This is a genomic window from Psychrobacillus sp. FSL W7-1457 (assembly GCF_038593405.1).
Lineage (GTDB): Bacteria > Bacillota > Bacilli > Bacillales_A > Planococcaceae > Psychrobacillus.
Window position 1 is genome coordinate 3,516,059 of the sequence record NZ_CP151993.1, and the last position, 57,671, is coordinate 3,573,729.

Here is a 57,671-nt window from a genome sequence, read left to right on the forward strand (position 1 = left end):
TAAGATCGCAAAATATAATCCCATAACTATTGGCATCTGAATCAACATTGGTAAGCAACCCATGTTTAGTGGATTCACATTATGCTTACGGTATAAGCCCATCATTTCTTGTTGTAGTACCATCTGTTCTTCTTTTGATTTTGTTTCTTTTAGCTTCTTTTGAATCTCATCCATCTCTGGTTTGAGCTTGTCCATTTTTTCTTTCATACCTTGTTGATTCTTATAATTTTTAAGCATCAAGGGCATTAAGGCTAAACGAATAAGAATAGTAATAGCAATGATTGCCATCCCATAACTACCGTTAAAAATGTCTCCAAAAAATTCAATTAAAAACTCAAAAGGTCGAACAAATATATTGTAAAAAGTGCCTTCTTTGTTTTCTATTCCTGAACAGCCACTTAGTAGGACTGTTGCAAAAATAAGGATAGTGAATAAACTGATTTTCTTCTTCATCGCTTCACCTTCATTTTTCAAACTATCTCGAGTATACCCTCTATGAAGCTATTTTTCAAATATTACTTAGACAAACCTTTAATAAGTTTTGGGCTCTTTTGGAAAATTATACTTAAAATTAGGATGTTCTTGATGGTCTCTAAACTGCTTAGGAGTAAGACTCGTGTATTTTTTGAAGATACGCGTGAAATAGCTCTGATTACAAAAGTGGAATGAATTAGAGATTTCTGATATTGATTTGTTTGTATGCCGTAAAAAGTATTGGCACTCTTCTACCTTTCTAATATTTAAGTATTCTACCAAGGTTACTCCAGTATGTTCTCTAAAAATTCTAGAGAGATGGCTGGTACTAATATTAAATTGTTTGGCGATATCTTCTACTGTTAGATTTGTTTCAATTTCATCATTAATATAAAGAATTACCTTATTTACTGTCTGGTGCCCAAAGGAAGGTTTTTTCCTCTCAGTAATTACCATAACAAAGAATTCTACTAGCTCATCTGCACACTGCAAAAACTGTGCATCACTCATCTTCGTATCTATAATTTCCACGCTAGCATTATTAAAGGCCATTACCTTATCAAGCGGAACCTGGCTCTCATACAACTTTCTAGCCATTACAGCGGATAATTGTATGTAATAGTACTTTACATTTTGAATCATTTGCTTGTTATTAGTAGCGATAATTAAGTCAATGATTTCTCTTAATACCTTTTTCGCTCTCTCAATTTCAAAAGAATACATATCTAAGAATAGTTTCTTTTCTAATTCAAAAAATTTATCAAGACCTTCTACTCTATTAGTAATACCCATTTCTTTGGCATAGGCTTTTGTGAAGTAATCTAAGAATATTTTTTCTGTATTATCCATAAGTACCTCATCTTTCCAGTCAATTTTATAGTCCATTTGTACCTATCTTTAAAATAGGGATGTAGAATCATTTTATAACATTTTATAGTAAAAAACTAGACTTTTAATTGCTTTCTGTTTTTTTAGGTAAAAGCATTTCCAAATGCCTAGGAAGAATGTGTATATCAAGAGGAGTACAGTCTCCTTGATCACCATCTACGTTGCAAAATAATGGGCGATTCGATTCTATTCGGAGCTCCTCGGTAGTAAAAGTCTCTACTCCCTCATCCTTCCCTAGTGTTCCTAGCATTACTTTTGTTCCCATGCGCGCGATTGCCGCTAATCCTGCTTGTTTTATGATAAAGACATGCATTTTCCCATCATCAATTTTAGCAGATTTAACCAAGTTCTCAAATCCACCTACAGAATTGGTTAGGGCAACTAAAACTAATATAGATGTCCCTTTCCATGAACCGTGATCATGGGTAATTGTCATCTCTACCTCTTCATTGGAGATGATTGCCTTTGCCCCAGCCATTAAGTATGCCATAGATCCATACCTCGTTTTTTGTTCCACAGGAGTATCTGCCACACTACTAGCAATATCCCCTATTGCCACTACATTAACAAAGTACTTATCACCGATTCTTCCTACGTCAACTTGTTCCGTATTGGTCATCTTAAGTGCTTCTATTGCAATGTCTGGTTCAAGCGGAATGCCAAGAGCCCTTGCAAAATCATTCACTGTACCGAGGGGGACAAAAGAGAATAAAGGTCGGTCTTCTCGTTCAGCAAGACCATTCACTACCTCGCTTATCGTTCCGTCTCCACCCATGGCTAACAAAAAGTCCATTTTTTCAGTACAAGCCATTTCCGCAAAATGTGTAGCATCATCCTGTTTTTGTGTTTCTTTTACCGTCACATCAAAACCTAAATTCGTTAATACTTCAATTGCTCTATCTTTAAATTGTTTTGCTTCTTCTCGCCCAGCAGAAGGATTATAAATTAACATTGCCCTTTTCATTTTTTGCTTCCTCCTTTAAAATATACTCGTTTCTTTTTCGTACCCTAAATATCCTATCTTGAAACTGCGGCAGTGATAGATAAATGCTAATTCAACCAAAGGAACAATATAGAAATGAGAAATTCCTTTGTGGAGAAACCAGATAGAACCTAAGTACCATTATTCACCATATAAATTTTAAAGGTATTTTTTAGAAATTATACAGTAATATCTATATATGTAAAATAAAAAAGGCACCTATTAGGCACCTTTTTTTCAAAGTTTATTTATCTTCTGGTTTTATATCCTTGTCAGAAACTGAGTTTGGAGTAGCTTCAGCTTCTTCCTCATTGTAATACTGGACGCTTGTCATGGCTCCCTCGTTCACCATATTATTATCTTCTTCATGGTAAGGATTAGGATTTCCTGTTTCTTCCTCATTCGTGCCTTGCTTTTGAGCTTCCATGAAAGAATTTACTTTATCTTTCGTATTATTAAATGCTTCCATTGCCTTATCACGATTTTCTTTTTTCCGGAAATAGGCATAAGCCCCAGCTGCAAGTCCCGCCAATAAGAGTGATCTATTTTTCGCCATATTTATTACCTCCTATATATTTATAAGATGTGTATACCCTAATAAGTACAATATAACACTTATTAATTTTTTGACCTAATCATATATACATGAGGTATACCATCCTCATCAAATTCATCACTAATTGTTTGAAAACCTACGGATTGATAAAAATGTTGTAAGTGACTTTGAGCGCATAGCTTTATACACGGAACGTTCCAAGAAGTTTCAATTATGTTTATAGCTTTTTGCATAAGCACCCGTGCGTAACCTTTTCCTCTTGCCTGTTCCCTAACAATTACCCTTCCAATAGAGCATTCGTCATACTTGAGACCTGCAGGTAGAATACGACAATAAGCAAGAATTTCGTTATTTTCTTTAAGATAAAGATGAAGAGCTTGTTGATCACAGTCGTCTAGTTCTGGATATGGACAGTTTTGCTCAACAACAAAAACCTCTACACGAAGTTTTAGTATTTCATAAAGATTATGAGTATCTAATTCACTAAATTTCTTTAACTCCCAGGACATGTTTGCCTCCTATGTAAAAATGTTTATTTTCAATTTTTTTCTTTTTACTTATAGAAGATTGATAGAAATTTTGTTATGCTTACAAAAAGCTAAAAGAGGTGTTTCAAATGATAAGGGCGACTACGTTAAAAGATATTCCTACTATACAACAGATCGCACAGGTCAGTTGGAATGATACTTATAAAGATATAATACCAGAAAACATTCAGAAAATATTTTTAGAAAAAGCTTATTCTCCGATGATGATAGCCAAGCGTATAGAAAAAACAATTTTTTTAATTGCTGAATATAAAGGTGAAGCTGTAGGCTTTGCTAACTTTACTTATGTAGACGAAGATGGTGATGCCGAGCTTACAGCGATCTACGTACTCCCAGAGTTTCAAAAAATGGGATACGGGAGGAAGCTGTTAGAGGCTGGCGTTAACCATATGTCCGTCGGAAAACAATTATTTGTTTATGTAGAAAGCAAAAATGAACCTGCTCGTATTTTTTACGAACACTTTGGCTTTGAATGTCTCGAGGAGTTTGATGAATACTTTGAAGGCCATCCATTGTCTACAGCAAAATATTTATTTCCATTAAAAACACCGGCTTATTAAGCCGGTGTTTTTTTAATATGTTTGTTCAGTAGTATATTCTTCTTCAAATTTAACTGGTGGCTTTCGAACAAAACACATAATTGCAGCTACGTATAAAATGATAGATGTTAAGGAAATAATTCCTGCAAAAACTCCACCTAATATAAACATGATACCTGCTAGCTTTGGTTTTTTGTTTTTAGAAACAAATACGATTCCTAAAATGTTAAAGATTAAACTGATTACGAATACAACTACTGCTGCCCAGCCAAGAACTCCAAATAAGTCTACAAACATCTCAGCAAAACCTAAAGCTTGTTCAGCTTCTTCAGCAGTTAGTTGTGGATCATTAAAAATTTCTTGTTCTAAAGCACTTGAAAATTCCTCGTCTTCAAATGCTGTACTGCCGTTAATGACAAGTAAAGAAACTAGTATGATTGCAATTACATTAAAAACTGCTCCGATAATTCCTAATACTACTTCTCCTGTTCTTGAAATCATTTTTCTACCCCCTATTATTAATTGACATAGCTATTGTACGAAAGCAATTTAAAAAAGTTTCATTTAATCATCAATTTCCCTGAGTTATTTTTAATAAACCTGTTTCAGTCTGCAAAAAACGGGTATTTTATTATTAACACCAAATAGAAAGGAAGATTAACATGGAAAAGAAATTGATCTTTAATCAAACAGACTTCTTATATACATTGGCAGGTGCATCCGCATTAACTGGTATTCTAGTGCTATTCACATCCATTTAATTACTAAAACGTAAAAGGCAATCCACTTTAAACTAAGTTAAAAGAGGATTGCCTTTTATTATGCCTTTAAGTCGTCGTATTCATCAGATTTAGCAAATGCATCTACTACGTATGAGCAAACAGGCTCCATTTTCAAATCGTTTTCTCGTGCATAGGAAGCGGCGTTATCTAATAGTTTTTTTGCAATTCCTTGGCCTCTAAGCTTACTTGAAACGAAAGTATGGTCCATAACCATCACGTCTCCTAGCAGGGTCCACGTAATTTCACCAAGTCTTTCCCCATCTTCTATTACTTGATAGGCAAATACATCATTGCCAAGTTCTTTATATTGAAAATCCATTATCACACACTCCTTTTTATGAATCTTAACACAACTATTTATTAATTGACAACGGACGTAACTTTGCCTCAATTTCTTTACGTCGTGGCTCTAAGAAAGGAGGTAAGGCCAATTTTTCACCTAGCATTTCCTGCTTTTCATCTGTATCAAATCCAGGTTCATCTGTAGAAAGCTCAAACAAGATTCCGTTAGGCTCTCTAAAGTAGATTGCTTTAAAATAATGCCGATCTACAAGGCCCGAGGTTGTATAGCCTTTTGCTCGAAGGAGCTCTTCCCATTTAGGGTAATCATCCATATGAGGAATACGAAATGCCACATGATGAACACTCCCTCTTCCTGGTCTCTCTCTTGGTAAATCTTCTCTTGTTTCAATATGAACTTCTCCTGCTGGACCACCTTTTCCTACAGAGTACACTTGAATATCAGGTGCATCGGTAATAGCAGAGGGGTAAGAACCAATTAAAGTGAATCCTAATATCTGCTCTAAAACTTTCTTTGTAGGCTCTGGATTTTTTAAAGTAAGTGTAACCGGACCTAAGCCTACTATAGCATTTTCTCCACTTATCTCTTCCTTTATCCATGGCTCCCCAAATGGAATTCCATTGCCGTCATCTACAACTAGTCTCATCCTTGATCCTTCAAAATCCTCAAAATATAGAGTTTTTCTACCAAACATTTCGGAAATTTCATCATGAGGAACTTCAAGATCATGTAATCTCTTTTTCCAAAATTGCAAAGCTGCCTCACTTTTTACACGAAGCCCCGTGTTACTAATGCTTGACACTCCAGGATATGTTCTCCCTGCCATTGGTATGTCAAAATACGTCATATCCGTTCCAGGAGTCCCTACTGCATCAGCATAAAACAAATGATACGATGATGGATTATCCTGGTTTACACTTTTTTTAACCAAACGCATCCCCAATATCCTTGTAAAAAAATCATGATTTTTACTTATATCGGCGCTTATAGCAGAAACATGGTGAATTCCAGCCAATTTCATATGATGACCTCCATTTATCTCGAATTCGAGATATTTATAATACCTATTTTATCAAATACAATTTTTTAATGCAAATTTCTAACTTATTTGTGGTAAGAGGATGAGACATAACTAATAGATAAATTAAAAGACGTGAAATCAGCAAATTGATTTCACGTCTTTAATTCTTTTAAAGGTAACTGATTTCTAATTAAAAATTTCTCTATTCTTATTGTTTAGAGAGGAGCCGGCGACTCCTGGGGTTCCATTTAACTAAAAACGGAACGAATAGAATCGATTAGATTATTGAAAAAGTCTTTTACACTTTGCCAAAATCCTTCGTTATCTTTTATTTGATTAAACTTCTCTTCAATAGTTTTACTAAAGTCATTTAACTGATCTGACCATTTACTAAAATCGATGTCCAACTGACGTATACGGTCCATCAGGTCAATTAACAATTGGCGATCTTTATCTGATAGCTCAATCTTCAATTTGGAAAGCTGTTCCGAAACTATTTTCTCTACTTCTTCACGAGAGGCAGGGTTTTGCTCAGCAATTTGCTTTTTAATTTCTGTTAAAAGCTCTGTAACCTCTTCTTCGTTTACTCCAGCATCCTTAGAAAGAATCGTTGCCACTGATAACTCTTCATTTGCTACATCTGTCCGTTCTGGGTCTAGCTCTCCCCCAGTAACTTCATAGGCTTTGTAAATACCAACTAGAGCAGAATGTCCTGTTACCGGCTTTGGAGCTGCAATATCTACCACCGCATCCTCAATTCCTGCTGTAAGCATTGCATTAGCATACATATCAGCAGTTACTTCTGTAATATCATCAGGTGTCACTATGTTAATAACAAGACCTGAACCTGAATTTTTTCTAGTTATTTTTGCAGATGAGAACATTCTTGCTGAGGCATCACCATCTTTTAAATAGGTGGCTAAATCTTTTCCTGTCACAACAATTTCTTGTACATCTGATTTATCTGTAATTTTTAAGCTTTCTCTTACACTTTTCTTTTGGTCGTCAGTCAGGTTTCCTCCGTATACAACAATCGGTGCACCAAATTTTTCATTGACTACTTCGGTTCCTGTTTCTCCATTTGTATCTGCCAACGCTACATTGGAATTGGCTAAAACTCCTACAACAAGAAAAATAGCTAACCATACTTGTACCACTTTTTTCATTCCCCTAAAACCCCTTTCTCTTGGTTGGTACTATCATTAGTACGTAAAAAGGAGTAAAAAGTTCCGATAATTATCGATGCTTTTCCTCCTTATTATCTAATCCTATTGCTTCAATTCAGTCCAACCGTCCTGTTGAATAATTTTCTTTTCTTTCATTAGTTTACCTAGGGCACGTTTAAAGGCTGCCTTACTCATCGAAAACATTTCTTTAATTTCCTCAGGTGATGATTTATCCGTAAACGGCATTTTACCACCAACATCATTTAAATAACGATAGATTGACTCTGCATCGTCACCTAAACGCTCATGCTTTCTAGGCAATAATGATCCATTTAGCGAGCCGTCGTCCTTAGTATCAATGATACGAACAGTTAGGTCTTGTCCTAATCTTGGTTCTTCTACACGTTCAGATTCATGAACAAAAACGCGATAGTTTTCCGGGACACTTAGCAAAAATGTGCCTACAGGTAGGAGTCGATATGGTCTAGCTTGCAGGTTGCTATTTAAAAGAGTTGTTGGTGCATCAATGTACAACTCCTCTACTCGATCTTCTGTTGCCAATCGACCAAAAAGCTCCCCTTCTCTATCCGTACGTAGGGTCATATAGAGATGATCTCCTTGAGCAGGCCATAACTCTTTTATTTTAGGTAGATCCTCAGCCTTTACCTGAACCTCTTTTGAAGTGCCGATATCGACGAATGCACCTTCTTTATCTGAAACCTTAATCACTCTTGCCCAGCCATATGTCCCTTTTTGAATGGAAGGTAGCTGAGTAGTTGCAGATAGATTACCTCTTCTATCCACAAATAGGAAAACCTCAAGTGTATCATCCTCTTTGAGTTCTTCTGGCGCCTCCGAAGCATTTAAAGCTATTTCCGTGTCTTTATGCTGAAGAATCCATTTGGATCCTTCCTTGGATTTTACTTGTAATTTTAAAATTTCACCTGATAATAATTCTGTCAAAGTTACCGCTCTCCTTCTGACCATACTTTTTGGTTGGTCTTTACCTACTATTTATAAATCTATAGTTTTGTTTTCTCCGTAAAATTAGAGTGTTCTCCTATTTCGGAGATTTAGTGTAGCTTACTTATATTCTTTTCCAAATATATGATTTGAATTCGCTTAATTTGTGAGTTTATGTACCTTTTCTAATTCCCTTATAACCTATTCAATTGTAAGATAAACTTTTATAGTCATTACATTTAGTCGTTTAAGTCTCTTCTTAGCTCTAGTAGCTTTGTTTGAATAGAAGTATCGTCTTCTAATATAAGAACTAAGTCTGAAATTCGGTCTATAGAGTTCCAGCTTAAATGATGTTCGATTCCTTCTACGTCTGCATAAATATTCTCTTCTTCTACACCGATTAAACGTAAAAAATCCTCTAACAACTCATGACGCTTTACTAGCTTTTTTCCTAGTTTCATCCCTTTGTTTGTTAGAGTAAGTCCACGATATTTTTCATATATTAAAAATCCATCTTTATCTAATTTCTGAACCATTTTGGTTACCGAAGATGGCAGTACTGATAATGCTTCTGCAATGTCAGACACACGAGCATAACCCTTCTGTTCAATAAGTATATAAATTTGTTCTATATGGTCTTCCATGCTTGGTGTTGGCATATTAATCTTCCTTTCATCCGTTCTTACTTATTTTACTACAATAGGCCGGCCTTCTCAATTTAAGTTAGGGTCTTACCTTTTTAAGTAGGCTAGGTTAAAGGCTAGGGTTGATTTATGATGTGCTCTAAATCGGCAAGGCAAGTAGAATTGATTTTCGCGCCAACCGGACGCTTTCCGCGGGGTGAGCGATAAGCCATCACCCATCGCTTGCGCGCGTGGTTGTGATGTCTTATCTGTCTCACACATCCCGCAGGAGTCGCCGTCTGGCGCTCCAATCAATAAATGGAGAACGGCTTTAATTTATATAGTTCTATTTATAAATCATTCGTATAAACAAAGCCGTAAAAATGACTCCAACACACTTCAAAAATTTTTTATAAATAGTCATTTAAATTGTACAGAAGGAATCAAAAGAAATGTTTAGTTAAAATCAACCAATAACTTTAACATAGCTTTTAAGTAATTAAAATTACTACCGTTAGTATAGCTAGTCCACTTCTTTTATTATACTCTCACATAGAATTACTCAATCCTCGCACTAAAGTATAAAAGAACCTTATCGTAAGACAAGGCTCTTTTTATCTATGAGGATATTTTCCAACGACATGAATAGAATGGATAATTCTTTTATTAATCCACTCTAAGTTTTCTAATGTATTCATCCGTTCAAAAACAGCCTTTCTCCCTTTTTCAGTCGTTACATAATGGGTCGGAAGTGTATTTAAGCTTAATGCAATAATGTCTAATTCACATTGAGGACACTTACAAAACGTTTGATATTCTGACCCTCTCATCAATACTCTCACAAGGCTCTGAACGATTTCTTCCATAACGTTTGTTAACAATTCTATCCTTCTTTCATTATTCAAAAATTATTATTTATGTTTAACCTGTAATACCTCGGGGTATCTAATTAATAATAACACGTATTAATAATTTTAAGAAGAAAGGATGACTTATAATGGGTAGAATTTTATGGGGCATTGTCGTAGTACTTATTGTGCTATGGTTGTTAGGCCTACTTTTAGACTTTGGTGGAGGATTAATCCATACGCTGTTAATTATTGCAGGTATTATTTTTGTAATTCAACTTGTCACTGGTAGACGAGCCGTCTGACAAAAGGGGTTGCCATTAGGCAACCCCTTATCTTTTTGTCTTTGCATAAATACAAGTATCTCTTAATCTCTTACCATCAGCAGATAAGGAATCATGGTGAAGAGTCCCTTCTAGTGTGTAATTTAATCTTTCAGCAACTGAACGACTTCTTACATTTTCACTGTCACAACGGATTTCAACTCGATTAGCTTTTAACTCCTCAAAGGCAAACGTAGTAATACGTTCAACTGCTTCAGTCATCAAGCCCTTACCTTCAAATTTACTATCTATCCAATAGCCAATCTCAAACTTTCTAACATCCCAATCAATTCGATGAAGTCCAGAACATCCGACGAATTCTCCTGTTTCTTTTAAAAACAAATGCAGCCGAAGATCCTTGCGAGTGATAAAATCTGCTACTGCCTGACGAAGATTTTGAACTCTTTGCTCAAGCGACTCCTTTTCTTGTGCCCAAGGCATCCAGTCCTTTAATGCATGCTGAGAAGCTAGCACTGCTTTTTGAACTGCCTCTGCATCCGCGACTTTAGGTGCTCGGATGATTAATCTTTCCGTATAAAATTCTTTTGGGAAGACCAATTCTTCTTTTACCTTTTCGATAATATGAAAGTCATCGTCCCACTTTACTGGAGTCGAAGTTCCTTTTATAAAATCGTCTCTCGTCATTCCGTATGTAACTGCATCGTAGTACGATCCTTCTTTAGGTGAAAACCATGCTTGACGCAGCTGTGCTTCTTTAACAAAGCCTGCACGCTCAAACGTTTTTCTCATGGCAAAATTGTCTTGGCGCGTATGACCCTCTAAGCGAATTTTCCCTTCTGGAAGATTAAATACATATTCAGTAATCTTTTTTAAAGCAAGTGGCCCATATCCTCTTCCTCTGGCTTCATCCGCTATTCTTAAGTCAAAAAGAGGAATTTCATCCTGTAAATCATAGATTTTTACAATTCCAACTTTTTCATCTTGATCATTCTCCACCCAAAAAGTTTTTACTTCATCAGATTGATATCCACCCTCTTCAATCGTCTTTTCAATCAACTCTCGTACAGGATGAGAATTCCCATGATATGGCCATGTGTTCGTTGTCATAAAATGTATCAGTTGCTCTTGCTCTTCCATCGTCCATTCTGTAAGCTTCATTGATAACCCTCCAAACCTAGTGATAATATATCTCGTCCTCTTTTTAGTTAAAACAATAATGAAAGTTATATGCTTTGATAAAAATAAAATAGAATTGATTTTCGGTCTCGGCGGACGCTTTCCGCTGAGAGAGCGATAAGCGAGCACCGAAGATCCTGTTTGCACTGTCTTATTATTTCTGTGTTTCTTCAAGCTCTTTTCCATTGCTAAACTTATTTAATAATCGTAAAGAGTTTAAGACTACTAGCAATGTAGCCCCCATATCTGCAAATATGGCAATCCATAGCGTTAACCAACCAGGAATAATAAGAAGAAGAGCTATAATCTTTAACCCTAATGCAAACATAATATTTTCTTTAATAATATGCAATGCTTTTCTACTCAAGCTAATAGTATAAGGTAATTTTTCTAAGTCATCGGCCATTAGCGCAACGTCCGCCGTCTCCAATGCTGCGTCCGTTCCTGCTCCTCCCATAGCTATGCCGACATTGGCAGCAGCTAGTGCTGGGGAGTCATTAACTCCATCTCCAATCATAGCAACTGCTCCGTACTTTTCTTTTAATCTCTCAATAGCAATTAGTTTTTGATCAGGCATTAATCCTGCTTTCACATCGGTTATCCCTAGTTGAGCAGCAATAGCATTTGCCGTATTTGGATCGTCACCAGTCAGCATAACAGTATGCTTTATCCCAATATCCTTTAAATTTTGTAACACCTTACTGCTAGTAGAACGTATTGGGTCTGCAATGGCAACGAAGCCTCTATAGACCCCTTCCTCTGTTGCAAGGATTACCGTATTTCCTTCGATTTGAAGTTTCTCAACCTTTCGGAGAGCATCCTCTGAAATTAAACTTATCGTTTTTATCCAAGCAACGCTACCTACTGACCATTTTATACCATTTACGACTGCTTCCGCACCTTTCCCTGTTATCGATTTAAATTCGTCCACTTCAATTGGATGGATACTGTTATTAGCACCATACTCCACAATAGCTTTAGCTAGTGGGTGTTGAGAGTACGCTTCAATAGACATTATATTTTGGATAAAATCCTTTGAAGAAGCTGCTTCTACATATGTTACTTCTGGATAGCCTTTTGTCAGAGTACCCGTTTTATCAAATGCGATTGCCTCGATTCGTCCAATTTCCTCTAGATGAACCCCACCCTTTATCAGCACACCATGCTTTGCCGCATTTCCAATCGCTGTAACAATCGCGACTGGCGTTGATACTACTAAGGCACAAGGACAGCCTACAACTAAAACAGCAAGACCTTGGTAAATCCACAGCTTCCAGTCACCACCTAGAAGTGGAGGAATAATCGCCACCAAAAATGCGATTCCAATTATCGCAGGGGTGTAGTACTTTGCAAACTTATCTACAAAACGTTGAGAAGGGGCTTTTTCCGCTTGCGCTTCTTCCACTAAATGAATAATTTTGGCTATGGTGGTATCTTCTACACGTTTCGTTACTTCGATTTCTAGTGAGCCCTCTTCATTTAGCGTACCTGCAAAAACATCTTCCCCTTTTGTTTTAACTACAGGAACAGACTCCCCAGTAATGGATGCCTGGTTTACTGTTGAGCTTCCTTTTAATACAATCCCGTCCATTGCAATTTTTTGTCCGGGCTTCACGATTAGCACGTCACCAATTTGTATAAACTCGGTATCTAATTCGATTAACTCATTGTTCCTACGTACAATTGCTGTCGGTGGAGCGATATCGATTAATTCACTAATCGATTGCCTAGCCTTATTCATGGAATATGCCTCTAAAGCTTCACTTAATGCAAATAAGAAGACAACAACCGCTCCCTCGCGCCATTCTCCAATGATGGCAGCACCAATTATTGCAATTGTCATTAGTGTCTTCATATCAAAGTAAAAGCGTGTTAAGTTGATAAACCCTCCCTTAAATAAGTTAAATCCACCGATTGCGATGGATAATACAAATAAGGAAAGAGCTACAGGATGAGATTCCTCATAAACAAAAGAAGCAATGACTCCTCCTATTAAAAATATTAAAGATATCAATGTTACAACGTTCTCTTTGCGTTTTAAAAAAGGGATCTTTTCTAGTTTTCGTTGCGAAACAGGTACAATCTTGATGCCATCAAAGGCACCTGCCTTTTCTATTTCCTCGACAGTTACGTCGCCTATGACAGAAACTTTAGCTGCTCCAAAGTTAACGGTTGCTTCCTGTACAGTTGGAAGACTTTTTATATTATTTTCAAACTTCCTCGCACAATTGGCGCAAGATAAGTTTTCTAAACGATATTCCTTTTTTTCTACGTTATTCATGTTTCCACCTCTTCTATAGAATGCTCATATGCAATCTTAACAAGCTCATTAACATGATGATCTGCTAAAGAGTAATAAACGAGTTTTCCCTTACGTCGAGACTTCGCTAAAGACAAGTCCTTAAGAAAACGAAGATGATGGGATGCAGTTGCCACTGATGAGCCAATTATTTCGCTTACGTCACAAACACATAACTCCTCTTCAACCGTTAAAGCATAGGCAATTTTAAGCCTTGTTTCGTCCGCTAATGCTTTAAAGAGCATGACTAGCTTTGTTAAATCTGGAATCTGTTGTTTTACCTCTTCTACTATTGTTTCATTTACTTTTGTTACTTCACATACATCCTTCGACTGCATTTGAGCACCTCATTCAAATAGTTGTTTGATTGTTCCTCTATTATATGTTCGGACAATTCTAAAATCAACCATCATTCAAATATATATTTGAATGATGGTTGATTTTTGTTCCACAATGACAAACAAGAAAAGCGCAACCGCCTATCCCTGCCCCGACAGGCAAATGGAGAAAAGCGAGGAGGCAGTTCCTCAGCCACCGGAGCTTTTATCCATTTGACCCCGAGGGGCAAGGCGGTGGAGCTAGACATCAAGAAAAGCGCAACCGCCTATCTTTGCCCCGACAGGCAAATGGGGAAATGCGAGGAGGCAGTTCCTCAGCCACCGGAGCTTTTATCCATTTGACCCCGAGGGGCAAGGCGGTGGAGCTAGACATCAATTTATCCACAGGTTTAGAACTTTATAGTTTCCTAAACAACCAAAAAGGCACTTTTTGTTCAAATTGAACAAAAGTGCCTTCTAATTGTCTGGATAACCACATACGCTCGAGTTTCCAAACCCTTAATAAAATTACTAGATTTCATTTAACGACGTTCTTACTTCATTTCTTTAATCTGCCTTTAATATTAATTCAAAGCCATCCTTTATGTCGCCGTTAATCACCGTAGTGTGGTAATCACCATTCGCCCAATCTCTTACCTGGCTATGGTACCACTCTGATTTAATGTGTCCACTTTGTCCAGGCCCCACAATGTGATAGGCCTTTGAGAGATCAGCTAAATCAGCTACAAATCTCCAGGATGCACCGTGATCCACGCTTCCGTCTTCTTTATAACCTGCTGCTTGAACGGTAATGTTAGATCCACCTATCGGTACTGGTTCAGGGTTTAAAAAGTAGCCAAGTATAGGAGAGGCTCCTGAAATTGGATGATCAAACGTTAATTGATGATAGTCTCCCCATTTCCATTTGGCTTCGTTTTTCCCAAAATCGTCTTCAGTTTCTTTTATGGCGATTGTAAACGAATCGTAGACCCACTTATCTACGCCACCGTACTCCTCTAACCAAGCACTTGCTTCGCTTTTATACCCTTTTCGTAATAATTGATCTGAAATATTGCCCTTTCCAGGTAACATGGCATAAACGTCCTCAGGCATTTGCTCCTTAAACATTGTTTTTGGAAGCTGCTTCATCCATTTATGAAAAACTAATGGTGCTGACTGATCTTTATCATCCACTTGATCCCATTTCTTTAACACATTTAGAACATCATTATATTGACCATCGCTATCTTGCTTTTCTACCGACTCTACCATGGAAGCTAAAAATTCACGCGCATATAAATTTTTTTGATCCATCTGTAGTGTCATCATATCTTCCTTAGTTAGCTCACTTTTACTTGCCAACACTTCAGCAATTCTTTCGTAACGGTAAGATTGCGCCCAAAAATCAGTTATATGGTATAAATATGACTCATCGACAACCTCATTATTTGCTGTTGCAATAAAACCTTCTTCAGGGTTAACAACCTTAGGCAGTTCTGTATAAGGTACATAACCAGTCCAGCCAAATTCGTTAGAATCACCCGGAACCGGAAGCTGTCCATCACCTGTTTTACGGACCGGTATCCTACCATTCGCTTTATAAGCGATTGTCCCATCCTTTGCGGCAAATACAAAGTTTTGCGCTGGAGCATGAAAATCCTCTAAAGCACTCTCAAACTCCTCCCAATTAGAGGACTTATTCATTTTTAATATAGCCTGTAATTCTAAAGTAGGCTCTAACGCTGTCCACTGCATAGAAAATAATGCAGAAGGATCCTCTTCCTTGAAAAGCACATCAGAAATAATTGGTCCATGGCGTGTCACCAACACCTCAAATGGCACGTCCTCTTCTCCCTTTACTTTGATATTCGTTTTACGAATAGCTGCCTGCTCCCATTTACCCTCATACATAAATTTCGTACGATCATCTGGGTTTGGTGTTTCAATATATAAGTCCTGTACATCGGGCCCAACATTAGTTACTCCCCATGCCACTTCTTCGTTATGTCCTAAAATAATACCAGGTATTCCGGCGAATATTACACCACTTACATTTTGACTCGGTGACTCTAAATGCATTTGATACCAAATCGATGGGGTGCTTAGACCCAAATGTGGATCATCTGCCAGAAGCGGCATTCCACTAGCAGTCTTTTCTCCACTAACAACCCAGTTATTACTTCCATTAAACTCATTAGGTAGTATAGCTGCATCAAATCTGCCACTAACAGCAACTGGATTACTTAAATTCGCCTCAATAATAGAAGGTGCATCCTCTGGATAAGTGATAAATAGTTCTTCCACCTTTTCTTGCTCAAACTCATTAATTGCCCAATGTCGAAGTGCTAGGCTTGACCAATTTCCACCTAAATCATATGCCATAAATTTACCGACAGCCAAAGAGTCAATTGGAGACCACTCTCTAGGTTCATAGCCTAATAGTTTAAATTCATAACTGAGCTTTCCCTCTTCTATAGCATAATCAATGAATTCATTTACCCCTTCTGTATACCACTTCAAAACCTGCTTTGCTTCGTCACTATAGCCGGCGTAGGATTTCTCAGCTGCATCTCGAAGGCTAAAGGTTAAAAAGAACTTATCTGTATCTAACGCCCCTTTACCAACTACCTCCGCTAGCTGACCGCTCGCCTGCCTCCTAGCTAAATCCATCTGAAATAAACGATCCTGTGCTTGCACAAATCCTTGAGCACGATAAAGATCTTCGTCACTCTGAGCTTTAATATGAGGTACCCCGTCCTGATCCCGTACAACCTGAACGTCTTCATTCAATACTTTTACTGCCAGCTCTCCTCGAATAATAGGCTTAGTGTTAGACAAAAAAACGTTTAAGCCTACTACAACCACAATTACAATAGCCACTAGTATTCCTAATACCCAAAGAAGTACCTTCCTGCCTCTCTTCAAATAATTACCCCCTTTGTATTTCTATGTCATAATTCGACAAAATAAGGTAAACCCCTGCCCATCATTTTAAATTTCTTGGAATAGAGCCTGATACTTGAAGATAAAAAAAGCCCCATGAATAATGTATATTCATAGGACTAGATTTATATTATTTACTATTTTCCCCAACTATTTTAACTTCTAGTTCTAACTCAACCCCGAAGTTATCATGCACTGCTTTTTTAACCATTTCAATTGTATTTATATAGTCTGTAGCAGTTGCATTATTTTTATTGACGATAAAACCTGCATGCTTAGTAGATACCTCTGCTCCACCAAAGCCCTTCCCTTGTAAACCACTATCCTGGATTAGCTTACCAGCAAAATATCCAGGCGGTCGTTTAAACACACTACCAGCAGAAGGATACTCTAATGGCTGCTTAGACTCTCGTTGGAAGGTTAAGTCAGCAATTTTAGCATTTACTTCTTCTGGGTTTCCAGGCTTCAGCTCAAATTCAGCCGATAAGACATAGTAACCTTCTTTTGTAATTATGCTTTTACGATATTCTAACTCCAGCTCTTCTTTTGAAAGTACCAGTTTTTCACCTTCAGGAGTAAGAACAGTACACTGCAAAATTACATCCTTGATCTCTCCGCCATAGGCTCCTGCATTCATTGCCATTGCTCCACCAACTGTTCCAGGAATGCCACAAGCAAATTCCAAGCCTGTCAACGATTCTTTTGCAGCGGCTTTGGAGACATCTATAATAGCAGCTCCACTTTCAGCATATACATGATTACCTTCTATAACAATTTTATCTAGCTTCTCTAAGCAAAGAACAACACCACGTACTCCACCATCTCTAACAACCATATTAGAACCATTACCTAACAATAACAGTGGGATATTATTTTTATGAGTATAGTCAACTATAAAAGCTGCTTCTTGCTCGTTTTCAGGAGTTACAAATAAGTCAGCCATGCCACCCATGCGAGTCATCGTGTGTACATGAAGAGCTTCGTCTATTTTCACATTACTTGGATCTAGCTTTGTAATTAATTCTTTGTACCATACTTGTTTGTTCAAAAAAGACAATCCTTTCTTCTTTAACCTATCACCTTACATACTATGCGTTTCCCTATATAAACTTTCAAGTGTCTTATTATAACCAATCCTTGGACCAAGTTTCAATCCCAGTTATAACTTCCTTAAGAGCCATACCTTTATCCGTTAAATTATACTCTACTCGAACTGGAACCTCAGAAAAAAGTGTTCTTTGAACAATCCCTTCTCTTTCCAATTCTTTTAATCGCTCGGACAACAAACGTCCACTTATAGGAAGAGAAGACTCTATCTCATTAAACCTCTTAGAACCGTCTAATAATTGATAAATAATTAAAGTTGTCCATCTTTTACCTAACAATTCCATTGCTTTGGAAAGTCGCGGACATAATGATAATTCCTTCATATTAATCACCTCTATCACTAAGTATTATACGCCTGTTCATATTTTTTGTAAAACCAAAGTAATTAAATTACTTGACGTAATTATATTATTAATTTATAGTTACTTACATAAAGTAACTAAAAGTTACTCTCAAACTATTACGTTTGAATTTGCTATTAAAACAGAAATGTAGGAGGAAATGAAAATGACAAAATTTAATTTGGACGCTGCACATTCTAGTATCGATTTTTCTGTAAAACACATGATGGTATCTAAAGTAAAAGGTAGCTTTACTCACTTTACCGCTGATTTAGAGGGTACTGCTGAGGACTTAACAGGTGCCTCTATCACTTTTAACATTGATGTTAATTCAATCAATACGAATCACGAGGATCGCGATAACCACTTACGTGGCGAGGATTTCTTTGATGCAGAGAAATACCCATCTATAACATTTGAGGCTACTGAAATTAAAAACACCGATATAGGCGAATACGATGTAACTGGTAACTTAACTATCAAAGACGTAACTAAGCCTGTCACATTCGAAGTTGAGTACGGCGGTAAGGGTAAAAACCCTTGGGGACAGGAAGTAGTTGCTTTCTCGGCAGAAACTAAGGTAAACCGAAAAGACTTTGGCTTAGTTTGGAACCAAGCACTTGAAACGGGCGGCGTGTTAGTTGGCGAAGATATCAAAATTTCAGTAGAGTTAGAGCTTAATCCTGCTGAATAACTTATATTATTAAAGGGCATTCCACTAAAAATGGAATGCCCTTTTCCTATTTCTATATGAAAACACTTACATTTCCACCTAAATAAATTAATTATTCTGAAATATATTATATACTTTATTCTAGTAAAGTTTTATGTTAATCTATTGATTATTCTTTATTATCTGAAAGGACGGAAAATTATGCCACAAATGGTCGCTTTGGTTCTCGTTATCGCTATTTTATTTATTGGAGAGTTGGTCTCCACTCGGACAAAGGCTTGGATTCCTTCTGTTTTCGTTTCAGCCGTCCTTTTTATCATTGGATATTGGACCTTTTTCCCAAAGGAAATTGTCTCTATAGCCGGTGTACCACCTGTAGTTGCAACTATGATGATCTATTTGCTAATTACAAATATGGGAACACTTCTTTCTCTTAAACAATTAAAGGAACAATGGAAAACTATTTTAATATCACTAGCTGGAATTTTAGGTATAATTGTCGCACTATTCACAATTGGCATTCTATTGTTTGATTTTGAAACCGTGGTTGTAGCAATCCCTCCATTAGTTGGTGGAGTTGTTTCTGCCTTAATTATGTCAGAAGGTGCTGCAAATGCAGGGCTTACCACTTTATCTGTGTTTGCAATTGTTATATACGTCATGCAAGGATTTGCAGGATATCCCCTTACATCAATTGTTCTTAAGAAAGAAGGTAAATATCTTTTGAACAAATTCCGTCAGGGAGAATTGACTATTGACGGACAACCGGAAAATTCAACAGAGGATACAAAAGAAGAGCTGAAGATGTTTAAAAACCTACCTGCCAAATACAATACAGATTATTTCAAGCTATTTAGACTAGCCTTTGTCGGGTTCCTAGCCTATGGGGTTTCTACACTTTTGAACCCTATTATTGAAATTAGTCCCTTTGTTCTTTGCTTATTATTCGGTATTATCTCAGGAAGCATCGGCTTCTTAGAACGCAATGTACTTCAAAAGGCAAACAGCTTCGGTATTTGTATTCTAGTTTTAATGCTTTTTGTTTTCGACGCTTTAAAAAATGCAACTCCTTCTATGATTATGGAAATCCTATATCCGTTAGTCGGTACGATCATCTTAGGAGTAATTGGTATGTACATATTCTCATTCATCATCGGAAAGATATTAAAGGTAAGTAAAAACATGGCGTTTGCTGTTTCCTTAACCGCACTTTACGGTTTCCCTGCAGACTACATTATTACAAACGAAGTGATCAAGGCCTTAACCGAGGATGAGAAGGAACGAGAAGTTTTAACTAGCCACATGCTCCCACCAATGCTAGTTGGGGGATTCATTAGTGTAACAATTGTATCTGTTGTACTCGCTGGTATTTTCGTAGGATTCTTATAAGGAGTGATAGAATGATAGCCAATCAACTAAGAATAGAGCAGCATATCAACCTTTTAAGTCAATATACAGCTACCCCAAAAGCAGGGGTAACAAGATTAACTTATTCAAAAGAAGATTTGGAAGCTAGAAACTATATAAAAGATAAGATGAGAAATTATAACTTAACGGTTTCAGAGGATGGCCTCGGGAATATTTTTGGAAAACTGGAAGGTCGCGACCCAAGTGCACCATCGGTTATAGTTGGCTCTCATTTTGACTCTGTACCAAACGGAGGAGCATACGATGGAGCTGCTGGCGTTGTAGTCGGGTTAGAAGTTGCCGCTTTATTTCAAGAACAGCAAATCCAGCCAGTTAACTCGCTGGAGATCATTGCAATGGTCGAGGAGGAAGGCTCTCGCTTTGGCGGTGGGCTAATGGGCTCTAGGGGAATGATGGGGTTATTGTCTGAAGATGATTTCCAATCCATCATGGACAAAAATGGGGTTTCAATAAAAGAAGCCATGACTAATATTGGTTTAGATTTTACTAAGGAAAGATATCGTGACCCGAAAACGATTAAAGCTTTTTTGGAGTTACATATTGAACAAGGTCCTATTTTAGAAGAAAAAAACATATCTATAGGTGTTGTGGATGCTATTGTTGGTCTAACTCAGCTAGAGGTTACTATTCAAGGCAGAGCCGGTCATGCAGGTACGACGCCTATGGACAAAAGAGCCGACGCGTTAGTCACAGCTGCACAAATCATTTCCGCATTTCCAAAGCTAGCTGAAGAAGTAGGACATGGGACCGTTATTACTACAGGACAATTAGAAGTTTTCCCTAACGGTTCTAATGTAATTCCAAGCAAGGTAATCTTTTCCGTAGATATACGTTCAGGAGAAGAGGAAAAAGTTCAGCAAGCAATTAATAAGGTGATGGCACTAATTGAATCTAAAAATAATTCGAACGTGCAAAGCGTCGCTGAGCAGCTGCTTCACACGACGCCAAAGGTTATGGACAAAGAAGTTCACTCTCTTTTAACAGAGGCATGCGAGAAACTAGACATTTCCTATTGCCAGATTAGTAGTGGAGCAGGTCACGATGCCATGATCTTCTCTGATTATACTGCATGTGGGATGATCTTTATCCCTAGCAGGAATGGTCTAAGTCATTGCCCGGAAGAGTGGTCGGATACTAGGGACCTTGCTAAAGGAGCAACTATTTTATATGAAACAGTATTACGACTAACGGAGGGAACAGCATGATTAACACTCAAATTAAGGAATCCATAAAAAACAACAGTGAGGAACTAACTGAATTACGTAGGAAATTGCATAGTGAGCCAGAATTATCTTTTGAAGAGTTTAAAACTACAGAATTTATTTGTAACTATTTAGACAAGCTAGGTATTTCTTATCGTAAAACAGAGCCTACAGGAGTTATCGCAGAAATCTATGGCAAAAATGATGGAAAAACTGTGGCATTACGCGGGGATATGGATGCTCTATCGGTACAACAGCTAAATAATGTGCCGTACGCATCTAAAGTAGAAGGAAAAATGCATGCTTGTGGACACGATGCTCATACGTCTATGCTACTAATTGCTGCTAAGGCATTATCAGAAGTGAAGGACCAGCTGCCTGGTAAGGTTCGCTTGCTTTTCCAGCCGGCAGAGGAAATTGCTCAAGGTGCTAAAGCTATGGTTGAGCAAGGGGCTATGGAAGGCGTGGATAACGTTTTTGGTATACATATTTGGTCACAAATGCCGACAAGTAAAATATCCTGCACCCCTGGACCTTCATTTGCTGCAGCCGATCTTTTCACTGTAAAGTTCAAAGGTCGTGGTGGGCATGGTGCTATTCCTGAAGCATGTATTGATGCTGCCCTTGTAGCCTCTTCCTTTGTGATGAACGTTCAAACGGTCGTTTCGCGCACCATTGATCCACAAAGTCCAGCAGTATTAACAATCGGAAAAATGATTGTTGGTACTAGGTTCAATGTTATTGCTGAAAATGCAGAAATTGAAGGAACAGTACGTACGTTCCACCCAGAAACTCGTGATCATATGGAACAGAGCATTAAAGACTATGCAGAAAACGTGGCAGCCATATACGGAGCAACAGCAGAAGTAGTTTATACTCGTGGAACAGATGCAGTAGATAATGAAGAAGAAAGCGCAAAGCTTGTTCAACAGGTCGCTACCGAGGCATTTGGTTCTGACTCTGTATATGATGAAAAGCCTACTATGGGCGGAGAAGATTTCTCAGCATTTTTAACAAAAGCCCCAGGAAGCTTTGCACTAGTAGGATGCGGAAATTCTGAAAAGGATACAGAGTGGGCACACCACCATGGTAACTTTAATATTGATGAAGATTCACTTGTAACAGGAGCAGAGCTTTATGCTCAATATGCTTGGGCTTACTTAAATAAATAACAGGATTTTTGAAAAGCTAATCCAAAGGATAATACAATCCTTAGATTAGCTTTTTCATTTTCTAAAAATTTTCTATATACTCCCCTCTTAGGTCACCTTCAATTAAAGAAAAACGATAAGATATACGTCTATTTTTAAAATTTAACTCAATTGGAAACTATTTTCTGTATTTTTCGTATATACTAGGGGAAAAAGAAGAGGAGGAATTTAAATGGAAGATATAATTGGACTTTTTATTGGCCTTGTTGCTATAGTAATGGTCTTTTCGATTCCGTTAACGGCTATTTGGACAACCCATTTACGCAAAATGCAGTCTATGAAATCTAAAGTAATAAAGGATGAAATTGAACTAGAGAGACTAAAATACGACAATTTCCTATTAGAAACAGAAAAAATGCGATTAGATTTGCAAAACAAGCAAGCTAGTCTATTAGAAATGTCTGCAGACCCCCTAGTCGTAGAGTTGCAAAAAAGACCTAAGGCGGAGACTCAGGCTTTATAATGATCGTGCAGCTTTAGTTTGCACGATTTTTTTGATATAAGAAAAGGAGAAAGGAGTATTTAGCATGTCCTCTTCTACTAAAAATTTTTTCCAATTACTGAAAAGCTTAAGGTGGCCAGTTAAAATAGCAGTTTTAGCTATTATCCTTTCCTTATTAAGCACGGTCATTAGTTTAGTCGTCCCTTTAGTCACTAAAACTTTAGTTGACTCATTGACCACAACCAGCTTCAACTGGACACTTATTCTCTTGTTATTAGGTGTATTTATATTGCAGGCCGTATTCGGAGGATTTTCCTACTACCTCTTATCTTACATGGGAGAATTTGTCGTAGCTGACTTGAGAAATAAACTATGGAGTAAGGTTCTTCATTTACCTATCCCCTACTATGACCGACACGAAAGCGGAGAAACGATGAGTCGTATCACCCAAGATACTTCTACATTAAAATCATTAATCACTGACCACTTAGTTAACTTTGTATCAGGTATCATAACAATTATTGGTTCAGTTATCATCCTATTCTTTATAGACTGGAAAATGACATTAATCATGCTTATAAGCGTTCCATTAAGTATGGCTATTATGATGCCTTTAGGTTCTATGATGCACAAAGTCGCGAAGGCAACCCAAAAAGAAATGGCCTCATTTTCAGGATTGCTAGGTAGAGTTCTATCTGAAATAAGACTAGTAAAATCTTATCGGGCAGAACAAAATGAAACCGTTAGTGGCGGAGAGGCAATCCAAAGACTCTATCGGTATGGTCTGAAGGAAGCCAAGATTCAATCATTTATATCCCCTTTTATGACCCTTATTATGATGGCTATCCTAGTTGTCATCTTAGGTTATGGAGGATTGCAGGTTTCTAATGGTTCACTCTCTGCAGGAGACCTTGTGGCAATTATCTTCTATCTAGTCCAAATCATATTTCCCTTTGCTCAAATGGCTACATTCTTTACCTCGTTCCAAAAGGCAGTTGGAGCAACGGAACGGATTCAAGAGATATTTGCAATGGATAGTGAACCTGTTGAGGATCAATCAACGAAAGCGTTGGAAGATGGGATAATAACTTTTAAAGACGTTCATTTTTCTTATGGAGAAAACAAAAAAATTATAAATGGAATTACGTTTGAAGCAAAGCCTGGTACAGTCACCGCTTTTGTAGGACCAAGTGGTGGAGGAAAAACTACTATATTTTCTTTACTAGAGAGGTTTTACGAGCCTGACCATGGTTCCATTTATTTTAACGGATCTCCTATTCAAGAACTACCTTTAAGAGATTGGCGTTCTAAAATGGGCTATGTTTCACAGGAAAGCCCTTTGATGAGCGGTACTATTTTGTCTAATATGACTTATGGAATGACGAAAATCCCTTCTATGGAAAAGATTATAGCGGCCGCAAAAGCTGCAAATGCCTCCTCCTTTATAGAAGAACTTCCTGACAAGTACGATACCCTTGTAGGCGAACGAGGAATGAAGCTATCTGGCGGGCAAAGACAACGAATAGCAATTGCAAGAGCCCTATTACATGACCCTAAAATATTACTATTAGATGAGGCTACCTCAAACTTAGATAGCGGATCAGAATCTTTTGTGCAAGAAGCTTTAGAGCGCCTGATGAAGGGCCGCACTACTCTAATCATCGCACATCGATTAGCAACCATCATGCATGCAGACCAAATCTTCTTTATAGAGCAGGGAGAAATTACAGGCACCGGTACACATGAAGAATTACTAAGTAGTCATGAATTATATAAAGAGTTTACACAAGGACAAGGATTATCTTAGAATCTATCTGTCATATTTCTTTATAATGCTGAATAAGATAACTTTAACCCTCTAAATTCACCTAGGAAAATGTAAACGCCAAGCATAGTTTTTTGCTTATACCACAGGTTTTGAATGTAAAATTTTAACTTTGAAGTTCCCAAAAGACTATTTTATAGCTTTATTTTAGTAGTAAAATAAATTCATATTGATACCATTAAATTACAACTTTTAAAATATTCATAACTATTTTAGGAAAGTCATATACAAAAATACCGTTTTTTTGATAGTTTTCAACAACCACTTTCATAATAATTCAATTCTATACTTTTTTCAGTTTTTTTATGCTATCTTTATTATAGTATCTGATTCCTATTTAGATCCTACTCGAGGGGGGTTGAATTAGGTGAATATAGGGCAGCTAATCAAATTAGAACGACAGAGACAAAACATGAAGCAGGAATACTTAGCTTCAGGTATTTGCGTTCCATCTTATCTAAGTAGAATAGAAAATGGGTTAGTTATCCCTAGTGAGGATGTTCAGCAACACTTATTGAAACGCTTAAATATTCCTATGAATGCCTTGAACAGTGATGGTAATGAAGCAAAATTATCTCATTTTAAGTCTCATTTTAAAAATGTTATTAATTCTCGAGACAAACAGAAAGCAAAAACCCTTTACCACGACCTCCATGTCTACATAGAAGATCATCCCTTCGAACCTAACAGGCTAACACTTCTAGTTATGGAGACACGATTGATGCTTATGCTACCTGACTATACTAAAGAGGTACAATCAAACCTAGCTATCTTGGAAGAGTTCAAGAAAGAAATGTCTACCGATCAATTATTTTACTTATCTACAATTCAAGGAATTATTGCCTACCAAGACAATGAATTTAGGCAAGCCTCCGAGATTTTCTTGCAAATCTTTTCTCTGATAAAAAGCTATCGTATGGAAGACTGGGAAATGGCTGAGCTTTATTATATTTCTAGTTTAGCCTTTTTATCTGAGTCTAGGTATATACTAGCGATTGATTACGTAAAATCTGCTTTATCCTATTTTAATCAAGAAATTTTAATAGAGAGGTCAATTGAATGTCTAGTTATTTTAGGAATAGCTCAAAAAAATACTGGTGTATTAAAAGATGCTATTGCATCTTATGAAAAGGCAAGAGAAATTAGTTCTAAAATTGAATCTGCAAAATTTAAAGGAATGATAGAACAAAATATTGGAGCATGTTATTCTCTCTTGAAAGAGAGTGATTTAGCGCTTTTTCACTTTAAAAGTAGTTTACAGGCTAATTCAGATCCCAATAAGAATGTGATTTCTATTTTATCTATTTTAAAAGAGCATCATAAAAATAATGATATTAGTAATGCCTTAATTTGGTTAAATAGTGGTTTAGAAATATTAGATAAGCTCTCTGAGAGTAATAGAGATTTTTATTCTAATCATTTCACAGTCTATAAAGTATTATTGCTTAATGATTCTAATTCTATTACAACCTTTAAACAAGTCTTGGACTATTTTGAGGGTAAACAAGAATTCAAATATTGTTCTATTTATTGCTATGTTCTAGCAAAAAAGTTAGCTAAAGAGAAACAATATAAACAAGCTACTATTTATTATCAAAAAGGCTTTAACTATCATATAAAACAATCTAAAGTATCTAGTTGGGAGGAATTATCATGAAAAAATTTTTTATTGGTGTATTATGTCTTTCAGCATTATTAATAGCAAGCGTATCCAATGTTACTGAGATAGCTGTAGATGCAAAACCAGAAATCACTTCAATCAAGCCTGGTTCTAAATTTCTTTAAAATAGTTAGTTAAAAAAAGGCTTGGACATAATATTTTATCATTACACTTAAAGGGAAATTGCACTTTGGATTTCTCTTTAAGTGTATTTAGGAAAATATCTCACGAGATCTTTTCTCGTACTGTTTTGACCATGAATGTAATTATACTAGTTGTACGGAGTGAAGGCGGCGACTCCTAGGGGACAAGCACGTGGGAGAGACTACAGGCTCGACCCGTGCCCCCAGGAAAGCGTCCGCTGTAACGGAGTACAACGGCTACAAAGTAGGCATAAAATAAAGCAGTTCAAGTTTTACACATCGTAAAATTTGAACTGCTTTTAATTTGAGGTGGGTTTTGTCCCACCATCTTATCTTATATTCTTTTCAATAAGTTCTATCTAGGTGAGCTGCTTCATCGAGGATTATATGGTGGCTGTAGACTTCTGCAAATTCTAGTGATTCTTCAATTTTGTCAACCATTTCGAAAACATCAAGAATCATCACTAATTTTATTATTGTCTTTTCTCCAAAGGCATTGGTATAAGTGACGTCTTTAAAATGTTCCTTTACTAAACGATCTACATCTTCAAATCTAGGTGCTCGAACGATGTTGATGGTTTCTTCAAATGTTTTATTAGGCATAGATTCAGGCGAGGAAATATGTTCAAATAATAGTTTGACCGAAAACGTTCTCTCCATTCTTTTCACCTCAATTCCTTTTTTTTCTTATCTTAATTATTGAACATTCTTGTACTAAAAGCTACTTCTTTAAGTTGTGAAAGTCTCTATTGAAAATAGCTCTAAAACGTAAAAAAAATTAGCTACTTTCATACTAAGGTTTATTTCTTTTGTTGTATAATTCGACTTATATTTCACTTTAGCCACCTAAAGTTATTAGTTCTAAAATACTTTTAATTTTAAAAAACTCTGTGAGGCCATTGACAAGCCTCTCAGAGTTTTATATTAAATATTAAATTGACTTTCATATAGGTCAGAGTAGAACCCTTTTTTCTGTAGCAACTGCTCATGTGTTCCAGATTCAATTAGCGTCCCATGATGGATAACCAATATTCGATCAGCGTTTTCTATCGTTTTTAGGCGATGTGCAATCACAAAGCTGGTTCGTCCTTCTGATAACCTATTTAATCCTCGCTGAATCTCAATCTCTGTCTTCGTATCTATACTAGAAGTAGCTTCATCTAATATGAGAATGTCCGAATCCGCCAATATTACTCTAGCAATCGCTAGAAGCTGTCTCTGACCCTGGCTAAGACTTGAGCCACCGGAGGTGATGATTGTCTCATACTGGTCTGGCAAGTGCTTGATGAAACTATGAGCAGATGCCATTTTGGCTGCAGCTACAACTTCCTCATCTGAAGCATTTAAACGTCCATAGCGAATATTCTCCATAATTGTTCCAGAAAACAAGAACGTATCTTGAAGCACGATTCCAATTTTTTCTCGTAGCTGGCTAATTTTATAGTTTTGAATGTTAACTCCATCTATTTGAATACTTCCAGAATCAATATCATAAAAGCGCATAAGTAGATTTATAATAGTCGTTTTGCCGGATCCAGTGGGACCAACTAATGCAACCTTCTCTCCTGCCTTTACCTGAAAGGTTATGTCCTTTAGGATAGGGGCTTCCTTTTCATACGAGAAGTTTACATGAGAAAATTGTACATCCCCCTTGAAGGATTTTATATCTAAAGCATTTTCCTTATCTTGCATGTCTGGTGATTCATCCATAATCTCAAATACCCTTTCAGCCCCTGCTATCGCAGATTGAAAAGTGTTAAGCAGGTTAGATAGTTGGTTAATCGGACGGAAGAATTGACGAGAATAGGTAACAAAAGCAGCAATAATTCCAACTGTCGCCATCTCTTGTACTGTCATCACTGCCCCTACTCCGATAATTAGCGCAAGTCCAAGATTATTGATGAAGTTATTGATTGGGCCTAAAAATCCGGATACTGTATCTGCTGCCATGGCAGAGCCTCGCAGCCTTTCATTTACACTTGAAAATTTATTAAACGTATTCTCTTCTTGGCCAAAAAGAGTAATAACCTCATTACCTGAAATTGCTTCCTCTATAAAACCATTTAACTCTCCTAAATCTCGCTGTCTTTTTATAAAGTTACTGCTGCTATATTTGATGATTTTTTTCGTAGTAAAAATGATAAGCGGAATGATTAGCAGTGATACAATCGCTAATATCCAGTTTAATGCAAACATCGCGATAGCCACTCCACTTACCATCAGAATGGAAGAAAATATTTGGATAACGCTTTGACTCAATGCATTATTTAAGCTCTCTATATCATTCGTCACACGACTCATAAGGTCTCCATGGGTTCGTTTATCAAAAAATCGTAATGATAAGGTTTGGAATTTAATAAACAATTCCTGGCGAAGTGTTTGGATGGTTTTTAGGGACACTCGCACCATTAAAAATGTTTGTAGCCAAGTGAATATCGAAGATGCTGTATATACAAATGCTAAAAATATTAAGAAACGAAGAGTTCCATTTAAATCCTTAGGAATAATATATTCATCAATTATGACTCCGATAAGGTATGGTGCAAGTAAATTTAGCAAGGTGGACACAATAACAAAGCCGCTTGCTGCGATGAGAGCTATTTTTTGTTTCTCTAAGTAACCCCATATTCTCTTAATGGTGCCTTTACTATCCTTTGCCTTGACCACAGGGCCTCCGAACCCTCTTGGACCTCGAGCCCTTCCCATGGCATTGGGTGGTTGAGTGGATGCTTTATTCATCTGAAAGGACCCCCTTCCCACTTTGCGTTTCATAAATCTCTCTATATACCTTACTAGTCTTCAGAAGCTCATCGTGTGAGCCAGTAGCTTCAATACGACCATCGTCAATGACTAATATTTGATTGGCATCAATGATAGAAGATACTTTAGAAGAAATGATAAACACCGTTGCTTCTCCGTACTGTTCTTTTAAAGTCTTTTGTATTGTTGCTTCAGACAACGCATCTACTGCAGATGTAGAATCATCAAAAACTAGAATCTTAGGCTGGCGAATAAAGGCCCGCGCCATGGATAAGCGTTGCTTCTGCCCTCCGGATAAATTGGTTGCACCCTGCATCAGCTCATGTTCAAATTCTTGCTCCAGCTTCTCGATAAACTCGTAGGCTACTGCCGAGCGAGCTGCATTTTCCATCTGTCTTATATCTGCATTTTCATTTCCATAGCGTAAATTTTCCTCGATAGTACCAGAGAACAAAGTAGCCTTTTGAGGGACAAATCCGATTAGACTTCGTAACTCTTTTAAAGGGTATTCCTTTATATCTTTACCACTTATTTGAATCATTCCTGTATCTGGGTCATATAACCGAGATATGAGCTTTACTAGAGTAGACTTACCGCTTCCTGTTGATCCAATTATGCCAATTGTGTCTCCAGGATTCGCGTGAAATGATATATCCTTTAAGACATATTCGCCGTTTTTACTATAGCTAAAGTTAACTTGGTTAAATTCTACTTCTCCAGTTACATGAGTATGATGTTTCGGATTTACTGGCTCTTGTATTTCAATATTCGTATCTAAAACTTGCTGAATACGGTTTGCTGAGGTAAAGGAACGAGTAATTTGCATTAATACATGACTACTTGAAATAAGACCATTCATAATAATATTAAGATAATTGATAAAAGCTAGAATAACTCCAACCTGCATAGTCCCTTCATCTACTTTGATGGCACCCATCCACATTCCAAAAACAACACCTACATTTACGATAAATAACATGACAGGCATTAGCGATAAGATAACTTGTTCTGCAGCCATATTTCTTTTAGTCAAAGTGTCATTCACATTTTTAAAAGATTCTATTTCATGATGCTTTCTATTAAATGCTTTTATAACTCGAATACCAGAAAATGTCTCTTGTAACTTCGTATTTACTTTATCCATTGCCTTCTGTACCTTGACGAAAAGCTTGCCTGTTTTTGAAGAGAAGAAATAAATAAATGCCATTAAAATAGGTATAGTCACTAATAATACTGGAAATAACTCTCTTGCAGTGACCCATACGATAATAACTGAGCCTATAAACAACAATGGTCCTCGTACGAAAATACGTAATGTCATCATTAATGCCTGCTGTACTGAAGTGACATCATTTGTCACAATCGTGATAAGCTTTCCAGTTCCATAGGTATCTGTGTTACCACTAGAAAATTGCTGTGTCTTTTGAAAGACATCTCTCCGAATGTCAGCAGCAAAATTGACTGCAGCCTTGGAACTATAAACCGTACAACCAGCTCCTCCTATTAAACCGATAAATGCGGTGACGAGCATTAATATACTCATCTGGATAACATAGGCATTATCATTTTCCGCAATACCATTATCGATAATATGCTGCATAATCGTTGGCTGGAGTAAATCCATTGCCACCTCTAAACACATGAGTAAAGGAGCTAATATAGCAAAAACCGTATATGGTTTTAAATAACGAAGCAACTTTTGTAGGGATTTCATCTATTATCTCCCCCTTCTATAGATTTTCTTTTTGCAATTGCTTTGTAATAGATTGGATGAAATTTGTTAACCTAATTGTATTTTCCTTATCTTTTCTAGAGGCTTTAACTGCTTTCCTTAATTCATCCTCCCATAGATCGAGTGTCTCTTTAAGCTGAATGGCCTCCGACGAATTTTGCCATTCCCATCTCGCTTGCCAATTGTCCCAAAAATCTTCTGTTTTTTGCTTAGAGTATTCTTTAAGTCGAGACTTTCCCTTGTCACCCAGAGAGTAAATCTTCTTCTCTGATTCAAGTAATAACTCAATCATTTCCTGCTCCAGCAATTCCTGCAAAGCTGGATACACGGTCCCAGCACTGGCTGAATAAAATCCTCCAGCTCGCCTTTCTAATTCCTTCATCAGCTGATAACCATGCTTTGGACCTTCCTCCAACAAATGTAGTATCGCTAGCTGAACAAACCCTCTTCTCCTTTTTATATCGATCACTTCCTTTATGTATATCGATAATTTTAATCGATATACTTTAGAAAGACAATACTAATGATATCTGATAGCCAGAATAAGAAAAACAACACAAAAATAGCCAAGAAAGTATAAATAACTTTCTTGGCTCTTATATAACGGCTAAGAACATTAGCCTTCTTAGTTTAATCTTTTTAATGGTTCGAACGCTGGTCCCTCCAGCACCTCACCTTTATAGCTAAAGCGTGAACCATGACATGGACAATCCCAAGAGCTCTCTGCATTATTAAACGCAACATCGCACCCCAAATGGGTGCATACTGGTTTAACTAAATACACTTTTCCATCCTCGTCCTTGTATGCGCCTACCTTTTTTCCTTCTACTTTTACAATATCACCTGTACCTACTTTTAAATCCTCTAGTTGGAGATCTACTTTTTCGGTCTTACCTTTAACGAATTCCTTAGCAACACTCGCGTTAGCTTTTGTGAATTTAGTAATATCTTCTTTTTTCATTTTTGATCTTGTAGGGGCAAAGAATTCTGCGAACCGGTTTACTTTCCCTAATACATTGTCTACCATAATTTGAGCAGCAACTACACTGTTAGTCATACCCCATTTTCGGTACCCAGTTGCCACTAATACATCTGGTTTGTCAGAGGTCATTACACCAATATAAGGGACTTTATCTAATGTTTCTAAATCTTGTGCAGACCATCGATAGTTATAAGATTGAAAGTTAAACTTTTCCCGACCATAGGCAGCTAAAGTTTCATACTTAGCAGTAGTATCTCCCTCCTGCCTTCCTGTCACATGACCTTCTCCGCCCAACAGAATATATCTTTTCCCGTCTGATCCTAACGCTGAACGAATTGACCTTGTGGGTTGCTCTACATTAATGTACATACCCTTCGGAGAGCTTTTTTCTGCAGGAGCGGCTATGACATAAGACCGGTGTGGTTCTAACCGTGTAAAATATAAACCATTTTCATCATTAAAAGGATAATGACTGCAAACGAGAATTTTCTTCGCTTTTATCTTATGACCGTCTACTGTTTTAACAATATTGTCTGATAGAAGATCTTTAGCACGAGTCTCTTCAAAGAAATGTACCCCATTTTGTACTGAGTGATCTACTAAAGCTTTGGCATATTTTACAGGATGAAACTGTCCTTGGTTGTCTAACCTAAGTGCTTTTTTCACCTGATATGGAAGCTCTGTTTGTTCCGTTAAAGTAGCAGGTCCAATACCTAATTTCTGATAGGCGTCCATTTCTTTTGTAACAGTATCTACTCCATCTTCCGTATCTGCATATATGTAGGCAGGCACTTTTTCAAAATCACATTTAATATCTAAATCGGAGACAGTACGTTCCACGAAGTTAAGAGCGTCCACCTGTGCTTCATAGTATAACTTCGCTTTTTCTTCATTAAAGGTATTGATCAATTGCTGGTAGACATGTCCATGCTGGGTAGTTACTTTTGCAGTCGTGAAACCTGTAGTCCCATGTAAAATTTTACTTCCCTCTATAACTGCTACTGATTTACCACTTTTACTTAATAAATACGCAGCAGTTATTCCTGTTAAACCTGCTCCAACTACTAATACGTCTACTTCTATATTTTCATTTAATTTAGGAAACAATGGGAGTTCATTATTAGCTAACCAATAAGACTCTAAGTTTCCTGGTAATATCTTTTTTGTCATTATGTTTCCTCCTTTATTTATACTAGTGTCTATCTATTCATGAAAGTTTATTCAACAGAATCCATTTCATAATTCCTTTTTTAAGGATAAACACGAACAATTCAAAGAGAATAATAAAATTTATTTGTTTTTAACAAGAGAGTAGAATGGATTTTTGATCTAGGGGATGCTTTTCCATAGGGCTAGCGTATGACTGAAGCTTGTCGATTGATCATAGTTCTGCATTTAAAATGAAACTCTATTTATGAAGTTGCTGCACAGAACGTAATTTGATGGATAGTAACTCTCTTAAGCCTTTGATACCCGTCCCATATTATTACAAAACGCATTAGGTAAAATACAACTAGTTTTTATAATAGGTTGATACGGCTAGGACACCTTACAAAGAATTCTTGGCAGAATAATTATTATTAGATAAAAATAAAGCTGTGAATTTTTACTGTTCGTAAAATTTTCGCAGCCTTTATGAGAATGTTTCCAGCTTCTTTACTGATTATCTATCTTCTTCTTCCCAACACTCTGTATTTTTCAGTCCTGGAATTGATTTAGCATAAAAGACTGGATCTTCCCCTTTTTTTCGTTGCCTTGTAAAATCGTCTAATACCTTAAAGGCTACTTTACCCAAGAGGATTATGACCGCTATATTCAACGTTGCCATTAATCCCATAAACAGATCGGCCAGGCTCCAAACGAGCTGAACATGTGCAATGGAACCAAACATGACCATACCTAATACGACAAAACGATAAGCAGTTAGCCATCCCTTGCTTGCATTCATAAATTCTATATTCGTTTCCCCATAATAATAGTTACCCATAACAGAACTAAAGGCAAAGAAAAGAATAGCTATTGCTACAAAATAAGGAGCCCATTCACCAACATGAACAGCTAATGAGTTCTGGGTAAGAACAACCCCATCATCCTCACCTGTGCTATAAAGGCCTGCCAAAATAATAATAAATGCGGTTGCTGAACAAATGATAATTGTATCAAAAAATACACCTAAACTTTGAACAAGGCCTTGTTTCGCTGGATGAGATACGCTTGCAGTTGCGGCAGCATTTGGAACACTCCCCATCCCTGCCTCATTAGAAAATAAACCACGTCTAACTCCTTGCATGATAGCCGCTCCGATTGTTCCGCCAACAGCTTCCTCTAGACCAAACGCATGTGTAACAATTAATTTGAATACTCCGGGAACTTCAGAAATATTTGTAATAACTACAAAAAGTGTAATCGCCAAATAGAATAAGGCCATTACAGGAACAACTATCTGAGTAACACGGACAATTCTATGTACACCACCGAAGATGATAACCGCTGTTAATATAACTAAAACGATTCCAATTAAATAAGGAGGAATATCAAATACCTCTCCTACAGAAGCAGCAATTGTATTCGATTGAACTGCATTAAATATAAACCCAAAACACAAGATTAAAAGAATACTAAACACAATTCCAAGCTTTCTACTTCCTAGTGCTTTCTCCATGTAGTATGCGGGACCACCACGAAAGTTTTTACCGTCTCTCACCTTATATACTTGCGCTAAAGTACTTTCAATAAATGCAGTCGCCATACCAATAATAGCTATAATCCACATCCAAAATACAGCCCCTGGCCCGCCAATACCTATCGCTAAAGCCACTCCCGTTATATTACCTGTACCTACTCGAGATGCAGTACTGATTGTAAAAGCTTGAAAGGGAGAAACTCCACCCTTTTCTTCTTTTTTTTCTGTAATTAAACGAAACATCTCGCCAAACAAACGAAACTGAACAAATTTTGTGCTAAACGTAAAATACAAGCCTGCTCCAACGAGCAAGGCAATCAATATATAAGTCCATAAAATATTATTGAACCAATCCACAGCGGTCTCAAGCCACCCCATATTATTTCCCTCCTAATTTTATACTCTTTGCTATATACCCTATTTGTCCTACAAATAACAAGATAACGTAAATTAATTTTATTTTTTCCTGATAAAGATTTGTTTTTACTAGTTCTTAGTTATTAATAAAACTATTTTTGCAACCTATCCAACGACGGAGATAACTCTTTTTCTCTACTATAAAAAAAAACCCTAAGAGATTTTACTCTTAGGGTATTTTTCCAATATTACTTCCTAGAAACTACACTAGAAATTTTTATATTTATTCAGCTAATGCCTCTGTTAATGCTGGTACTACTTGCTTCTTACGAGAAACGACTCCTTTTAATAATGCAACATTATTAACGAATGCCACATTAAATGCTGCCTCCGCTTTTAATGCCATTTTACCTAACGCTAAAGCAACGGAGTCATTATTCAAGATATCTGTTACTACAAAGAAGAAGAGGTCTAATTCTTTTTCTTGAATTTCAACGTTAATCAATTCCTCTAATTGCTCTTGACGTCCCATCACGTCATTCACGTCGACAGCGTTAACTTGAGCAATGATTACCTTATGTTCACCCATAGTGAACTCTTTCGCATCTAACGAAAGTAGGTCTTCTAGGCTCTTATCGCTAAGATCAGCTCCAGCTTTTAGCATAGCTAGGCCATACTCTTCCACATTTACACCTGCTAGTTTTTCTAGCTCACGCGCAGCCGTAATATCTTCTTCCGTGCACGTTGGGGATTTAAATAATAACGTATCTGAAACAATAGCAGAGAGCATCAAGCCTGCAATGTTAGACGGTATTTCGATTCCTTTTTCTTTAAATATTTTATTGATGATCGTAGCAGTACACCCTACTGGCTCTGCACGATAATACAAGGGATCTGCTGTTTCAAAGTTAGCGATACGGTGATGGTCAATAACCTCTGTAATTTGTACTTCTTCTATTCCAATTGCGCTTTGTTGTTTTTCATTGTGATCTACTAGAATTACTTTTGTCGCTTCAGTTTCTACATTTTTTATCAATCGTGGAGCTTCAAACCCAAATTTCTCAAGTGCATATTTAGTCTCATTGTTTAATTCGCCTAAACGAACTGCCTCAGCCTCTACGCCAATTGCATTTTTTAAATATGCATATACAATAGCTGAAGTAATTGTATCTGTATCAGGGTTTTGATGTCCAAAAACTAGTACCTTTTCCATGAATAATCCTCCTAAAAATCTTTTTCCGACCTTATTTTATCATATATCTTGTCTATCATTGAAAAGTAAATTTGCTAATACATCCTTGTTATTAAGAAAGTCTGCAAGTGTATATTCGTCTAGCACCGTTAAATAGGCTTTTAGTGCTCTATTTAAAGCTCTCCTTAATCCACAAGCTGGAGTTATTACACATCGATTTGACTGACAATCAAAGCATTCTACTAAATGGAAATCATCCTCTGTCTTCCGTACAACTTGTCCTATGTTAATCTCCCCTGGTTCCATAGCCAAACGAATACCGCCACCTCTGCCACGAATCGTTTCAATATACCCAAGTTTCCCTAAATCATAGGTAACTTTCATTAAATGATTTTTAGAAATACCATATGCTTCTGAAATGTCTTTAATAGTTGATAGGTCGCCTTTGTTTTTTGCTCCTAGATAGATCAATACTCGAAGCGAAAAGTCTGTATACATTGTCATTCTCATACTAACACCGCCATTCATTCCATTATACCTACTATGACAAACTCGTGAAAGAAATGTGACTGTTTATTTACAAAGATTAAAAGATGTATTTTATATATTGCTTTTAATTTTGATGAGGGGTATGTTGAACTTATAAAAACAAAGCGCTATTATTTATGCTCTTGTGAAGAAGTCATGCAGGCACATACGGATAGCGCTGAAAATGAAAAGGATGTGCAGATGCATATGTTATCCCAACACACAATTGATATAGTAAAATCCACTGTCCCTGTCTTAGAAGTACACGGAGTAGCAATCACAACTACATTTTATAAAAATCTTTTTGAAGCTCATCCAGAGCTATTAAATATTTTTAATCATGCTAACCAAGAGAAAGGTCGCCAGCAAAATGCTTTAGCTAATACGGTCTATGCTGCAGCTGTTCATATTGATAACTTAGCTGCTATTATTCCTGCCGTAAAACAGATTGGGCAAAAGCATGTAAGTTTAGGGATTAAGCCTGAACATTATCCGATTGTCGGTCAACATCTATTAGGAGCTATAAAAGAAGTATTAGGCGATGCGGCAACAGACGAAATAATTAATGCATGGGCTGAAGCATATGGAGTGATCGCAGATGCTTTTATAGGAATTGAAGAGGATATGTACGTAGCCGCCGAAAATCAAGAAGGAGGCTGGAGATTTTTTAAAGACTTTATCATTACTGATAAGGTGAAGGAAAGCGATAATATTACCTCATTTTACTTTAAGCCTGCAGACGAAGGTGCCTTACCTTCCTATGAACCAGGTCAATATATTACTGTACGAGTAAATATTCCAGGAGAACAATATTTGATGAACAGACAATATAGTCTATCTAAAGCTTCTGATTTAGACGCATTCCGAATCTCCGTAAAGAAAGAAGACGAAAGCAATCCTGAAGGAAAAGTATCCGTACATCTTCATAAACAAATGAATATAGGTGATACAGTGGAGATAAGCGCTCCTGCTGGGGAGTTTACGCTCAATAAGGAAGAAACTGCTCCAGTAACTTTTATTAGCGGCGGAGTAGGAATCACACCTATGATGAGTATGCTTGAAACAGTAGCAAACAATCAGCCTGAACGTTCTGTTTCCTTTATATATAGTACACGTAAGAAGAATTTGCATCCCTTTGACCAAGATATTCGCTCTTTAATAGATTCCTTGGAAAATGGCGTATATAAATCTCTATACTCCGAAGAAGGAGATGGATATATAACTAAAGAGATTATTAAAGAGTACGCTCACAAAGATGGAGATGTATATGTATGTGGTCCTGTAAGCTTTATGGAAGCGATGATCAATCATTTGTTAGAGCTTGGATTTGCAAAAGATCATATTCATTACGAATTTTTCGGACCTGCACTGCATTTAAATTTAACTGAAGTTTAATAAATCTTTAAGCTAGGATGCTGTCTATTTATGGGCAGCATCCTTTTTAGGTATTTTTTTACCAATTAATATGCTTTTAGATATATGAATAGTTAAAAGGAAATGCTATAATTAGCCTATATTTTATTTTAAAGATAGAAATGAGTGATAAATTCATAATGGTTAAACAATTTGAGAGTAAGTATATTCCCCTATCTAACTACTTTAAAAAGTGCATTAAAAAAGAATTTATCCTTACATATGAAGAAATTGAGGCAATCATAGGGCAAGCACTACCAAATGCAGCCTACTTAAGCAGCAGTTGGTGGAAAAAAACAAAACCACCTGCCTTACACTACTTTGCGTGGATAAATTATGGGTATTCAGTAAAGGATGTAGTTTTAGGAGAGACGGTTATCTTTCAGGCAATGAATGAAGTAGAAGATGAGGAAAACGACATAGATCAAGATATATTAGTTATCCGAGAAGCAGAACTAGAGGATGCTCGTCCCTTCATTACTTTGCAAGAGACTATTTTTTCAGAAACAGACTTTATGCTGTATGGGGAGTCTGACTTTCAAATGACCGTTCAGCATATAAGAAAGCAGATGACTGTTTGGAAAAGCTCGCCTAACTCAGTCCTTTTCCTTGCCATTATGAATGGACAGTTTGCTGGCTTTATATTACTTCAAGGTCATTCTGCTCCTAGAGCAAGACATCGCTCCTCTTTAGTAATAGGAGTAAAAAAGCAATTCTCTAGAAAAGGTGTTGCCTCTTCACTTATTAACCGTGCATTTCTCTGGGCAAAACAAAATGGTGTCTCTAAGCTAGAGCTCACCGTTATAAAAGAGAATGTGGTGGCCTACAGACTTTACCAAAAGGCTGGCTTTGAAAATGAAGGGCTAAGAAAAAATTCCTTGCTCATTAATGGACAATACGTAGATGAATACTATATGGGCCGAGTCATCGAGTCAGAGAATTGAAAGTTATCTATACAAACGGTATTTTATGCATCTAACTAGCTGTAAGAAGGCAGCAAAAAACTTACGATATTTAAAATGTATTCATGTTCAAAAAAGAAGGCACTTTCTGTTCGATTTAGAACAGAATTGCCTTCTTTTTACTTATTTCCTCGTTTATTAGCTTCAAAATTAGCTTAAGATTCCTTGAGGACTTTTGAGCACCCATCAATCAGTATTTTAGTTGTTCTATCGCATTTTCGATACATATGGATTGTCAGTTTCCCAGAAGCGATAAGGATAATGAACGGCTTCTCCACTGTTTTCTATCCCAATGCGTGGTCCAGTAGAGATGGATGGAGCTACCTCACCCTCTGACATATATAAAGGCTTTTCACTCCAATGATGACCATAGTAATCCATTGTAATAGCCATTGCCTTCGTCAGCTTTCCTGGACCGTTTGTCCATTGCTTCATTGGAAGCTCACGTCTATTCACTTTCATTTGTTCCAAGCCTTCTATTGGCTCTAAAGCACGTATTAAAATAGCCTGAGGAATGCCCGTTGGAGCTGCAACTACATTAATCAATGTATGCGTGTGCATTTGATACGTATAAATTAGTCCTGGCTCCCCGAACATTACTTCTGTTCGCTTCGTTCTGCGATTACCAAAGCTATGAGCTGCTCGATCTTCTGCCCCCATATATGCTTCCGTCTCAACAATTTTCCCAATTAGCAGACCACTAGTATGCTCATGGATTATGTACTTCCCTATTAAATCCCTTGCAAGCTCTAATGTTGGTTGATGAAAAAAAGTAGGCTCGATTGGTTTCATTATAAAAGTAGCCCCATCTTTTTCGCTTCAAATGTGAGCTCTTCTCGGAACTTAGGATGAGCGATTGAAATCAGCTGCTCAGCCCGCTTGGAAATCGGCTTGCCGAACATACTAGCTACGCCGTATTCGGTGACAATCATATCAATGTCATTTTTAGATGTAGTCACTATAGACCCAGGTGTTAACGAAAGCTTAATGCGAGAAATCTCGTCATTTTTTGCGGTTGATGTCATACATACAAAGCCTTTTCCTTTTTTAGAAAATCTTACTCCCCTTGCAAAATCAGCTTGTCCACCTGAAGATGAATAATATTTACCTGCAACTGTCTCAGAAGCACATTGTCCATACAGATCTACCTCAGTAGTTGCATTAATAGATACAATTCGTTCTTCCTTTGCAATTTCACGTGGATCATTTACAACACTAACCGGCAAAAACTCTACGGATGGATTATTGTTTAGAAAGTCATACAACTTCTTGGATCCATGCGCAAAAGTAGCTACTATTTTTCCTCTGTTCGTAAATTTCTGTGTACCATCAATAGCACCCGCCTCCACTAAGTCGACAATTCCATCTACAAACATTTCCGTGTGGATTCCTAAATGCTTATGATTTTTTAGTAGGCTTACAACTGCATTTGGAATAGAACCTATTCCAATTTGTAACGTATCTCCGTTATCAATCATATCAGTAACATACTCTGCAATTTTTAGGTCCTTGTCTCCGATCGGAGGCGCTACATCTTCTAATAAAGGACGATTATTTTCTACATAACCAAGTATTTGACTAATATGAACCTGATTTTGACCAAATGTTCTTGGCATATGCTCATTCACTTCTAATATGAATGGCACTGTTCCAATAAACTCACTCACTATATCTGCCTGTGTCCCCAAGGAAAAGTACCCAAATTCATCCATAGGAGATGCCACTGCCATAACCATCGAAAGATTCGTGGATGACCTTAGAATTCTAGGCATCTCATGAAAGTGATTTGGCACTAAGTCGACTAGACCTTGATGGAATGCCTTTCGCGTTGCTCCACTTAGAAAGTAAGAAACATGCTTTAACTTTCCAGGATAGGCACCTTCCATATAAGGACGATGCTTTAATGCCAACAACTGATGTACCTTTACATTCGTTAAGTCATGAGCATTTTCTTCTAATATATCTAAAAGCTTATGTGGTTCTCCATTTGTTAAAGGCAGAATGATATCTGCATTCGGAGGTATTAACTCGATTATTTGCCTGTCACTCAATATTTTTTCTTTCATTTTTTACACCCCTAATATATTTCATTTTACTGGTGAAACAGTATTTAAAAATGTCTTTAGTTCCTTAGGATTTCTTAATATGCATATGTCCCTGCTCTTACCAGCTTCAGAAAGTACCTTGAGTATGGTAGGCCTGACTTTACTTGGAAAGCCCCAGACGAACTTTAGAAAATCCCAATCCAACTTCTCATTACAGCCGGAAGCCATGTCATCTCTAGTCTTCCCATGGTGTTTCCAAACCCGTTTTAATACTCTATATGTACAGAGTGTTCGTCGGAAATCCAAAAATATGATTAAATCAGCATACTTCACTCTCCACTCAAGTGTTGAGTTGAAGTTTCCATCTATAATCCATTGATCCTCTTCTAGCTTCTTTTTTACCTTTTCTATGAACTCATCTTTGGAAACCGGGACCCACCCCTCGTTCCAATAGAGGGAATCTAAATGAACCAATGGCAAATCCCACTTTTTAGCGAGCTGCTTTGAAAAAGTAGATTTACCCGCTCCACTAGAACCAATTATTAGTATCTTTTTGTGTTTTGAGCCTGGCATTTTTAATATCCCCCTTTATATGAGATAACTTCATTGTACTATTTTTTAACCAAGAGACAAACAAGAAAAGCGCAAGCGCCTGTTCTGACCCGACAGGTAAATGGGAAAGAGCGAGGAGGCAGCTCCTCAGCCACCGGAGCTTTTAACCATTTGACCCCGAGGGGCAAGGCGGTGGAGCTAGACATCAAGAAAAGCGCAACCGCCTATCTCTGCCCCGACAGGCAAATGGGAAAAAGCGAGGAGGCAGCTCCTCAGCCACCGGAGCTTTTATCCATTTGCCTGTCGGGGCAAGGCGGTGGAGCTAGACATCAAGAAAAGCGCAACCGCCTATCTCTGCCCCGACAGGCAAATGGGGAAAAGCGAGGAGGCAGCTCCCCAGCCACCGGAGCTTTTATCCATTTGACCCCGAGGGGCAAGGCGATGGAGCTAGACATCAAGAAAAGCGCAAGCGCCTATCTCTGCCCCGACAGGCAAATGGGGCAAAGCGAGGAAGAATTTCCCAAACAATAAAAAAACTGCCTCATAGGAAGCAGCTTTTTACCTTCTTATTCTAGTTCCACTTGTTTAGTTTCCGTTCCTAAGAATATAATTGCTATTACACCTATGATAATGGCAATACAGAAGATACCAAAGATCCATCCAATTTCATACCCAGCAGTCACTAGAGAACCTACTAATAATGGGCCAAGTATTCCACCAATACGTCCGACAGATGCAGCCATACCTGATCCTGTTGCACGAATAACAGTTGGATACTGCTCTGGTGAGTATGCATACAATGCTCCCCACGCTCCCAAGTTAAAGAAGGACAGCAGCATACCAGATACGATCAAGACCGCTGTTGTTTCTGCAGACCCAAATACAAAAGCACTTGCCGCAGTCCCTAACAAATAGGTAACAAGAACAAATTTACGTCCTGCTTTCTCAATTAGCCAAGCAGCAGAAAAATAACCAGGTAATTGGGCTAAGGTCATAATGAGAACATACTCAAAGCTTTGGATAAGAGAGAAACCTTTCATGACCATCACACTCGGTAGCCATAAAAACATCCCGTAATAAGAAAACACGACAGTAAACCAGACAATCCATAACATGAGTGTTGCTTTTGCATACTTCTTTGCCCATACACCCTTCATATTTTGGATGATAGATCTAGTTTCAGTATTTTTTTCAGTATATTTTGGAGAGTCAGGTAGCTTTAAACGTAAATAGATCGCATAAAACGCAGGTAACGCAGTGATCAATAGTGCAACTCTCCAACCATAGTCAGGAATTATAAAGTAAGCAATCAATGCGGAAATAATCCAACCAGCTGCCCAGAAGCTTTCTAGTAAGACAACTACTCGTCCTCTTTCCTTTGCCTCCACACTTTCTGACACTAAAGTAGACGCAACAGGTAGCTCTCCCCCAAGCCCCATACCTACAAGAAAGCGTAGAGCTAAAAATGCAAATAACGTGGTAGTTAAAGCAGATAGACCACTTGCTACGGAAAACAAGATGAGCGTTATCATAAATATTTTCTTTCTGCCAACCTTATCGGCCAATACTCCAAATACTAGAGCACCTACTGCCATACCAATGGAGTTAACACTTCCAATCCAGCCCATTTCATTTGGGGTTAGTGCCCACTCAGTAGCTAAGGCTGCGATAACGAAAGATAAAATCCCGACGTCCATTGCATCGAACATCCATGCTAGCCCTGCTATACCAAGCAATTTATTTTTAGATAATGGCTTTTGTTTACTAACTTTTTCTTCATTAATTGTAGTCATTTTCTTCCCCTGTCTTTACACCTGTAATGTTTTTAGTTTACATGATTAGTATACTCATTGTTTAGGTAACTTACAATATAAATTTTTCTTGTTTTTTTGAAATATTTAGAGTAAAATGTCCTTTATACAAATACAAATGTTTACTCAAGAAGAACAGAAGGGCGGAAATTTACATGGCTTGGCAAGGACTTATTGAACAATATAAAGAATTCTTACCTGTTACAGAAAATACACCTAAACTTACATTATTAGAGGGGAATACCCCTCTTATTAAATTAGAAAATTTATCAGAAGAATTAGGAATTGAGCTATTCGCAAAAATAGAAGGAGCAAATCCAACAGGATCCTTCAAAGATAGAGGAATGGTATTTGCAGTAGCAAAGGCGAAAGAGGAAGGTAGCAAAGCAGTTATTTGTGCGTCTACTGGTAACACTTCAGCTGCTGCAGCTGCCTATGCAGCAAGAGCCGGAATGCGTGCAGTAATTGTCATACCTGAGGGAAAGGTCGCTGCTGGGAAACTAGCTCAGGCTTATATGTATGGAGCTGAAGTTATTCAAATAGAAGGTAACTTTGACGTGGCATTAGATATGGTTCGTACTATTAGCGAATCTTCCCCGATTACTCTAGTAAACTCTGTAAATCCTTATAGAATAGAAGGACAAAAAACTGCATCTTTCGAGATTTGCGATGTACTTGGAGCTGCTCCAGATTATTTAGCAATACCAGTTGGCAATGCCGGGAATATTACAGCCTATTGGAAGGGGTTTAAGGAATATAACGACAAAAAGCAAACTGGACTACCCAAAATATTTGGTTTTGAAGCAGAGGGTGCTGCCGCTATAGTTCAAGGCAAACCTATAGAATTTCCTGAGACAATTGCCACAGCCATTCGGATCGGTAATCCAGCAAGCTGGGAATATGCCGTTGCTGCAAGGGATGAATCAGGAGGACTTATCGAGGCTGTATCTGATGATGAGATGATTGCGGCATATAAGCTAATTGCTAGTAGAGAGGGTATCTTTGCAGAACCTGCATCCTGTGCATCCATCGCTGGAGTTTTAAGATCTGTCAAGGAAGGTAAGATAAAACCTGGCAGCAAGGTCGTTGCCATTCTAACTGGAAATGGGTTAAAGGATCCGCAAACTGCAATTGATGTAAAAGTGGAACCACCACATAAAATTGAAAGTAACGCAACTGCACTAAGTGCATTTATAGAGGGGGTGCTCGCATAATGTCATGGACTATTTCAATACCAGCAAGCACAGCAAACTTAGGTCCTGGTTTTGACTCAATAGGTATTGCATTAGACAAGTATTTAGAAGTTGAGGTAGAACTTGCTCCCCAGATTTCTATCGAAAATTTGACTGAGAATCTGCCAGTCGTCTCCGACCCAGCTGATCATCTGATTGTCCAGGCTGCTTCTAAAACAGCAGCTATGCATGGACTGGAACTACCAGCTTGTGCATTACGATTAAAAAGCGAAATCCCTCTAGCCCGCGGTATGGGAAGTAGTGCGTCTGCAGTAGTTGCTGGAATTGAGGTAGCCAATCAATTGCTAGAGCTTCAGCTGACTGCTCATGACAAGCTAAAAATAGCTACAATGATAGAAGGCCATCCTGATAATGCGGCTGCCTCTATTTTTGGAGGCTTTACTATATCTTCTAGTACTGATTATGGAGAAATTCACGTTTTTCATTCATACCATATAAATGCTAGTTTTGTATTAGCTATTCCTTCATTTGAACTTAAAACAGAACTAGCTAGAAATGTCTTACCTGAGCATTACACACGACCAATCGCGACACAGGCTAGTGCTTCTGCAAATTTATTGGTAGCTGCTTTCCTCTCTCAGTCCTTTGAGCAGGCAGGTATATACATGGAAGAGGATTTGTTTCATGAGCCTTATCGATTAGACCTAATCCCACATAGTAGAGCTCTAAAAATCGCAGCAAAAAAAGCTGGTGCTTTCGGTACTTGTATTAGTGGTGCTGGCCCTACCCTGTTGTCTCTTGTACAAAAAGGAAAGGAAATGGAGTTTATCTCTCAAATGAAAGACTCTTTTCCTAGCTTTGAATTTGTGCCAACCTCTATCAATAAAACAGGAATTGTTTCTTTAAAGCAAAAACCAAGCAAAGAGGTATCAAAACGGCCACCTCAGCTTTCCTCTATTTAAATAGGAATCTCCGTTCTGTTCATATAAAAAGCAGTGAAAGTCTCTCATCACGAGAAGACCTTCACTGCCTTTTTTATGCCATTAATACTAAACTTAAAGCCATCACAAGCATCCCAGCTACAACCCCATACATTGAAGAATGAGTTTCATCATACTTCTTCGCAGCAGGCAATAGCTCATCTAACGAAATAAATACCATAATACCGGCAACTGCCGCAAAAATTATCCCGAACATTACACCATTTAAAAATGGCATCAATATTAGAAAGGCAACTAAAGCACCTACTGGTTCTGCTAGCCCGGATAGGAATGAAAGTTTAAATGCTTTCATTCGACTACCCGTAGCATAAAATATAGGAACCGCTACGGCAATCCCCTCTGGAATATTATGAATAGCTACTGCAATAGCTATTGCTATACCAAGGTTAGGATCCTGTAATGCTGAAGCAAAGGTTGCAATCCCCTCTGGGAAATTATGAATACCAATAGCAAGAGCAGTAAACATACCCATTTTCATTAAACGAGCATCTTCTGCATTCGCTGGTTTGAGTTTCATATCCTCAACACCTTTTACTTCATGCGGATTTTCATGTGAAGGAATCAACCTATCTATTAAAGCGATGAAAAACATTCCGCCGAAGAAACCAGCTAAAGTAACCCAATAGCCATTAGTAGAACCTAGCTCTTCTACTAATGAATCTTTGGCCTTAACAAATATCTCTACGAGGGAAACATAAATCATCACACCAGCTGAAAACCCAAGTGCTACAGATAGAAACTTTTTGTTTGTTCTAGTAGTAAGTAAAGACAATAAGCTCCCTATACCAGTAGCTAGGCCAGCAAATAAAGTAAGTAATAATGCAAAAACTACATTTCCATCCATTGACCCATCTTCTTTCTCTCTAATTTAAGCTTATTATACTTAAAAAGTTTCCTTTAAGCAACTTTCTTCAACCTAAGAAAGTGTCAAAATTTTTGCGTTTTAATGTAATCCCCTATCGTTTTCCAATCATCTTCTAGAAATTCTCTGTTGGAAGGGCGATAGAATACAGAAGCAGGATGATAGGTTGGAATAATTGTATAGGTTTCACTAGACCAAGTATATTGGGTGGAGTTTAAAGACTCTAAAATTTGAACCGGTCTTTGCAATAATTGACCGTGTAATTTAGAAACTGTCGCACTTTTTCCAAGTAAGCGTTGTAATCCCACATTACCTAACGTAACGATTAGTAATGGAGAAATATTTAATAGTTCAAAATCTAAAATTGGAGCATGGGCAATGATTTCACTTTGAGTAGGAGGACGATTATACTTCTTTTTTACTGTCTCACCATTTCTTTGTTTTTTTTCTTTCCAGATAAATGGACGGCTTCTTACAGCACTTGTCATATACACTTCTTCTCTTGTGAGCCCTATACTAGCTAACGATTTTTTTAGCTCCTCCCCTGCTCTACCTACAAAAGGGAGACCTTGTATCGCCTCGTTCTCTCCTGGCGCTTCTCCCACTAGCATAAGAGTAGGCTTTCTCGGTCCTTTACCTTTTACAAAACCTTCAACCGGTGATCCCTCTATTCTTTTTATGCATATATCCATTAAATGGTTCGGTATCTCAAACACTTTCTTTCCTCCTTACAAAAAATCCTCTCCACGAATCGGAAAGGATTTATAATCTATTATTTTTATTTTTTCTATTACGCTTTCTATATTCGTACCACAGAGCCACCAATACAAACCATGTATACCCGACCATCCATCCAGCAAACACATCGGATGCATAGTGGCGAGATTCTGCTATTCGAGAAAGTCCTATCATGATAGACATGAATATGGCCCCCAACCAAATGGTTACGGTGATTTTTCTATTAGTCTGATGCTCAGTAGCTAAATAAGCAATTGTAAACAAATAGAGCAGGCCAACCATCGCATGACCTGAGGGGAAACTATAAGTTTCTAATTGGGAAGGGACGTCGGGACGTTCTCGTTGAATCACTCTTTTAAGCAGTTGGTTCAAGGCATTCCCAACCCCAACCGTAAATAAAACATATAGCATGCCTCGATAATTATGAGAACGTATCCATAATAATAAAATAATTAATAACGCGATAAGTAAAATAAATTTTGTATCACCAAAATAGTGAAATGCTGTGATGAATGAATTACCTTCAAGAAGATTGCCCATTTTTTGATCTAACGACACTACCTTATCTTTAGCTATATTCAAAAACAGCATTGTAAACCCAAGTAATGTAACAAGTCCTAGTGGATAAAACCATTTTTTCACAGAATCCCTCCTATTTGTTATAAAAATTATAAGCCAGATAGCTTACAAGTACAAAGAATTAGCGAATGATATAAATCCATAAGCTAATTTTAGAGAGGGGGCAGAGGTTCTAAGCAACCTCTGTTTTTAAGGATAATCGATTAGGGGAATAGACAGGTTTTAATGAGTCAAAGATGCATTTATAAAAAAACTAGAATCGTTCCTCTGTCAAATCTGTGTTAATGGAGACTGCCGCCTTATTTCCATCTGCAGCTGCAATCAAAAGAGATGAAGGTATAGGCTTTCTAGATTCTCCAGCAACATATACATTTTTTTGTGTTGTTCGACAACGTGGGTCAGTCATCACTCTTCCTTTCTCATCTATTTCACACCCTAATTTCTCAGCAAAGTAGTTTGGGCGATAATACGTGGGAGCAACAAATCCAAGAGTTCTATTAATAATCTCACCGGACGCCAACTTTACCTCTTTGAGATAACCCTCTTCACCCACAAGTTCCTCTATTCGATCATTTTTTATTTCAATATTATGCTTGGCAAGCTCGCGCATACCTTCCTCTGATAAGTTATTTCCATTAGTTAGCACCAACAGGTCATTTGACCAATTATAAATGAGTTTAACCATATGTAGGATGTGTTCTTCCTTTTCAGCTAGAATCAGAAGTGGCTTATCCCGTAACTCCCACCCATCACAATAAGGACAACTAAAGAGGCTTTTTCCATAGAACTTCCGAATACTTTCAATCGGAAACACTTCTTGAATACCTGTTGCAAGCAATAATTTTTCGGAAACATATTCATTATTGTCTCTTGTTTTTACGATAAAATTACCTTCCTCTTTCTCTCTCCTTACTTCAATAATGGTCTTATTAAAGTAACTTACATTCGGGTAATTTTTTAATTCACTTAGCCCAATCCCTTTGAATTCATGTGGTTTTATGCCATCTCTTGTTATAAAGCCGTGTGATTCATGAGTTACTCTATTACGATTTGTCCCATCGTCGAATAAGGCAATTTTTCTTCGTGCTCTTCCTAAAGTTAAACTAGCACCCAAGCCTGCGGGGCCGCCTCCGATAATAATACAGTCATACATTGATATTGCCTCCTTACATAAGCCAAGTCAAAGAGGTTAGCATGCTAACCTTCCTTTTATTAAATAATTTTCCCCTTTTAGTGTTCCCTAAATTTAATGTTTCCTAACATTACTTTATTAAGAAAACTTTTAAAAAACTAAAGGGCTTGAAGGATATAAAAAGCCTGCCTATAAATGTTGAATTATCCAACAATTATAGGCAGGCTTTACTCATTTTTATATAGTTATCGCACTATCAATAACTTCTTGAGGAATTTCAATTTTTTCTACTCCATTAAAGTTAGAGAAATCTGTCTTCATATCTTGATTCATATTAATAGATTCGCCTTCTGCCTCCATATCCATATCTACAGTAACATCAACCTTAGTAGTTTGGAAGCTCTCTTTATCAATATGAATTAAGTAACTGATTGAATTAATTTTCACATCTAGTTGTACGTCTTCTCCAGCCTGTGCCATGCTTTGAAGCGTTTCATCTATTTGAGCTTGTACTAATTCATTAAATTTGTCACCTGATGCATCAAGTGTCAAAATATAATTTTTGTCATCTTGTTCAAACTTAAAGTCTTTAATATAGTCTTCAAGTTCAGCAAGCGAGCTAGCAGGATTAGCTGAGCTAGTTTGTGCCATGACGTCACCCAGTGCATCTGTTGGTAGCTTCATCCACTGCTTCCCTGTTCCCTCATACATATAGAACTCAGTTCCATTGAAGTACATCTCTGTTTCCATCGACTCGTCCATTGATCCGTCTTCTGTTTTCATAGAAGTTGTTCCTTTTTGGTACATTTGCATTGGTTCAATAACTACATCCATATCCATGTCAGCCTTAAGCTCTACGTTTGCTTCTTCACTTGGTATATTCATTTTTTGGTGTAGATTCACTTTAGCAGAAACACTTGACAGTTCTTCTGATACCGCCAATGATTTGTTATATACTTCTTCCAAAGTCATATCAGTAGTTTCTTTTACTTCCTTATTAGCCGGCGTAGCAGTGTCGTTACAAGCAGCTAATGCAAAAGTCATCGTAGTAGCCACTAATAGCATTTTCCATTTCTTCATGTTAGTCCCATCCCTTCTTTGTTTCATACTTAACATACGAACAAATTATTGAAAGGTTTCACTTTTTTTACAAATTAACGAATACCACGCATGTATTTTTGGATGACCGGTGTCATTAGATAAAGAATTACCCCTAACCCTATTGCAATTGCACCTATTACTCCAAAGTACATAATTTCTGTTTCTGGCTTGTACAATTTTACAACCTGCGCATTAATTGCTTGTGCAGAGGCATTTGTCATAAACCATAAACTCATCGTTTGCGCAGCAAAAGCAGCTGGAGCTAGCTTTGTAGTTGCAGACAAACCAACTGGTGAAAGAAGTAACTCACCAAGTACTACTAAGAAAAAGCTTAGAACAAGCCACATAGGATTAGCTAACGTATCAGTACCATTAAAGTAAGCAGGGAAAATCATTACTACAAAGGACAGACCCGCAAAGAATAACCCATATGCAAATTTACGAGGGGTTGACGGTTGTCTATTCCCAAGTTTCACCCATAACCATGCAAAGACAGGAGCAAGGGCGATGATAAATAATGGATTCAACGATTGGAACCACGCAGGTGAAATTTCAAATGACCCAAGAGTTAGATCTACACGCTCATCTGCATATTGAGCTAAAATGTTAGAACCTTGCTCTTGAATTGCCCAGAACATCATAGCTGCTACGAAAAGTGGAATGTAAGCAAGTAAACGAGACTTTTCATCTTCCGTTGACTTATCACTTCTATACATAATAATGAAGTATAGAGTTGGGATTAAAATACCAAGTATGGAGATAGTCATAGTGAAAACGTTAATCGTCATAATACCAGCTTGAATCAGATAAAAACCAAGTGCTGCAATAATTACTACGGCTATTACTAATCTCGTAAAGAATTTTTTCTTTCCTTCTTTAGTAAGCGGATTTGGTACATAAGATCCTGCCAAGCCTAAATATTTTTTCTTAGTTAGTAAAAAGACTACTAAACCTATTGCCATACCTACAGCTGCCAAACCAAATCCTAAATGGAAGTTATACTCTAAGCCGATTGTCCCAACGATTAATGGTGCAATGAAAGCTCCCATATTAATACCCATATAGAAAATACTGAAACCTGAATCTCTACGAGCATCCTCAGCGGAATATAAATCACCGACAATAGTAGAAATATTAGACTTTAATAAACCAGTACCAATAATGATAAATGCCATGGATATGAATAAGGTAGTTAAACCACCTGGGAATGCCAGTACAATATGACCGATCATAATTAATACTCCGCCATAGAACACTGTTCTTGTAGTACCGAATAGTCTATCGGCTATCCAACCACCAATAATCCCAGACATATAAACTAAGGAACCATAAACAGCCATAATAGAGTTCGCTGTTGATCGTTCTAGCCCTAAACCGCCTTGAGTCACTTCGTAATACATATAATAGATTAAAATTGCGCGCATACCGTAGTATGAAAAACGCTCCCAAAACTCCGTAAAGAACAAGGATAGAAGACCTTTCGGCTGTCCAAAAAATCCTGTTTGTGGTACGGATTTTACTATTTCTTCTTTCGATAACATCTAATTACGCCTCATTTCTACAAAATAATAATTAAAATATTTCCTATTCTTTCAAAAAAGAAACATTATAATATTTCGACAACTGAAATTATTCGTTATAATAGTCGTTATGATAATGAAAAGGGGATACGAAATGCTCAAGAAATTTTTTTCATTTTACAAACCACATAAACGATTATTTATTATTGATTTTAGCAGTGCCGTTTTTGTTGCAATTTTAGAACTAGCATTCCCAGTAGCTGTGCAATGGTTTATCGATGACCTTCTGCCCTCAGGAAATTGGGAAACAATCGTGCGTGTAGGTATAGTTCTCTTATTCGTCTATATTATTAGTACTGTACTCCAATATATCGTGAGCTACTTGGGGCACAAGTTAGGTATTAACATTGAGACGGATATGAGACAAAAACTATTTAACCATGTCCAACGACAATCATTCCGGTTTTTTGATAACACGAAAACGGGCCACATTATGAGTAGAATCACAAATGACCTGTTTGATATCGGAGAACTAGCACATCATGGACCCGAGGACCTATTTATTGCCATAATGACTATTATAGGTACCTTCACTATTATGTTCAACATTAATCCCGAGTTGGCTATTATTGCTATTATAATGGTTCCATTTTTATCTATTGTAGCAACCTATGGGAATATCATGATGAATAAAGCTTGGAAAAATATGTACGGGAAAATCGCTGACGTCAATGCAAGAGTAGAAGACAGCGTTTCCGGAGTACGAGTTGTCCAATCCTTTACAAATGAAAATTTTGAAATTTCAAGATTCAAGGAAGATAATTCACAATTCCGAATAGCGAAACTAAAAGCTTACAAAGTCATGGCAGGTACTCATTCTACCATCTATATGATGACAAGGCTAGTAACTTTAGTTGTCCTGGTAGTAGGAGCATGGTTCTCTTTTCAAAACTACATAACTTATGGAGAGCTAGTAAGTTTTATTTTATATGTAAATGTACTAATTAAGCCAGTGGATAAAATTACCGCTTTATTGGAATTATATCCTAAAGGAATGGCTGGATTTAAGCGCTTCTTAGAATTAGTGGAGCAAGAGCCGGAAATAGAAGATAAACCGAATGCAATTCAAGTAAATCATTTAAACGGTAATATTTCCTTTAGTCATGTTAGCTTCCAATACGATGAGCATAAAACTGTGTTAAAGGATATTAACCTTTCCATACGTGCTGGTGAAACAGTAGCATTTGTTGGTCCTTCCGGGGCAGGGAAAACAACCATTTGTTCCTTAATACCTCGTTTTTACGATGTCAGTGACGGGGCAATTTCTGTTGATGGGATCAATATACAAGATTTATCTCTTCAATCACTCCGCTCACAAATCGGAATAGTCCAACAGGATGTATTTTTGTTTACCGGCACCATTCGAGAAAATATTGCTTATGGAAAAAAGGATGCTACGGAAGAGGAGATTAGAAGTGCAGCTAAGAAAGCACATTTAGAAAGCTTAATCGCTTCCTTACCAGCCGGGTATGAAACACAAATAGGTGAACGTGGACTAAAATTGTCAGGTGGACAAAAACAAAGACTGGCAATAGCTCGAATGTTTTTAAAGAATCCGCCTATTCTCATTTTGGATGAGGCAACTTCTGCTCTCGATACAGAAACAGAAAAAATTATCCAGCAATCACTAATGGAGCTAGCAGAGGATCGTACTACTCTTATAATTGCACACCGCTTAGCAACAATTAGAGACGCGGACCGGGTAATTGTAGTAACTGAGGACGGAATTGCCGAAGATGGATCATACAACGAGCTTGTGGCTAAAGAAGGTATTTTTGCAAGACTTCATAACATACAGTTTCAACAAGTTTAAACTAAAATATACTTAGCTAATTTGAAAAAAACAGCATAAAAAAGAAGCTCCGAAAATTTTTCGGAGCTTCTTATTTTTATGGGTTATACACAAATCCCTCTAAACGATCATAATCTGATTTTTTTAATTCCACGTGCACTAGCGTTCCTTCTTCCTCATATGAGGTCGACTTAACTGTGGCTTTCTCATTAAGATATGAAACGATATCTCCTCGATCAAATGGAATTAGCAGATCGCACTGAACATAGTCAGAGAATATATACTTTTTAATAATATCTAACAGTTCATCTAAACCTTTCCCATCTTTTGCAGATATCCAGATATTACTTCCTGCAACGTGTGGGTACATCATGTCTGCTAAATCCGATTTATTGTAAACAAAAATTGTTGGAACGTCCTTTACTCCCACTTCAAGTAGAGTTTCATTCGTCACATCCATCATATAGCGGTGTTCATCATTAGAAACGTCTACCACATGTAATAGTAGATTAGCGTCCCTTGCTTCCTCAAGTGTTGATCGGAATGCCTTCACTAGATGATGGGGTAGTTTACTGACAAATCCTACTGTATCAGTTAATAGGAATTCCTTTTGGTCTGGTAGTTTAATTTGACGGACGGAAGTTTCCAATGTAGCAAAGAGCATGTCTTTCTCAAATACTTGCTTCGATTGTTCTTGTCCAATCTTTTGAAGCAGTTGGTTCATAATCGTAGACTTTCCGGCATTGGTATAGCCAACTAGAGAAACAACAGGTATATTATTTTTTTTACGTTGTTTTCTTTGCGTTTCCCTTTGATCCTTAACTAGTTCTAGCTCTCTCTTCAGCTTTGCTATTTGGTCTTCAATTTTACGACGATCCAGTTCTAGCTTTGTTTCCCCAGCACCACGGTTACTAACTCCCCCGCCCGTACTACCACCCTGACGACCAAGGGAGGCTCGCAGTCCGACAAGTCTCGGTAGCATATATTGAAGTTGTGCTAGTTCCACTTGCATTTGTGCCTCATTGGATTTTGCGCGTCTTGCAAAAATGTCTAAAATTAGCATAGTACGATCTATTACCTTGCATTCTAAATCTCGCTCTAGGTTTCTTATTTGAGATGGAGAAAGTTCATCGTTAAATATAACGAGATTTGCATCTGTAGCATCGAAGAGATTTTTTATCTCCTCTACTTTACCTGTTCCTACATAATGAGAAGATGTCACTCGCTCTAAATTTTGAGTGATTTCACCAACAACCTCCACCTCTAAAGCTGCAGCTAAATTAATAAGCTCCTCTAATTCATATTCGAAATGCTCATCTTTTTGCAGCTTAACTGCAACTACAATCGCTCTTTCATCTAACTGTTCCATTATAAAATCCTCCTCTTAATCGAAACGATATACTCCTTGTTCGTAAACAATAGCTTCTTGGTTAGGGAGGCCTTTAATTTGCACACTAACAAGCCTTTCTTTAGTCCCTTGTTTCAGCTGTTTAAATATTAAATTTGTATTGGGTAAGAATAACGTTTGATGATTGTAAGTAACATTCAGATAGCTAGTCCATTTCTCTATTACTTCCCTTGGATTTTCTACATGAAACTCACAGCTCTCAATGTTGAGTTGGAGGTTACTATTGTTCACTGTTCCCTCCTTCTGAAGCAACTCATATCTTTCATCATCCGTTTCTTCCCACTCTATAAAAAATGGCGCAGGTAAGCTGTCACTAACTTCTTCTTTAATAAATAGCATTTTCCATTTACGTAAAGATCCAGCAGCTGTCTTTCTTTCAGCATACAATACTCCTGTTGTTTCTATACCTTTATTTTCTAAGTCTTTTCTAAGTACTTCCAAATCATTTGCTCTAATGCAAATCGTTCCAAAACCTGGACCTTCATTTAAATCATGGAGCATTAATTCTACTAAAGGGTGTACTACACGCCTAGCTACTTGTTCCTCTTCCATCGCTAACCATTCTACATAACTATTTACCGTATAAAGAAGCGCATTATACGTCCCCCAGTTTAAATGCTGTCCACCAACCACGGCATTAATTCCTTGCTGCTGCCAATCTCCGGCCACTTCTATAGGTTTTTTATTAACAAAATGAACAATATGGTCTAAAAACATACATTCACCTCTTATCTCAAAATTATCCTTTTATTAGATTAAGTATACAGGAAAACTGAAAAAAGCACCGATTATAACCTCGGTGCTTAAATCCTGTATAAGCTCAAATCACAGCTAATACTCACTCTAGGGAACATGAACGGTCCTCACTTTTCCCATTTGCCTGTCGGGGCAGAGATAGGCGCTTGCGCTTTTCTTGATGTCTAGCTTCAGCGCCTTGCCCCTCGGGGTCAAATGGGAAAATACTGCGGTGGCTGAACAGCTGCCTCCTCGCATTTTCCCATTTGCCTGTAGGGGCAGAGATAGGCGCTTGCGCTTTTCTTGGTGTCTAGCTTCAGCGCCTTGCCCCTCGGGTCAAATGGGAAAATACTGCGGTGGCTGAACAGCTGCCTCCTCGCATTTTCCCATTTGCCTGTAGGGGCAGAGATAGGCGCTTGCGCTTTTCTTGGTGTCGATTTCCCAGGAAATATGTCTATGCTTCTATTTTCTCTTTTGACATTTCTCTCAGTAAGAATTTCTGTATCTTCCCTGATGCTGTCATTGGGTATGCATCGATGAATTCAATATATCTTGGTATTTTATGATAAGATATTTTCCCTTTACAGAATTCCTTCAAATCATCTGACGTTAGGCTTTCTCCTGTTTTTAGAATTACCCAAGCCATTAGCTCTTCTCCGTATTTCGGGTCTGGGACACCTACAACCTGTACGTCTTGAATAGCTGGATGCTGATAAAGAAATTCTTCTACTTCTTTCGGATAAATATTCTCACCACCTCGAATTACCATATCCTTGATTCTTCCGGTTATATCGATATAGCCTTCGTCATCCATTACGGCAATATCGCCAGTGTGGAGCCAGCCGTTGTCATCTATTGTCGATTTTGTTGCTTCTTCATTTTTATAGTAGCCTTTCATCACTAAATATCCTCTTGTACATAGTTCCCCTGGTACTCCTGCAGGGGTATCTTCTCCTGTTGCCGGATCTATTATTTTCACTTCTACTCCTGGATGAGCTTTCCCAACTGAGGACACTCTTTTTTCAATTGAATCATCTGTTTTAGTTTGCGTAATAACTGGCGAGGATTCAGTTTGTCCATAGGCAATGGTAATTTCAGTTGCACCCATGTCTTCCATCACTTTCTTCATAACTTCTATCGGACAAATAGAACCAGCCATAATTCCAGTACGTAAAGTAGATAAATCAAATTGCTTAAAATTTGGATGATTTAATTCAGCGATGAACATGGTTGGTACCCCGTGTAAAGCAGTACATTTCTCATCCTGCACTATTTTCAACACTTTCCCTGCATCAAATTGTTCAATGATTACCATTGTGGTCCCATGTGTTACTGAAGCAATTGTTCCCATGACACAACCGAAGCAATGAAAGAAGGGTACAGGTATACAAAGACGATCATGTTCAGTTAGATGAATGTAGTCTCCTACAAGCTGACCATTGTTAACTATATTTTTATGGGAAAGCATTACTCCCTTTGGAAATCCAGTCGTTCCAGAAGTATATTGAATATTAATGACTTCATCATTATGAGTCTCTTTCATCGCATCTTCTAAAGTCTCATCAGATACTCTTTTTGCAAATTCAACGAACTCCGACCATTTATAAATTCCTGGGTAGTCATTTTCACTCATTACAATCACTCGTTTTAAATAGGGAAGTTTTTCAGATTGAATATTCCCTTTTTCTGCTGTATTTATTTGAGGGCAAATTGCACGAATAATGTCGAGATAAGAAGTAGCTTTAAAGGATTCACATAAAATAAGAGTAGTAGCATCTGATTGCTGTAATA

At 37.4% G+C, this 57,671-nt stretch carries 54 protein-coding genes (2 of these 54 running past the window's edge); 15 read left to right on the forward strand and 39 right to left on the reverse strand.

Translation table 11 applies throughout. The features are described 5' to 3' along the window. The 5 genes from yidC to NSQ95_RS17245 all read right to left on the reverse strand — a co-directional run. Positions 1 to 453: the 5' portion of a membrane protein insertase YidC gene (gene yidC / locus NSQ95_RS17225; RefSeq protein WP_169361374.1), read on the reverse strand. The gene continues 315 nt to the left of window position 1, outside the view; the window shows 453 of its 768 coding nt (coding positions 1–453); its start codon is at positions 451 to 453; the stop codon falls past the left edge of the window. A gap of 78 nt (positions 454 to 531) precedes the next feature. Next, complete coding sequence (locus tag NSQ95_RS17230) at positions 532 to 1,323, reverse strand: AraC family transcriptional regulator (protein WP_169361373.1); 792 nt, start codon at positions 1,321 to 1,323, stop codon at positions 532 to 534. 103 nt (positions 1,324 to 1,426) lie between these two features. Next, positions 1,427 to 2,326, reverse strand: a complete 900-nt coding sequence (locus NSQ95_RS17235; protein ID WP_342559999.1) for a diacylglycerol kinase family protein — start codon at positions 2,324 to 2,326, stop codon at positions 1,427 to 1,429. 262 nt (positions 2,327 to 2,588) lie between these two features. Beyond that, positions 2,589 to 2,900, reverse strand: a complete 312-nt coding sequence (locus tag NSQ95_RS17240; protein WP_340881757.1) for a hypothetical protein — start codon at positions 2,898 to 2,900, stop codon at positions 2,589 to 2,591. A gap of 62 nt (positions 2,901 to 2,962) precedes the next feature. Continuing rightward, positions 2,963 to 3,409, reverse strand: a complete 447-nt coding sequence (locus tag NSQ95_RS17245) for a GNAT family N-acetyltransferase (RefSeq protein WP_340881756.1) — start codon at positions 3,407 to 3,409, stop codon at positions 2,963 to 2,965. A gap of 107 nt (positions 3,410 to 3,516) precedes the next feature. Between NSQ95_RS17245 and NSQ95_RS17250 the strand changes: the two genes are divergently transcribed. Further along, positions 3,517 to 4,008, forward strand: a complete 492-nt coding sequence (locus NSQ95_RS17250) for a GNAT family N-acetyltransferase (protein ID WP_340881753.1) — start codon at positions 3,517 to 3,519, stop codon at positions 4,006 to 4,008. A gap of 12 nt (positions 4,009 to 4,020) precedes the next feature. Here the strand turns inward: NSQ95_RS17250 and NSQ95_RS17255 are convergent, their stop codons facing one another. From NSQ95_RS17255 to NSQ95_RS17285, 7 genes are all read right to left on the reverse strand, one after another. Then, positions 4,021 to 4,488, reverse strand: coding sequence for a DUF4064 domain-containing protein (locus NSQ95_RS17255; RefSeq protein WP_340881751.1), 468 nt, complete (start codon positions 4,486 to 4,488; stop codon positions 4,021 to 4,023). A 318-nt stretch (positions 4,489 to 4,806) separates the two neighbouring features. Beyond that, a complete protein-coding gene (locus NSQ95_RS17260) occupies positions 4,807 to 5,112 on the reverse strand; it encodes a GNAT family N-acetyltransferase (protein WP_251553354.1) in 306 nt (101 codons plus the stop codon). Positions 5,113 to 5,122: 10 nt separating this feature from the next. Further along, positions 5,123 to 6,091 (reverse strand): ring-cleaving dioxygenase, encoded by a 969-nt coding sequence (locus tag NSQ95_RS17265; RefSeq protein WP_342560000.1) that lies wholly within the window; start codon positions 6,089 to 6,091, stop codon positions 5,123 to 5,125. Between the two features lie 248 nt (positions 6,092 to 6,339). Next, complete coding sequence (locus NSQ95_RS17270; protein WP_340881748.1) at positions 6,340 to 7,257, reverse strand: DUF1002 domain-containing protein; 918 nt, start codon at positions 7,255 to 7,257, stop codon at positions 6,340 to 6,342. A 102-nt stretch (positions 7,258 to 7,359) separates the two neighbouring features. Further along, the gene (locus NSQ95_RS17275) at positions 7,360 to 8,220 is read right to left on the reverse strand and encodes a S1-like domain-containing RNA-binding protein (RefSeq protein ID WP_340881747.1); all 861 of its coding nucleotides are present in this window, start codon (positions 8,218 to 8,220) and stop codon (positions 7,360 to 7,362) included. Between the two features lie 239 nt (positions 8,221 to 8,459). Next, entirely contained in the window at positions 8,460 to 8,879 is a 420-nt protein-coding gene (mntR, locus tag NSQ95_RS17280; RefSeq protein WP_169361364.1) for a transcriptional regulator MntR, read from the reverse strand. Positions 8,880 to 9,457: 578 nt separating this feature from the next. Then, positions 9,458 to 9,724, reverse strand: a complete 267-nt coding sequence (locus NSQ95_RS17285) for a late competence development ComFB family protein (protein WP_340881746.1) — start codon at positions 9,722 to 9,724, stop codon at positions 9,458 to 9,460. A gap of 116 nt (positions 9,725 to 9,840) precedes the next feature. Between NSQ95_RS17285 and NSQ95_RS17290 the strand changes: the two genes are divergently transcribed. Continuing rightward, positions 9,841 to 9,996, forward strand: coding sequence for a lmo0937 family membrane protein (locus tag NSQ95_RS17290; RefSeq protein ID WP_169361363.1), 156 nt, complete (start codon positions 9,841 to 9,843; stop codon positions 9,994 to 9,996). Between the two features lie 27 nt (positions 9,997 to 10,023). Here the strand turns inward: NSQ95_RS17290 and NSQ95_RS17295 are convergent, their stop codons facing one another. The 6 genes from NSQ95_RS17295 to NSQ95_RS17320 all read right to left on the reverse strand — a co-directional run bounded on the left by NSQ95_RS17295 (position 10,024) and on the right by NSQ95_RS17320 (position 18,140). Continuing rightward, complete coding sequence (locus NSQ95_RS17295; RefSeq protein ID WP_340881745.1) at positions 10,024 to 11,133, reverse strand: GNAT family N-acetyltransferase; 1,110 nt, start codon at positions 11,131 to 11,133, stop codon at positions 10,024 to 10,026. Positions 11,134 to 11,305: 172 nt separating this feature from the next. Further along, positions 11,306 to 13,432, reverse strand: coding sequence for a heavy metal translocating P-type ATPase (locus NSQ95_RS17300; protein ID WP_340881743.1), 2,127 nt, complete (start codon positions 13,430 to 13,432; stop codon positions 11,306 to 11,308). Next, complete coding sequence (locus tag NSQ95_RS17305; RefSeq protein ID WP_340881741.1) at positions 13,429 to 13,788, reverse strand: metalloregulator ArsR/SmtB family transcription factor; 360 nt, start codon at positions 13,786 to 13,788, stop codon at positions 13,429 to 13,431. Before NSQ95_RS17305 ends, NSQ95_RS17300 begins: the two co-directional genes overlap by 4 nt. Before the next feature lie 546 nt (positions 13,789 to 14,334). Then, positions 14,335 to 16,692, reverse strand: a complete 2,358-nt coding sequence (locus NSQ95_RS17310; protein WP_340881739.1) for a penicillin acylase family protein — start codon at positions 16,690 to 16,692, stop codon at positions 14,335 to 14,337. A 148-nt stretch (positions 16,693 to 16,840) separates the two neighbouring features. After that, positions 16,841 to 17,758 (reverse strand): UDP-N-acetylmuramate dehydrogenase, encoded by a 918-nt coding sequence (gene murB, locus NSQ95_RS17315; RefSeq protein ID WP_169358512.1) that lies wholly within the window; start codon positions 17,756 to 17,758, stop codon positions 16,841 to 16,843. Positions 17,759 to 17,834: 76 nt separating this feature from the next. Next, positions 17,835 to 18,140 carry a helix-turn-helix domain-containing protein gene (locus tag NSQ95_RS17320; protein ID WP_169358511.1) on the reverse strand — a complete coding sequence of 102 codons (306 nt, stop codon included), beginning with the start codon at positions 18,138 to 18,140 and terminating at the stop codon, positions 17,835 to 17,837. A 184-nt stretch (positions 18,141 to 18,324) separates the two neighbouring features. Between NSQ95_RS17320 and NSQ95_RS17325 the strand changes: the two genes are divergently transcribed. From NSQ95_RS17325 to NSQ95_RS17360, 8 genes are all read left to right on the forward strand, one after another. Beyond that, positions 18,325 to 18,852: a YceI family protein gene (locus NSQ95_RS17325; RefSeq protein WP_340881737.1), complete on the forward strand. Its 528-nt coding sequence runs from the start codon at positions 18,325 to 18,327 to the stop codon at positions 18,850 to 18,852. Positions 18,853 to 19,032: 180 nt separating this feature from the next. Further along, positions 19,033 to 20,220, forward strand: a complete 1,188-nt coding sequence (locus NSQ95_RS17330; protein WP_340881735.1) for a hypothetical protein — start codon at positions 19,033 to 19,035, stop codon at positions 20,218 to 20,220. An 11-nt stretch (positions 20,221 to 20,231) separates the two neighbouring features. Beyond that, complete coding sequence (locus NSQ95_RS17335; protein WP_340881733.1) at positions 20,232 to 21,464, forward strand: Zn-dependent hydrolase; 1,233 nt, start codon at positions 20,232 to 20,234, stop codon at positions 21,462 to 21,464. Continuing rightward, complete coding sequence (locus NSQ95_RS17340) at positions 21,461 to 22,633, forward strand: amidohydrolase (RefSeq protein ID WP_340881731.1); 1,173 nt, start codon at positions 21,461 to 21,463, stop codon at positions 22,631 to 22,633. The genes NSQ95_RS17335 and NSQ95_RS17340 overlap by 4 nt, the downstream gene beginning before the upstream one ends. 211 nt (positions 22,634 to 22,844) lie before the next feature. Then, a complete protein-coding gene (locus NSQ95_RS17345) occupies positions 22,845 to 23,135 on the forward strand; it encodes a hypothetical protein (RefSeq protein WP_169358507.1) in 291 nt (96 codons plus the stop codon). Positions 23,136 to 23,199: 64 nt separating this feature from the next. Next, positions 23,200 to 24,921, forward strand: coding sequence for an ABC transporter ATP-binding protein (locus NSQ95_RS17350; protein WP_340881729.1), 1,722 nt, complete (start codon positions 23,200 to 23,202; stop codon positions 24,919 to 24,921). Positions 24,922 to 25,306: 385 nt separating this feature from the next. Further along, positions 25,307 to 26,596, forward strand: coding sequence for a helix-turn-helix transcriptional regulator (locus NSQ95_RS17355; RefSeq protein ID WP_340881727.1), 1,290 nt, complete (start codon positions 25,307 to 25,309; stop codon positions 26,594 to 26,596). Further along, entirely contained in the window at positions 26,593 to 26,724 is a 132-nt protein-coding gene (locus NSQ95_RS17360; RefSeq protein WP_340881724.1) for a hypothetical protein, read from the forward strand. The genes NSQ95_RS17355 and NSQ95_RS17360 overlap by 4 nt, the downstream gene beginning before the upstream one ends. 363 nt (positions 26,725 to 27,087) lie before the next feature. Here the strand turns inward: NSQ95_RS17360 and NSQ95_RS17365 are convergent, their stop codons facing one another. From NSQ95_RS17365 to NSQ95_RS17400, 8 genes are all read right to left on the reverse strand, one after another. Then, positions 27,088 to 27,402 carry a DUF4288 domain-containing protein gene (locus tag NSQ95_RS17365; protein ID WP_169358504.1) on the reverse strand — a complete coding sequence of 105 codons (315 nt, stop codon included), beginning with the start codon at positions 27,400 to 27,402 and terminating at the stop codon, positions 27,088 to 27,090. Between the two features lie 264 nt (positions 27,403 to 27,666). Next, positions 27,667 to 29,481: an ABC transporter ATP-binding protein gene (locus NSQ95_RS17370; RefSeq protein WP_342560001.1), complete on the reverse strand. Its 1,815-nt coding sequence runs from the start codon at positions 29,479 to 29,481 to the stop codon at positions 27,667 to 27,669. Continuing rightward, the gene (locus tag NSQ95_RS17375) at positions 29,474 to 31,216 is read right to left on the reverse strand and encodes an ABC transporter ATP-binding protein (RefSeq protein ID WP_342560002.1); all 1,743 of its coding nucleotides are present in this window, start codon (positions 31,214 to 31,216) and stop codon (positions 29,474 to 29,476) included. The genes NSQ95_RS17370 and NSQ95_RS17375 overlap by 8 nt, the downstream gene beginning before the upstream one ends. 16 nt (positions 31,217 to 31,232) lie before the next feature. After that, the gene (locus NSQ95_RS17380; protein ID WP_342560003.1) at positions 31,233 to 31,703 is read right to left on the reverse strand and encodes a PadR family transcriptional regulator; all 471 of its coding nucleotides are present in this window, start codon (positions 31,701 to 31,703) and stop codon (positions 31,233 to 31,235) included. 156 nt (positions 31,704 to 31,859) lie between these two features. Further along, positions 31,860 to 33,386 (reverse strand): FAD-dependent oxidoreductase, encoded by a 1,527-nt coding sequence (locus tag NSQ95_RS17385; protein ID WP_342560004.1) that lies wholly within the window; start codon positions 33,384 to 33,386, stop codon positions 31,860 to 31,862. A 493-nt stretch (positions 33,387 to 33,879) separates the two neighbouring features. After that, positions 33,880 to 35,277, reverse strand: coding sequence for an alanine/glycine:cation symporter family protein (locus tag NSQ95_RS17390; protein WP_342560005.1), 1,398 nt, complete (start codon positions 35,275 to 35,277; stop codon positions 33,880 to 33,882). 262 nt (positions 35,278 to 35,539) lie between these two features. Beyond that, positions 35,540 to 36,469: a manganese-dependent inorganic pyrophosphatase gene (locus NSQ95_RS17395; protein ID WP_342560006.1), complete on the reverse strand. Its 930-nt coding sequence runs from the start codon at positions 36,467 to 36,469 to the stop codon at positions 35,540 to 35,542. 39 nt (positions 36,470 to 36,508) lie between these two features. After that, positions 36,509 to 36,958: an Rrf2 family transcriptional regulator gene (locus NSQ95_RS17400; protein WP_342560007.1), complete on the reverse strand. Its 450-nt coding sequence runs from the start codon at positions 36,956 to 36,958 to the stop codon at positions 36,509 to 36,511. Between the two features lie 225 nt (positions 36,959 to 37,183). Here NSQ95_RS17400 and hmpA point away from each other — a divergent pair, with 225 nt between their 5' ends. Then, positions 37,184 to 38,371 (forward strand): NO-inducible flavohemoprotein, encoded by a 1,188-nt coding sequence (hmpA, locus tag NSQ95_RS17405; RefSeq protein ID WP_342560829.1) that lies wholly within the window; start codon positions 37,184 to 37,186, stop codon positions 38,369 to 38,371. A 158-nt stretch (positions 38,372 to 38,529) separates the two neighbouring features. Next, positions 38,530 to 39,333, forward strand: coding sequence for a GNAT family N-acetyltransferase (locus NSQ95_RS17410; RefSeq protein ID WP_342560008.1), 804 nt, complete (start codon positions 38,530 to 38,532; stop codon positions 39,331 to 39,333). Positions 39,334 to 39,558: 225 nt separating this feature from the next. On the opposite strand, the gene NSQ95_RS17415 is transcribed toward NSQ95_RS17410, so the two are convergent. From NSQ95_RS17415 to NSQ95_RS17430, 4 genes are all read right to left on the reverse strand, one after another. Beyond that, a complete protein-coding gene (locus NSQ95_RS17415) occupies positions 39,559 to 40,143 on the reverse strand; it encodes a DNA-3-methyladenine glycosylase (protein WP_342560009.1) in 585 nt (194 codons plus the stop codon). Further along, on the reverse strand, positions 40,143 to 41,417 hold the full coding sequence (locus NSQ95_RS17420; protein WP_342560010.1) for an acetyl-CoA hydrolase/transferase C-terminal domain-containing protein: 1,275 nt from the start codon (positions 41,415 to 41,417) through the stop codon (positions 40,143 to 40,145). Before NSQ95_RS17420 ends, NSQ95_RS17415 begins: the two co-directional genes overlap by 1 nt. Before the next feature lie 21 nt (positions 41,418 to 41,438). Beyond that, positions 41,439 to 41,969, reverse strand: a complete 531-nt coding sequence (locus NSQ95_RS17425) for a DNA topology modulation protein (RefSeq protein ID WP_342560011.1) — start codon at positions 41,967 to 41,969, stop codon at positions 41,439 to 41,441. Positions 41,970 to 42,514: 545 nt separating this feature from the next. Continuing rightward, positions 42,515 to 43,741 (reverse strand): MFS transporter, encoded by a 1,227-nt coding sequence (locus NSQ95_RS17430; RefSeq protein WP_251553310.1) that lies wholly within the window; start codon positions 43,739 to 43,741, stop codon positions 42,515 to 42,517. Between the two features lie 173 nt (positions 43,742 to 43,914). On the opposite strand from NSQ95_RS17430, the gene thrC reads away from it, so the two are divergent. Together thrC and thrB are read left to right on the forward strand one after the other, a co-directional pair. Next, positions 43,915 to 44,973 carry a threonine synthase gene (gene thrC / locus NSQ95_RS17435; RefSeq protein ID WP_298467707.1) on the forward strand — a complete coding sequence of 353 codons (1,059 nt, stop codon included), beginning with the start codon at positions 43,915 to 43,917 and terminating at the stop codon, positions 44,971 to 44,973. Beyond that, positions 44,973 to 45,914, forward strand: a complete 942-nt coding sequence (gene thrB, locus NSQ95_RS17440) for a homoserine kinase (RefSeq protein WP_298467704.1) — start codon at positions 44,973 to 44,975, stop codon at positions 45,912 to 45,914. The genes thrC and thrB overlap by 1 nt, the downstream gene beginning before the upstream one ends. A gap of 73 nt (positions 45,915 to 45,987) precedes the next feature. Here thrB and zupT read toward each other — a convergent pair whose 3' ends face one another. From zupT to NSQ95_RS17470, 6 genes are all read right to left on the reverse strand, one after another. Beyond that, the gene (gene zupT / locus NSQ95_RS17445; RefSeq protein ID WP_169358489.1) at positions 45,988 to 46,797 is read right to left on the reverse strand and encodes a zinc transporter ZupT; all 810 of its coding nucleotides are present in this window, start codon (positions 46,795 to 46,797) and stop codon (positions 45,988 to 45,990) included. A gap of 83 nt (positions 46,798 to 46,880) precedes the next feature. After that, positions 46,881 to 47,507, reverse strand: coding sequence for a uracil-DNA glycosylase (locus NSQ95_RS17450; protein WP_342560830.1), 627 nt, complete (start codon positions 47,505 to 47,507; stop codon positions 46,881 to 46,883). A gap of 70 nt (positions 47,508 to 47,577) precedes the next feature. After that, on the reverse strand, positions 47,578 to 48,195 hold the full coding sequence (locus tag NSQ95_RS17455) for a phosphatase PAP2 family protein (protein ID WP_342560012.1): 618 nt from the start codon (positions 48,193 to 48,195) through the stop codon (positions 47,578 to 47,580). Positions 48,196 to 48,385: 190 nt separating this feature from the next. Further along, positions 48,386 to 49,291 carry an NAD(P)/FAD-dependent oxidoreductase gene (locus NSQ95_RS17460; protein WP_251553351.1) on the reverse strand — a complete coding sequence of 302 codons (906 nt, stop codon included), beginning with the start codon at positions 49,289 to 49,291 and terminating at the stop codon, positions 48,386 to 48,388. 210 nt (positions 49,292 to 49,501) lie between these two features. Next, positions 49,502 to 50,344, reverse strand: a complete 843-nt coding sequence (locus tag NSQ95_RS17465; RefSeq protein WP_340881699.1) for a DUF6612 family protein — start codon at positions 50,342 to 50,344, stop codon at positions 49,502 to 49,504. Positions 50,345 to 50,418: 74 nt separating this feature from the next. Further along, a complete protein-coding gene (locus NSQ95_RS17470; protein ID WP_340881698.1) occupies positions 50,419 to 51,906 on the reverse strand; it encodes a peptide MFS transporter in 1,488 nt (495 codons plus the stop codon). Between the two features lie 133 nt (positions 51,907 to 52,039). Here NSQ95_RS17470 and NSQ95_RS17475 point away from each other — a divergent pair, with 133 nt between their 5' ends. Beyond that, complete coding sequence (locus NSQ95_RS17475; protein ID WP_342560013.1) at positions 52,040 to 53,758, forward strand: ABC transporter ATP-binding protein; 1,719 nt, start codon at positions 52,040 to 52,042, stop codon at positions 53,756 to 53,758. A gap of 76 nt (positions 53,759 to 53,834) precedes the next feature. Here NSQ95_RS17475 and hflX read toward each other — a convergent pair whose 3' ends face one another. From hflX to NSQ95_RS17490, 3 genes are all read right to left on the reverse strand, one after another. After that, positions 53,835 to 55,106 (reverse strand): GTPase HflX, encoded by a 1,272-nt coding sequence (gene hflX, locus NSQ95_RS17480; protein ID WP_342560014.1) that lies wholly within the window; start codon positions 55,104 to 55,106, stop codon positions 53,835 to 53,837. Positions 55,107 to 55,121: 15 nt separating this feature from the next. Beyond that, the gene (locus NSQ95_RS17485; protein ID WP_340881695.1) at positions 55,122 to 55,862 is read right to left on the reverse strand and encodes a VOC family protein; all 741 of its coding nucleotides are present in this window, start codon (positions 55,860 to 55,862) and stop codon (positions 55,122 to 55,124) included. 472 nt (positions 55,863 to 56,334) lie between these two features. Next, positions 56,335 to 57,671, reverse strand: partial view of an AMP-binding protein gene (locus NSQ95_RS17490; protein WP_342560831.1) — the 3' portion only. Its footprint extends 301 nt past the window's final position; 1,337 of the gene's 1,638 nt are visible here — the last part of the coding sequence; its start codon lies beyond the right edge, outside the window — the gene reads right to left on this strand; its stop codon occupies positions 56,335 to 56,337.

Excerpts from the sequence above, each read along its gene's own strand:
- NSQ95_RS17330 (WP_340881735.1), top strand. The coding sequence starts at position 19,033 with ATGCCACAAATGGTCGCTTTGGTTCTCGTTATCGCTATTTTATTTATT.
- NSQ95_RS17360 (WP_340881724.1), top strand. The coding sequence starts at position 26,593 with ATGAAAAAATTTTTTATTGGTGTATTATGTCTTTCAGCATTATTAATA.
- hflX (WP_342560014.1), bottom strand. The coding sequence starts at position 55,106 with ATGGAACAGTTAGATGAAAGAGCGATTGTAGTTGCAGTTAAGCTGCAA.
- NSQ95_RS17245 (WP_340881756.1), bottom strand. The coding sequence starts at position 3,409 with ATGTCCTGGGAGTTAAAGAAATTTAGTGAATTAGATACTCATAATCTT.
- NSQ95_RS17465 (WP_340881699.1), bottom strand. The coding sequence starts at position 50,344 with ATGAAGAAATGGAAAATGCTATTAGTGGCTACTACGATGACTTTTGCA.
- NSQ95_RS17425 (WP_342560011.1), bottom strand. The coding sequence starts at position 41,969 with ATGCCAGGCTCAAAACACAAAAAGATACTAATAATTGGTTCTAGTGGA.
- NSQ95_RS17430 (WP_251553310.1), bottom strand. The coding sequence starts at position 43,741 with ATGACTACAATTAATGAAGAAAAAGTTAGTAAACAAAAGCCATTATCT.
- NSQ95_RS17370 (WP_342560001.1), bottom strand. The coding sequence starts at position 29,481 with ATGAATAAAGCATCCACTCAACCACCCAATGCCATGGGAAGGGCTCGA.
- NSQ95_RS17320 (WP_169358511.1), bottom strand. The coding sequence starts at position 18,140 with ATGAAGGAATTATCATTATGTCCGCGACTTTCCAAAGCAATGGAATTG.
- NSQ95_RS17475 (WP_342560013.1), top strand. The coding sequence starts at position 52,040 with ATGCTCAAGAAATTTTTTTCATTTTACAAACCACATAAACGATTATTT.
- NSQ95_RS17300 (WP_340881743.1), bottom strand. The coding sequence starts at position 13,432 with ATGAATAACGTAGAAAAAAAGGAATATCGTTTAGAAAACTTATCTTGC.
- NSQ95_RS17305 (WP_340881741.1), bottom strand. The coding sequence starts at position 13,788 with ATGCAGTCGAAGGATGTATGTGAAGTAACAAAAGTAAATGAAACAATA.
- NSQ95_RS17235 (WP_342559999.1), bottom strand. The coding sequence starts at position 2,326 with ATGAAAAGGGCAATGTTAATTTATAATCCTTCTGCTGGGCGAGAAGAA.
- NSQ95_RS17450 (WP_342560830.1), bottom strand. The coding sequence starts at position 47,507 with ATGGATATATGCATAAAAAGAATAGAGGGATCACCGGTTGAAGGTTTT.
- NSQ95_RS17365 (WP_169358504.1), bottom strand. The coding sequence starts at position 27,402 with ATGGAGAGAACGTTTTCGGTCAAACTATTATTTGAACATATTTCCTCG.
- NSQ95_RS17340 (WP_340881731.1), top strand. The coding sequence starts at position 21,461 with ATGATTAACACTCAAATTAAGGAATCCATAAAAAACAACAGTGAGGAA.
- NSQ95_RS17325 (WP_340881737.1), top strand. The coding sequence starts at position 18,325 with ATGACAAAATTTAATTTGGACGCTGCACATTCTAGTATCGATTTTTCT.
- zupT (WP_169358489.1), bottom strand. The coding sequence starts at position 46,797 with ATGGATGGAAATGTAGTTTTTGCATTATTACTTACTTTATTTGCTGGC.
- NSQ95_RS17485 (WP_340881695.1), bottom strand. The coding sequence starts at position 55,862 with ATGTTTTTAGACCATATTGTTCATTTTGTTAATAAAAAACCTATAGAA.
- NSQ95_RS17295 (WP_340881745.1), bottom strand. The coding sequence starts at position 11,133 with ATGAAGCTTACAGAATGGACGATGGAAGAGCAAGAGCAACTGATACAT.
- NSQ95_RS17230 (WP_169361373.1), bottom strand. The coding sequence starts at position 1,323 with ATGGATAATACAGAAAAAATATTCTTAGATTACTTCACAAAAGCCTAT.
- NSQ95_RS17250 (WP_340881753.1), top strand. The coding sequence starts at position 3,517 with ATGATAAGGGCGACTACGTTAAAAGATATTCCTACTATACAACAGATC.
- NSQ95_RS17240 (WP_340881757.1), bottom strand. The coding sequence starts at position 2,900 with ATGGCGAAAAATAGATCACTCTTATTGGCGGGACTTGCAGCTGGGGCT.
- NSQ95_RS17470 (WP_340881698.1), bottom strand. The coding sequence starts at position 51,906 with ATGTTATCGAAAGAAGAAATAGTAAAATCCGTACCACAAACAGGATTT.
- NSQ95_RS17395 (WP_342560006.1), bottom strand. The coding sequence starts at position 36,469 with ATGGAAAAGGTACTAGTTTTTGGACATCAAAACCCTGATACAGATACA.
- hmpA (WP_342560829.1), top strand. The coding sequence starts at position 37,184 with ATGTTATCCCAACACACAATTGATATAGTAAAATCCACTGTCCCTGTC.
- NSQ95_RS17290 (WP_169361363.1), top strand. The coding sequence starts at position 9,841 with ATGGGTAGAATTTTATGGGGCATTGTCGTAGTACTTATTGTGCTATGG.
- thrC (WP_298467707.1), top strand. The coding sequence starts at position 43,915 with ATGGCTTGGCAAGGACTTATTGAACAATATAAAGAATTCTTACCTGTT.
- NSQ95_RS17400 (WP_342560007.1), bottom strand. The coding sequence starts at position 36,958 with ATGAGAATGACAATGTATACAGACTTTTCGCTTCGAGTATTGATCTAT.
- NSQ95_RS17385 (WP_342560004.1), bottom strand. The coding sequence starts at position 33,386 with ATGACAAAAAAGATATTACCAGGAAACTTAGAGTCTTATTGGTTAGCT.
- NSQ95_RS17335 (WP_340881733.1), top strand. The coding sequence starts at position 20,232 with ATGATAGCCAATCAACTAAGAATAGAGCAGCATATCAACCTTTTAAGT.
- NSQ95_RS17415 (WP_342560009.1), bottom strand. The coding sequence starts at position 40,143 with ATGAAACCAATCGAGCCTACTTTTTTTCATCAACCAACATTAGAGCTT.
- NSQ95_RS17410 (WP_342560008.1), top strand. The coding sequence starts at position 38,530 with ATGGTTAAACAATTTGAGAGTAAGTATATTCCCCTATCTAACTACTTT.
- thrB (WP_298467704.1), top strand. The coding sequence starts at position 44,973 with ATGTCATGGACTATTTCAATACCAGCAAGCACAGCAAACTTAGGTCCT.
- NSQ95_RS17345 (WP_169358507.1), top strand. The coding sequence starts at position 22,845 with ATGGAAGATATAATTGGACTTTTTATTGGCCTTGTTGCTATAGTAATG.
- NSQ95_RS17270 (WP_340881748.1), bottom strand. The coding sequence starts at position 7,257 with ATGAAAAAAGTGGTACAAGTATGGTTAGCTATTTTTCTTGTTGTAGGA.
- NSQ95_RS17390 (WP_342560005.1), bottom strand. The coding sequence starts at position 35,277 with ATGGGGTGGCTTGAGACCGCTGTGGATTGGTTCAATAATATTTTATGG.
- NSQ95_RS17350 (WP_340881729.1), top strand. The coding sequence starts at position 23,200 with ATGTCCTCTTCTACTAAAAATTTTTTCCAATTACTGAAAAGCTTAAGG.
- NSQ95_RS17265 (WP_342560000.1), bottom strand. The coding sequence starts at position 6,091 with ATGAAATTGGCTGGAATTCACCATGTTTCTGCTATAAGCGCCGATATA.
- NSQ95_RS17375 (WP_342560002.1), bottom strand. The coding sequence starts at position 31,216 with ATGAAATCCCTACAAAAGTTGCTTCGTTATTTAAAACCATATACGGTT.
- NSQ95_RS17255 (WP_340881751.1), bottom strand. The coding sequence starts at position 4,488 with ATGATTTCAAGAACAGGAGAAGTAGTATTAGGAATTATCGGAGCAGTT.
- NSQ95_RS17420 (WP_342560010.1), bottom strand. The coding sequence starts at position 41,417 with ATGAAAGAAAAAATATTGAGTGACAGGCAAATAATCGAGTTAATACCT.
- mntR (WP_169361364.1), bottom strand. The coding sequence starts at position 8,879 with ATGCCAACACCAAGCATGGAAGACCATATAGAACAAATTTATATACTT.